This window comes from Providencia sp. PROV201 (assembly GCF_028479545.1).
GTDB lineage: Bacteria > Pseudomonadota > Gammaproteobacteria > Enterobacterales > Enterobacteriaceae > Providencia > Providencia huaxiensis.
Genome location: NZ_JAMPNW010000015.1, coordinates 57,672 through 102,163, shown reverse-complemented (window position 1 = coordinate 102,163; position 44,492 = coordinate 57,672). Strand labels below are relative to the sequence as shown.

Sequence of the window (44,492 nt, the reverse complement as noted above, 5' to 3'; positions counted from 1 at the left end):
TTGAGTGTTTGAGACTGCCTCGGATTAAGATTAACATCTAATTCGGGGCTTTCGTCTTTTTGGCTCTCGCAAGGCTTGAACCAAAATGATCCAAGCACCCGCCGCAATAGTAGCAAAAAAGTACTCTAAACACAGATTTTTTTGCTACTTAATTTTTATTATTCAATTGGTTAACTTGTTTTCTAATTCATTTCTTATAATGAGTTTTATGTCTAATCTTCTAAATAATCATTAATACCATTAGGTAAAACGAGTTGAGCGGCAACTTGGGCTGCAGTCTTCCGGCCTACCAATAATTCAATTAACTTTAATGCAAAGTCAAAAGAAGTGGCGGGTCCTTGGCTAGTTAATAGATTGACACGTTCATCAAAGTAAACTCGGCGATCGACCCATTTATAGGCTGGGATTTTATCTTTCATTGATGGAAAACAAGTCATATTACCTAGCGGAAACAATTGGTGGTATTCAAGTACAAGCGCTGGTGCAGCACAAATAGCGGCTACAATTTTACCATCTAGATGCATACGGCGAACTTTTTCAACAACCAGTGGGCTATCGCGGAATGTTTCTGCGCCAGTCATACCACCGGGTAGCACAATAGCATCAAAAGGCTCATCAGCGACTTGAATCAACGGGGTATCGGCAATAATTTTTAGACCTCGTGAAGCGGTAATGGTTAAAGAGCCATCTTCAGTCACACTCGCTAAGGTCACATTAATGCCTGCTCTAACTAATAAATCAGCGGTAATGGTAAATTCGATTTCTTCACTACCATGAGCGATGCAGATTAGAACGGAAGTCGTCATATTGTTGTTCTCTATTTTTGACTAAATGGTATAGGCGATCGTTTTCAGGTGTACTAATCCCATGAGCTCGTGCTTGTTTAATTAAAAAACCGGTTATGTAGTCAATTTCAGTGCGGCGATTATTGCGGATATCTTGTAACATCGATGAATAGTTATCTGCAGTATTATTGATAATGCTATAGATATATTCTGTTAGTTCAGTTTTATCTGTATGTAACCCTTCAGCTGCCATAACATGGCATATTTCATCAATGATCCGAGATATTTGGGTGGAATGTTGAATTAATTCACCATTCTTACAATTATACTCGACGGTGAGGGGGTTAATGACACAGTTGACGATCAATTTACGCCAACAGGTAGTTAGAATTTGATTATGCCAAGCCACATCAGGTAGAGCTTCATGCAAAATATCCGCAATAGGGTAATAAGCCTGTGCTTGGGAATTAATCGCGCCAATATGTGTGATACCATTGGCAACATGAAAGACTTGGTTATTTTCTTGCCACGCCGCATGTGTTGTCACGCCAGCTAAAATAGGATGACGCAACGGAGTAAGTTCCTCAACCGTACCCATGCCATTATGCAGTAATAAAATGGGGGTATTTTCTGGGATAGTTTTAATCAGAGGCAATAAAGTATCAGAAACTTGCCATGCTTTTAAACAGACAATGATTAACTCGCTACTTTGCAAGTGATTAATATTATTACAAGGAACGAGTTCTCGAAAAGTACGTCCATCGGGTTCATTAACATCGACGAATAAATCAGACTGTGCAACACGTAGCCAACCTTGTACGTCATGCCCTTGCATTGCAAGTGAAGCAAGCCACAGTTTACCTATCGCACCACAACCAATCAGAGTTATTTTCATTGTTTCCCCTTTGAAAATGGGAGTTTAACGTCTTATAAGGTAAGGCGGAAGTGATCTCTTGCCAGTATAACCTTTTACTATACTAAGTTGTAGTTAACGAAACATCATAGGCCCTGATAACTTGAAGTGATGTGAGTAAAAACGTTATCATGCGCACAATCTAAAAATTATCAGTGAGGTTCTGGCTATGCCATCATTTGACATTGTATCTGAAGTGGAAATGAATGAAGTACGTAATGCGGTGGAAAATGCACAGCGTGAGTTAACTAGCCGTTGGGATTTTAAAAATGTCGAAGCCAGTTTTGAGCTAAATGACAAAAATGAATCAGTTAAAATTACTAGCGAATCTGATTTCCAAGTGCTTCAGTTAGTTGATATTTTAAGAGAAAAAATGGCAAAGCGCGGTATTGATGGTGCGGTATTGAATGTGCCTGAAGATATCGTTCATAGTGGAAAAACCTATAGTGTTGAAGTTACGTTCAAGCAAGGTATTGATGCTGCGATTGCTAAAAAAATCGTTAAATTAATCAAAGACAGTAAACTGAAAGTTCAAGCACAAGTTCAAGGCGACCAAGTGCGTGTGACTGGTAAAGCCCGTGATGACTTACAATCGGTTATGGCGCTGGTGCGCGGTGGGAATTTAGGCCAACCTTTCCAATTTAACAACTTCCGCGATTAGTTGTTTATCAAGTAAGCCCGCAATGGCGGGCTAATTTTTACTGATTTATTAATGCTTCGAGTTGATCTCGATTGATGATTTTTCTATCAACTTTAACATAAGCGCTAAATTCCTCATCAACGACAAGCGCTTCCATCACCCCTTCTTGAGCTTGTAATTTTTTCTCAAGAGCTCTTGTATCTCCAATATGGTTGGATAATTCAATACGAATACTGCTGACATAAGGAGGCTGTTGCATAGTCAAGCTAACGACAAACCAGATAATGGTTAAAATTAAACCGCCAATAAAAACGGTACCAGCCCCTTCAAAACTGTACAACCACCCACCGACAATACCACCAATGGCAACACCTAAAAACTGGCTGGTGGAGTAAACTCCCATGGCCGTTCCTTTATAGCCCGCAGGTGCCTCTTTACTGATTAGTGACGGTAAAATGGCTTCCATAATATTGAAAGCAATAAAAAAGAGTTGAGTACCGAGGAAAATCACCCATAAGTGACTACCAGAAAGCCATAAGGTAATTTCAGCTAATGCTAAAACGATAATGCAAAATAAGAAAACCTGTTTCATCTTGCGGTATTTTTCCGCATAAATAATAAAGGGAAGTACTGTTACAAAGGCGATTAACATCGTAACCAAATAGGCTTTCCAATGGTCTTTCGCTAAAAATCCCGAATCGGTCATGATAAGAGGTAGAGCAACAAAACTGGACATCAGTAGGGTATGTAAGCTGAGGATCCCTATATTTAATTTGAGTAACTGTGGGTGCATTAAAACGGCTTTTAAATTACTTTGCACAAATGCAGACTCACGATTTAAGACATGAGTATTAGTATTAGGAACAACAAAAACAGTCACTGCAATAGCACCTACTGCAAGCAGTGCTATTCCCCAAAATAGACCACTTAAACCAATCAAGTTGGTGAGAATTGGACCCAGTACTAGCGCTATAGCAAAAGTTAAACCGAAACTAATACCTAGAAATGCCATGGCTTTAGTCCGATTTTGCTCTCGAGTTAGATCAGAAAGTAGTGCCATGACGGCAGCTGAAATGGCGCCGGCACCTTGTAAAGCACGCCCAATAATAATTCCCCAAATTGAATCGCTTAATGCCGCGACGATACTTCCGATAATGAAAATGAATAACCCAATAATAATTAAAGGCTTTCTACCAATTTTGTCTGACATCAAACCAAAAGGAATTTGGAAAATAGCTTGGCTAAGACCATAGATACCAATAGCGACACCCACTAAGAACTCGCTAGCTCCTTGTAAATGCATTCCATAGCTGGTCAAAATAGGTAATACCATAAACATTCCAAGCATTCGCAAGGAGAAAACAGAACCTAATCCCCAAGTGGATTTAAGCTCTGCGGATGTCATTTTGTTATCATTCATTTTTATTCTTCATATTTCGTGCTGTCGTGGTGTTAGCTCTCTCGGCTACTTAGGTCGCATACGGGTAGCACAACAAATTTGAGTTACGTCGTGGTGACATGTTTGTACTATCAATCTATTAGCATTTTTAATAGTGCATTCAATATCTAGCTTATAAATAGCAAGGGGCTATTTAACCATAAAATAGATTCATAAGGATAGGCAGAATAAGTAAAAGTGAGTTGTAAAAGCAGTTAGAGACAAATAAAAACGGCGGGGAAGACCCGCCGTTTAGACATTGTCATCATCAGTGAACAGATAAGTTATCTGACGAGAGCTATAACAGTATCGCTTGAAACGATAGGATCAACTGACATCATTACACTCAATGAAGTAATCGCTACGATTGAGAAAATGAACAATTTTCTAGCCCAGACTCGGTCGTCATTTTCGGTTTTGAAACCCGAAATTGCCATACCTAGCCACCATAAGCTGACTGCTGCACCTACGATGAGGTACTTATAGCCCGCGTATCCACTGATAGCTAACATCAATGTTGCAACCATAAACGCTAGGATATACAGGAAGATATGTGTCTTCGCGACTGAAATTCCTTTAATAACCGGTAACACTGGAATGTTTGCGGCTTTATAATCCTTAAAACGGAAGATAGCAATGGCATAAGAATGAGGCATCTGCCACAAACTGAATATCAACAATAGGATAAGTGCACCCATATCGAATTCATTTGTAACAGCGCAGTAACCGATAACCGGTGGTGCTGCGCCTGAAAGGCTGCCAATCAGCGTGCCATAAACGGATTTACGTTTCATATATAGGCTATAAATACCTACATAAACAATGAAACCGATAACTGCAAGCAGCATTGCCAGCGCATTGGCTGCTACAAGTAGCAGCACCATACCAGCAATACCTAATGCAGCAGCGTAAATCAGGCTAACTTTCGGATCAATCAGCCCTTTAACTAAAGGGCGATTCTTCGTTCTTTCCATGATACGGTCGATATCACGGTCGATGTAGTTGTTAAAAACACAACCAGAAGCCACGACCAGTGATACACCTAGCAAAGTCGCAACGAACAGTGGGTAATCAATTGACCCTTTTGAAGCCAATAAAAAACCACCGATCACAGAAATCAAGTTTCCGAATATAATTCCTGGTTTGGTCACTTGCAGGTATTGCTTAAACATATCGGCAACTCTTTAGTCGAGCATCATATTGATGTTCAGGTTGTACATAATCCACAGTGAGCCTACGACCACAATGCCAACAATAAGCATGGTGAACAGGAAGGCAACTAAATTCCAACGCTCATCTGATGATGTATTCATATGTAAGAAACAAACCAAATGAACCAGAATTTGCACAACCGCCATGCCCACAACAGTCCAAAGGATTGCTGAAGTTGACGCTGTACCTTCCATCACCATCCAGAAAGGGATCACTGTCAGGATAACTGATAGGATAAAGCCAATCAGGTATGTTTTAACGCTACCGTGGCTTGCTCCAGTGTGAGCATCTTTTGCATGACTCATTTAAATAGCCCCCAGAAGATAAACAACGGTAAATACACAAATCCACACAACGTCTAAGAAGTGCCAGAACAAACTTAGGCAGTTTAAACGTGTTTTGTTGACATCAGTCAGGCCACGGCGAGTGACTTGGATCATCATGATAATAATCCAGATCAGGCCCGCAGTTACGTGTAGACCGTGAGTCGCAACGAGTGCGAAGAAGCCAGATAAGAAACCGCTACGGTCAGGACCAAAGCCTTCTGCAATCAATTCATGGAACTCATAGATTTCCATGATGACGAAGCCAAGGCCTAACAGGAACGTTGCAAACAGCCATAAGTTAACAGCAGCTATCTTACCTTTGTGCATCGCTATCATTGCGAAGCCGTAGGTGATACTACTCACTAACAGTAAGAAGGTTTCGCCTAATACGAACTTCAGACTGAAGATATCTTTACCAGCAGGACCGCCGGCAGTTCCATCGGCCAAAACAACATAGGTAGCAAACAAACAAGCAAACAGAATCAAGTCGCTCATAATATAGAGCCAGAAACCGAATACTTTTGTTCCACCTGCATCGTGGTGCCCATGCTCAGCATGGGCGATATTTTGGTTAGTCATTGTATTAGTTGACATCGTTCACACCTGCCTTACGCAATTCTTCAAAGTGCTTATTCTCGATTTCTTCGATTTCAGCCACAGGTACGTAGTAATCAACATCTTCGTCGAAGCTTTTTGCAATCCAAGTTACGATCATTCCACCGAAACCAATGATTGCGAGCCACCAGATGTGCCAGATCATTGCGAAACCTAAAACTAAGCTAAATGCAGCGATAATAACGCCTGCGCCTGTGTTTTTCGGCATATGAATTTCTTCATATGAAGTCGGTTTCTTATGAGCAAGGCCTTTCTCTTTCAGATCCCACCATGCATCGCGGGTTTGAACGTGTGGTTCAATCGCAAAGTTATAGAAAGGTGGTGGAGAAGATGTCGCCCACTCAAGTGTACGTCCACCCCATGGGTCACCGGTTAAATCACGGTTTTCATGACGGTCACGGATACTCACAATGATTTGGATAACTTGGCATGCAATACCGATGGCGATTAACGCAGCACCGCCTGCAGCAACAACTAACATTGTGTGGTAAGTCGGGTCAATATTCTGACTTAAACGACGGGTCATACCCATAAAGCCAAGAATATACAGTGGCATAAAGGCTAAGAAGAAACCGATGATCCAGAACCAGAAGGCACGAACACCCCATTTCTCATTTAGCGTGAAGCCATATGCTTTCGGGAACCAGTAAGTCATACCCGCGAAGCACCCGAATACAACACCACCAATGATAACGTTATGGAAGTGAGCAATCAGGAATAGACTGTTATGCAGAACGAAGTTTGCACCTGGAACAGCAAGCAGAACACCAGTCATACCACCAACAGAGAAGGTGATGATGAAACCGATAGTCCACAGCATAGGTGATTTAAACTCGATACGGCCTTGGTACATGGTAAACAACCAGTTGAAGATCTTAACCCCTGTAGGGATTGCGATAATCATTGTGGCGATACCAAAGAAGGCGTTAACGTTCGCGCCTGAACCCATCGTAAAGAAGTGGTGCAACCAAACGATGAAGGACATAACGGTAATAACGATTGTCGCCCAAACTAATGAGGTATAACCGAATAAACGTTTTTTCGAGAAGGTTGCTGCAACTTCAGAGAACACACCGAATACTGGGAGAACAAGGATATACACCTCAGGGTGACCCCAAGCCCAAATCAGGTTGATGTACATCATCATGTTGCCGCCCATATCATTAGTAAAGAAATGGGTGCCTAAATAACGGTCTAACGTCAGAAGTGTTAATGTGACGGTTAAGATAGGGAAAGCAGCAACAATCAATACGTTAGTACATAACGCAGCCCAGCTGAATACAGGCATTTTCATCATCGACATACCCGGTGTACGCATACGGATAATAGTCGCGATGAAGTTAACCCCTGTTAATAGAGTACCGATACCGGATATCTGCAGACTCCAGAGCCAGTAATCGACCCCGACCCCAGGGTTGTACTCCAAGCCGGATAATGGCGGATAAGCCAACCAACCGGTCTGTGCGAATTCACCTACCCCTAGAGAGATGTTGATTAACACAACACCCACAACAAAGAACCAGAAGCTCAATGAGTTAAGGAATGGGAACGCAACATCACGTGCACCAATTTGCAGAGGTACAACGAGGTTCATCAGACCAACAACGAATGGAGTTGCCATGAAGAAAATCATGATAACGCCGTGCGCAGTAAAGATTTGGTCATAGTGATGAGGATTTAAGAAACCCTCTTGGCCAGCAGATGCAAGAACTTGCTGCCCACGCATCATGATAGCATCAGCGAAGCCACGGAATAACATGACCATCGCTACAATGATGTACATGACACCAATTTTTTTATGGTCAACAGAGGTTAACCATTCTTTCCACAACCACTTCCATTTACCAAAGTAAGAAATCACACCAACTAAGCCAAGTCCACCTAGGACAATAGCAATCAGGGTGACTACGATAATCGGCTCATGGAGCGGAATTGCATCTAGTGTTAATTTTCCGAACATGCCCTTATTCCTCAGCGCCAGCTGCATGAGCGCTATGGCTCATTTGCATTGAATTACCTGTAGCATCGTTATGGTCAGTCATTGAATGACTTTGATTTTCTACAGGAGCGTGACCTTTATGGTGCTCATGACCAAACTTCAGAACGATATCTTCATAAAGTTTAGGCTTCACGCTAGAGAAGTAGGTAACAGGAACGTTCATGCTTGGCTTAGCGACTTCGTCAAATGCCTGCATGGTGTCCATTGTTTTAGGAGAAGCTTTTACCTTTTGTACCCACTCATCAAAACCTTGACGGTCAGGAGTTGCAATAGCATTGAACTTCATATCAGAGAAGCCGTGGCCACTGTAGCTTGCAGAGAAGCCCTTATAAGTGCCTGGTTCGTTAGCGATTAAGTGAAGTTTTGTTTGCATACCCGCCATCGCGTAGATTTGGCCACCTAAAGATGGAATGAAGAATGAATTCATCACCGAGTCTGACGTGATTTTGAAGTTAACTGGCACACCGGTAGGGAATGCGATTTCATTAACTGTTGCAATGCCTTGCTCTGGATAAATAAATATCCATTTCCAGTCAGCAGAAATAACTTCAATCGTGACGGGTTCCTGATCACTCACTAATGGCTGATACGGGTCCAGCTCATGTGTCGTCTTCCAAGTGATAGCACCCAGAATAATGATAATGATGATAGGAACAGTCCAGCAGACTAACTCAATTTTATTTGAGTGAGCCCAATTAGGACGGTAGGTTGCTGACGTGTTGGATTCACGGTATTTTCTTGCGAAGATAATCGTCATGAAAATAACAGGAATAACAACAAGTAGCATTAAGCCAATTGCAATAAGAATTAGCTCTTTTTGTTTAACGCCAACGGCGCCTTTTGGATCCATCAACACCATATCGCAACCACCTAATAGTAAGGTAGCTACAACGAGTGAGATTGCTCCGATGCTTTTTTTGTAGTTCATAAGTCTCATCCACGACCCCAAATGACAAGAATCTAATTGTCGTTTCATCAGTGCGGGCATTTTACGGTAAGGTTATGCGAGTGTAAATGATTGTAAGGCAAAGAAACGGAATTGTTAGCTCTTTATGTTAATATGATCACATGTAAAGAACTTATAAAGAAAACGTTAAAATTGATGCGATTTATAAGTATGCATTGATAAAACTCAATTAATAGTAAATTATCTTAGTAATTTTTCAAAGAAAAATATATACAAAAGAAATGAAAAAAGAGTGAAACTGATATAAATGATTAGCAATTTGCTAAGGGAAATTACAGTTTTTATTGCCGATAAAGCTATATTGGTTGCTTTATCGGCTAAATCATAAAGAAAAATTCTTATTTTACTGAAAAAAATAAGAAAATAGTTAACTCCTGATACAATATTCTATAGTGCGCTAAAAGGTATACTTTAATGTGTAAATGATTGCATCTTGATAGAAGGTATCTCCTAATTTATTGTCAGCATAGCGGTATTGTACCCCTGCAGAAACATGGTTTGTCGCATTCCACCAAAAAGCGAGAGCGCCATTTATGCCATTACTCTTGCCGCCGTTATAGCGTTTGTTCCTGGCAAACTCCATTTCATGCCAGTTTGTTATCATGAAATTTTCTTCGAATGCGCTGAAATTATAACCAGCTACCCAACCTGCTACATATCCATTATTACCTGAATAGAATGTCTGGTCGGTGTAATTTAGAGCAATAAAAGGTTTAAACCATAAATCACCGAATGCAGTGTTATAACCAATACCATATAAAGTATTCACATCGTGGAAATTACCACCATACTTGGCTCCCGGTAATGACCAAGTGCCATAAACGTGGCCATATAGATTGAAACCAGTATCACCTAAATAAAAGCGGCCTGTTGTTTTAATGGTATAGCGTTTATTTCGTCCTGAATCGGTGTGTTGGCTATGGAATGGGTTTTCGAGATCAAAAAAGCCATATAACTCACCCCAATTAAAATTGGCACCGCCTTCAAGCTCAATGTAGGCAAAATCTTTCTTACGTGTCGTATTTTCTGTTTTGGTTTCAGTACGATGTGACCAATCTAAATAGTTTACATTGACATCAGCAAAGCCATTTTTATAGCCAATAATATCGTCAGAGTATGCCGTACCCGCTAGAGAAATTAAGGTAGCCATGTAAATGATTTTTTTCATAGATAGATTATCTTCGCTTAATAATTGATGAGGTTTAGCAGTTTGCTAGTTATTAACACTTTAATTAACTGATTTGTAACATGTGATATATTAGGCTTATAAGTTGCAATTAAGAAATATTTTACATAGGCAAAGTGATCTAAGTCACGATATTTTGATGGTATTAATTCGTTTTGCTATTTAGGTCTGGTTTATAGAAAAGATCAAATCCCCTAAACAAATAAACTTTGCTTAGGGAATTATGAAATGAATAAGAAAGAGTATTGAGAGGGTTATTGCTGTACTGTTTTGCGAACGGCGAGGAAATCTAAACTACCACCAATAACTAAGCTGATAGCACCAATGCTAATACCAGTATTAAAAATAAGGTTTTGGTAGTGGGGTAAACTTAGCCAAAATTCAATTTGTGTCGTAAATAGATAAACTTTCATATCACTAAATGAAAATACAAGTAATGAAAGTAACCAAATAGCAAGGCAGCTTACGGCAGTAATAAGTGCATATACGGCAATACGGTAGCCTCTAGCATATAGTTGACGTCGTTGGAATAGCCCTGTTGTTTGAGTGTAAATTAAGGATGTTCGGCAAGCTAATAAAAGTAAAACGCCAGGAACTGCAACCGCGATTGAAATTAGGTAGAAAAGTGGCCAGCCATAGTTACTGACAAAAATACTTGCGACTGGGCCAATGTAAACACGCCCAACAGCAGAAAGAGCAGAAAGAAGGGCAAATTGCGTTGCAGATAACGACTTATTACATAATGTCATTAAGAGGGCGACAAAAGCAGCAGTTCCCATGCCAGAGAAGATATTTTCTAGAAATATAATCGACCCCATGGTTAAGATATTAGGGGGGGTTATCGCTAAGAACCAATATCCGATATTAGAGCCGCCTTGTAGAAGTCCAAAAATAAATAGAGCTTTAAATAAGCTCATGTTTTTCATTAGGTAACCACCAAGTAATGCCCCAACTATGGTTGCCGCCATACCGACAGTTTTATTGACGGTACCCACTTCACTTAAACTAAAACCAAGCGCGTTTAACAGAAAGTTGGTATTGAGCGCCATGACAAAGGCGTCACCGAGTTTGTAAAAAACTAACAGGAGTAAGATTAGCCATGCATTGTTCCTGCTAAAGAATTCAGCGAGTGGCTCGTAAATTGCTTTTTTTAATGAGGTTGGCGCAGCACCGCTTTCTTCAGGTTCTTTGGCGAGTAATGTCGCGATAACACCGATAACCATCAGCCCAGCCATGACTAAGTACAGTTGTTTCCAGGTTAAAAACTTGTCTGCTAACCAAAGTGCAAGGCCACCTGAAACTAGCATGCTGATCCGGTACCCCATAACGGAGGTTGCCGCACCAATTCCTCGTTCTTCAGCACTCAGTAAATCGGTTTTATAAGCATCAAAAACAATATCTTGTGAGGCTGAACAAAATGCAACAGTAACGGCTAGCGCAGCCAGATACCACAAATGTTCTGAGGGGTTCACAAAGCCCATCGCGGCAATACTGATAATCAACAGAATTTGCGTGGTTAATAGCCATCCTCTTCGGCGGCCAAGAAAGGGCGGGGTGTAGCGATCCATCATTGGGGACCAAAGAAATTTCAGCACATAAGCCTGTCCGACTAATGAAAAGAAACCAATGGTTTTAATATCGACATTTTCAACAGTTAGCCAAGCTTGTAATGTACCTGCAGTCAAAGCTAAAGGTAGACCAGAAACAAAGCCTAAAAGGATTAAAGTGATGTTATTTGGTAGAGTAAAACGAGGCATTATTCCCTCTAAGCCAGTGTGATATTGCTGCAATACATTGCGCTGCAGAGGTATTGGCTGCGCTATGCTACCCAAGCTCAATCAATGGGAGCTTAGGTAGCTTAATACTTAATGATAATGATTGCTCAGTTAATAGCGTGAATTTTGTCTGATAAAATCGGTGATTTCTTGGTCTGTTGCCATATCTGCAATTAAATCAGTGAGTGCGCTATTGATAGCCGTTGCTATCTTGTCATTATTGGCAGCTAATAACTCTTGTGTATTAAAATTGCGGGTAAATGAGCGTGTTTTTGTTGAACCATTTGGAGCCGTTGCAATAATGCTCACACTAGAGTTGACGGTAATATTATGGCGTAGACTGCCTTCACTTACTTTGGTATCGAGCTTATTCAATTGAACAACTAGATTCACGTTTGCCGGTGATGTCACCATAAACCCACGTGCAGCCATCTGTTTTTCGACAGCTTCTTGCATTAGATAGCGAGGATCGCGAGAAGGGTTTAGTACGACTAGACTACCATTACGATTGACCTCTGCTAAAGATTTGTTCGCACGATTATCTACACTGCTAACACTGATTGAAGTCGCATTCAATGTCGGGTTTTTTGCAGGTAAAGCTATCTTAGGCTCAAGTGATAGTGTATTGCTGCTGGTTGCACAGCCCGCAAGAAGAAATAACCCTAAAAGTGGAAAACACAGTTTTCTTAACATAATTTTTTCCAGTTCATCTTTCCTAATTGAAAATGTTTCGTTATGGTGCGGGTAGCCGTCGTTCAATATAAAGCTTAGCGGCTTATTTATCCTAAACTGTTAGACAACAATTTTTGAAAAAATTCGCATCAACGTGCCGCTATCATAACATTGGCAAGTTATTATCGGATATAGAAGATAGCAATAATCAACGCGTACAATAAAAGATAATTGCCTCTGAGCATAATTTTTAATTAAGGAGCATTTTATGGGCGCTAATGCAGCTCAAAGTATGCAATCTCTTGTGATCCAAAAATTACAAGCTGCTTTTGAACCTACACATTTGGAGGTGATTAATGAAAGCCATCAACACAATGTGTTACCTGGGTCTGAAAGCCATTTCAAAGTTATTTTAGTGAGTGATAAATTTGAAAATAAACGAATGCTTGCCCGTCATCGTGAAATTTATGCTATTTTAGCGGACGAATTATCAGGAGGGATCCATGCCCTTGCTTTGCATACATATACACAACAAGAGTGGAATGAGCTTGCTGATACAGCATTAAAATCACCAGCTTGTCGTGGTGTAGGTGGTGTTAATCGATAATTCTTCGTTTCAGGTAATGCCTGAGACTATTCTTTACATAATTAGCCATGCTTAATTATGAGTTTGGTGAATGTTTTTTCTTCAATTTAGGTGAAAAAACAAAAAATTTAGTCAGAAAAGTCACAAATAAAGAGGAAAAAACGCTTCTTTTCTCAGCTTTTCTCGACTCAGGGCGCATGCATCGGTATAATGCTGCGTCTAATTTTCAGTAAGGTTTCGGGACGCTTCTGATATCAGGGATTGACCGTTACGAAAGTAACGCCCCCGGTTCTGGAAGGGAGACAGCCGTTATGATTTAATGGCATAACTCTGGAGTAGACCGATCACTAAGATTTATTTTGAGGTAAGAAGATGCAAGTTTCTGTTGAAACGACTCAAGGCCTTGGGCGTCGTGTAACAATCACCGTTCCTGCCACTGATATTGAAAAAGCAGTTAATAGCGAATTAGTTAGTGTTGCTAAAAAAGTACGTGTTGATGGTTTCCGTAAAGGAAAAGTACCAATGAACATCGTTAAACAGCGTTACGGTGCGTCTGTTATGCAAGACGTTCTGGGCGATGTAATGCAACGTAACTTCATCAATGCAATTATTGAGCAAAAAATCAATCCAGCGGGTGCACCTAGCTACAAGCCAGAGCAACTCGAAGATGGTAAAGATTTTGTGTATTCAGTTGAATTCGAAGTTTACCCAGAAATCGAATTAGCAGGTTTAGAAACTATCGAAGTTGAAAAACCAGCAGTTTCTGTAAAAGACGAAGATCTGGAAAACATGTTAGAAACTCTGCGTAAGCAACAAGCGCAGTGGAAAGAAGTTGAAGCGGCAGCAGAAGCTGACTCTCGCATCACTATCAACTTTACCGGTTCTATCGATGGTGAAGAATTCGAAGGCGGCAAAGCAGAAGATTTCGCTCTGGTTATGGGCGAAGGTCGTATGATCCCAGGTTTCGAAGAAGGTGTTGTGGGTCATAAAGCGGGTGAAGAATTCGATATCGAAGTTAACTTCCCAGAAGACTACCATGCTGAAAACCTGAAAGGTAAAGCAGCGAAATTTGCTATCGTTCTGAAGAAAGTAGAACAGCGTGAACTGCCTGAGTTCACTGAAGAATTCATCAAGCGTTTTGGTATCGCTGATGGCTCTTTAGATGGCCTGCGTGCAGAAGTACGTAAAAACATGGAGCGTGAGCTGAAAAATGCTGTGCGTAACCGTGTTAAAGCCCAAGTTCTGGATGGCTTAATCAAAGCTAACGACATCGAAGTACCAGCAGCAGTTGTTGATGGTGAAATTGATGTTCTGCGTCGTCAAGCGGCACAACGCTTTGGTGGTGACGAAAAACAAGCGATGGAATTACCTCGTGAACTGTTTGAAGAACAAGCAAAACGTCGCGTAGTGATCGGTCTGCTGTTAGGTGAAGTGATCAACAAAAACGAACTGAAAGCTGATGAAGATCGTGTTAAAGCACTGATCGAAGAAATGGCTTCCGCGTATGAAGATCCATCTGAAGTTATCGAATACTACAGCAAAAACGAAGAGCTGATGAACAGTGTTCGTAACTTAGCTTTAGAAGAACAAGCTGTTGAAACAGTATTAGCTGTTGCTAAAGTGACAGAAAAAGAAACTAACTTCACTGAACTGATGAACCAAGTTCAAGCAGGTTAATTTTTTCTTGCTGTGCAAAATAATGAAACCCGTGGTGTGCTACTACGGGTTTTTTGTCAATTAAAGCCTTTAAATTATCACTTTAGCGAATTTAATTAGGAAACCCTTGAAAAACACATTTAAACCCTAATTATATTATCTATACTTCAGTAGTCTAAGTGGGGCCTTAATTGCGATTTAAACTATTTTGAATAGCTTAATATTGTCTTTTTACCGCTTAATATTGCCGAAAACGATGATATTAACCAATTGAGTTATTTCGTCATCCTTGAAAATCAAGTATGGTTTTCTAATGGTATAATTCCGTGTAACCCAATAGACTTGTGTTAAACTCTTTTAAAGAGCGTCTTGTTTACTGCAGCATACTTAGCTGCATTTTCTTCTTATTTTGTCAGTAATTTGGTTAAATATTAGCTAAACTAGAAAAATAAGAGGAGTGAAAGAGCTTGCAGACACAGGAATTTTTTAAAACCGTTGTTTGTGGCATGAACTCTGCTCAAAATAGCAGGCAGACAGCAAATTAGGCGCAAGCACCAGAACGTTTTAATAGGAGATTTCGATGTCACATTTTGGCAGTCAGGAACAATTAGCATCTCAAATGGCCCTTGTGCCTATGGTCATAGAGCAGACTTCTCGTGGTGAGCGCTCGTATGATATTTACTCACGTCTATTAAAAGAACGTATTATCTTCCTGACAGGTCAAGTGGAAGACCATATGGCGAATTTAATCGTCGCTCAGATGTTATTTCTTGAAGCAGAAAACCCTGAAAAAGATATTCATTTGTATATTAATTCACCGGGTGGTGTAATTACCGCAGGTATGTCAATTTACGATACGATGCAGTTTATCAAGCCTGATGTAAGTACTATTTGTATGGGACAAGCTTGTTCCATGGGGGCTTTTTTATTGACAGCGGGTACAAAAGGTAAACGTTTCTGCTTACCAAATTCACGCGTGATGATCCACCAACCGTTAGGGGGTTATCAAGGCCAAGCGTCAGATATCGAAATCCACGCCCAAGAAATTCTTAAAGTGAAATCTCGAATGAACGAGTTAATGGCTCTGCATACTGGTAAATCCATTGAAGAAATTACCCGAGACACAGAGCGTGACCGTTTCTTATCTGCAAATGAAGCAAAAGAATATGGTTTAGTCGACCAAATTTATAGTAGCCGTTAATGGGTTAACTTTTGGTATAATTAGTTCATACCATAAACTATTTTAAAGAAAATCGTTGTTTTGTTTTTAAATGAACGAAAACAAAACAATATGGATAAAAGTGAGGTCAACTGATGACAGATAAACGCAAAGAGGGGACAGGAAAACTGCTTTACTGCTCTTTCTGCGGAAAAAGTCAGCATGAAGTGCGCAAGCTGATTGCCGGTCCGTCAGTCTATATTTGTGATGAATGTGTAGATTTATGTCTCGATATCATCCGCGAAGAAATAAAAGAACTTACGCCGCATCGTGAGCGTAGTGAACTGCCTACGCCACATGAAATTCGACAGCATCTTGACGACTATGTTATTGGTCAGGAAAAAGCGAAGAAAGTTTTAGCTGTTGCGGTATATAACCACTACAAACGCTTACGTAATGGTGATAAAACCAGTGATGGTGTTGAATTAGGCAAAAGTAATATTTTGCTAATTGGCCCAACAGGTAGTGGTAAAACGCTTTTAGCTGAAACGCTAGCGCGTTATTTGGATGTGCCATTTACAATGGCTGATGCAACGACATTAACTGAAGCTGGTTATGTCGGTGAAGACGTTGAAAATATCATTCAAAAATTACTACAAAAATGCGATTACGATGTTGAAAAAGCTCAACGTGGTATCGTATATATTGATGAAATCGATAAAATTTCACGTAAATCAGATAACCCATCAATTACCCGTGACGTTTCTGGGGAAGGTGTGCAACAAGCACTTCTTAAACTTATTGAAGGAACTGTTGCGGCAGTGCCACCACAAGGGGGGCGTAAGCACCCTCAGCAAGAATTTTTGCAAGTTGATACTTCAAAGATCCTCTTCATTTGTGGCGGGGCATTTGCAGGGCTAGACAAAGTTATCGGTCAGCGTTTGAATACCCGCTCAGGTATTGGTTTTGCTGCAGAAGTGAAAGGTGAGTCAGATAAAGCAACAGAAGGCGAATTATTAACTCAGGCAGAGCCAGAAGATCTAATCAAATTTGGTTTAATTCCTGAATTTATTGGCCGTTTACCTGTTGTTGCAACATTAACTGAACTAAGTGAAGAAGCTCTGATTCAGATTCTGCAAGAACCTAAAAATGCATTAACGAAACAATATCAAGCTTTATTTAGTCTTGAAAACACTGAGCTTGAATTCCGTGAGGAAGCATTAAAAGCCATCGCTAAGAAAGCAATGGCACGTAAAACTGGAGCTCGTGGTTTACGTTCTATCGTTGAAGCTGCATTGTTGAATACGATGTATGATCTCCCTTCAATGAGTGATGTTGAAAAAGTTGTCGTTGATGAAAACGTCATTAATGAACAATCAGAACCGCTTTTAATCTATAGCAAACCTGATGCTCAAGCTTCTGGCGATAACTAATCCCATATAAAATGTTCAATAGTTAATCAAACGAAATGAGGGGTTTCCCTCATTTTGTTTTTTATGTTCAACTAACCATTGAATGCTAAAATCTTGTCCCCATATAGTTTATATTCTGAGGTGTGGTTTCCTTGTTTTAGACAGCAATTTTAGAACAAGAGAGAGAAACCCTTAAACTAGCGTGAGCTAAACGAAGAGAGAGCTTTATGAATCCTGAGCGTTCTGAACGCATTGAAATACCAGTATTGCCTCTGCGTGATGTAGTGGTATACCCACATATGGTGATCCCACTGTTTGTTGGACGTGAAAAATCCATTCACAGTCTGGAAGCAGCGATGGATCATGACAAGCAGGTAATGCTGGTTGCGCAAAAAGAAGCCTCGACTGATGAGCCAGGGGTGAATGATTTATTTGCTGTCGGTACAGTCGCGTCTGTTATTCAGATGTTAAAACTGCCTGATGGCACCGTTAAAGTCCTTGTTGAAGGTCTACGACGCGCACGTATTACCAGTTTGACAGATAATGGCGAATATTTCTTAGCGCAAGCGGAATATTTGGCAACAGAACAAAATAATGAGTCTGAACACGCTGCGTATGATGAAGCGACAGCGGGTTCTCAATCATCAGACGCACTTGATGAAAAAGAAAACGAAGTATTGTATCGCACTATCGTTAGTCAGTTTGAAAGCTATATAAAGCTGAATAAAAAGATCCCACCTGAAGTATTAACCGCATTACATGCAATAGAGCAAGATCAGCTAGATAAACTGGCGGATACCATTGCTTCTCATATGCCACTAAAATTAGCGGATAAACAACGCGTTTTAGAAATGGCGAATATCGCTGAGCGTGTTGAGTTTTTGATGGCCATGATGGAGTCAGAAACTGAGTTGCTGCAAGTCGAAAAACGCATCCGTAATCGTGTTAAAAAACAGATGGAAAAAAGCCAGCGCGAGTATTATCTGAATGAGCAAATGAAAGCTATTCAGAAAGAGCTAGGCGAAATGGATGATGCGCCAGATGAATATGAATCGCTAAAACGTAAAATCGAAGAAGCGAAAATGCCAAAAGAGGCACAAGAAAAAGCAGAAGCAGAATTGCAGAAGCTGAAAATGATGTCTCCAATGTCAGCGGAAGCTACCGTAGTCCGTAGTTATATCGATTGGATGGTGCAGGTTCCATGGCATAAACGTAGCAAAGTCAAAAAAGACTTAGTGAAAGCCCAAGAAGTGTTAGATACCGATCACTACGGTTTAGAGCGTGTGAAAGACCGTATTTTAGAATATCTGGCAGTGCAAAGCCGTGTAAGTAAAATTAAAGGGCCGATTCTTTGTTTAGTTGGGCCTCCTGGTGTGGGTAAAACCTCTTTGGGGCAATCTATTGCTAAGGCTACGGGTCGCCAATATACCCGTATGGCATTAGGTGGGGTACGTGATGAAGCTGAAATTCGCGGTCACCGTCGTACCTATATTGGCTCAATGCCTGGTAAGTTGATCCAGAAAATGGCAAAAGTAGGGGTCAAAAACCCACTATTTTTACTGGATGAAATTGACAAAATGTCATCTGACATGCGTGGTGATCCTGCCTCTGCACTATTAGAAGTACTTGATCCAGAACAAAATATTGCATTTAACGATCACTACTTAGAAGTGGATTATGATTTGTCTGATGTGATGTTTGTTGCAACATCGAACTCGATGAACATTCCTGCGCCATTGTTAGATCGTATGGAAGTTATCCGTCTTTCTGGTTATACAGAAGATGAAAAACTGAATATTGCGAAGAAACATTTGTTATCTAAGCAGATTGAACGTAATGCGTTGAAAAAGAATGAGTTAACTATCGACGATAGTGCTCTAATGAGCATCATTCGTTATTACACTCGCGAGGCTGGCGTCCGTGGTTTAGAGCGTGAAATCTCTAAATTGTGCCGTAAAGCAGTTAAAGCGCTACTGATGGACAAAAAGCTTAAGCACATTGAAATCAACGCTGATAACCTGAAAGATTATCTGGGTGTTCGCCGTTTTGATTATGGCCAAGCAGATACAGAAAACCGTGTTGGGCAAGTTACAGGCCTAGCTTGGACAGAAGTTGGTGGTGACTTACTTACTATTGAAACTGCATGTGTACCTGGTAAAGGTAAACTAACTTACACCGGTTCTTTAGGTGAAGTCATGCAGGAGTCTATCCAAACGGCATTAACGGTTGTTAGAGCTCGAGCAGAAAAACTGGGTATCAATAGCGATTTCTATGAAAAGCGTGATATTCACGTTCACGTGCCGGAAGGGGCGACGCCAAAAGATGGCCCGAGTGCGGGTATTGCGATGTCAACTGCTTTAGTTTCTTGCTTAACCGGTAACCCAGTTAGAGCCGACGTGGCAATGACAGGTGAAATTACGTTAAGAGGTTTAGTTTTCCCGATAGGCGGTCTGAAAGAGAAATTATTAGCTGCACATCGTGGTGGGATTAAAACAGTATTAATCCCTAAAGAAAACGAACGTGATTTAGAGGAAATTCCTCAAAATGTGATCGCGGATCTCGAAATTCATCCGGTGAAAACAATTGAAGAAGTTCTTTCTTTGGCTTTAGTTAACCCTCCTTTTGGCGCTGAAGTAGTTAAAAAGAAAGCTAAAAGAGTGAGCTGAATCAAGAAGTTTGTATAAAATTAAGGCTGACAGCTAATTTAGAGCTTGTCAGCCTTTTTTTTCATCGCTAATTTAACGATGATTCTGATAATTGTTTGTATGCAATCTGTTCTCTTGCCATTGGTAATCAGGATTGATATAACGGCTGCATATTAATTAACTATACTAATAACTGCTATAGTTAATTATAGTTAATTAAGAGATTTATAGTCCAACTAATATGGGGATGATAAGAGTGAATAAAGCTCAACTGATTGATCAAATCGCTTCTGATGCGAATATTTCTAAAGCTGCAGCAGGTCGTGTTGTTGACGCGTTCGTTGCTACTGTAACGGGTTCTTTGAGTAAAGGGGACGATGTTGCTCTAGTTGGCTTTGGGACTTTCTCTGTTCGTGAGCGTGCAGCACGTACAGGCCGTAACCCTCAAACGGGTAAAGAAATTAAAATAGCTGCGGCGAAAGTTCCTGCTTTCCGTCCAGGCAAGGGTCTTAAAGACGCTGTAAATAGCTAATTAGGTATTTAAGTTTGTCTTTCTCGTATTTTTGCGAAAACTCAAACTGACGGAATGTCTTTAATCAGCTAATATATAAGCGCACCATTGAAATGGTGCGCTTTTTTTTCTTTCTGAGTTAAGATTAGCGTATTATCAGGAAATTGAATTCAACAAAGCGGAGTTAAGCCTTTTTATGATGGAAAATTTACGCACAAAGGCGAATAGTCCTTTGCTCAAAATAATACTGGCGCTGATTATCCTTTCATTCGTGTTGGGTGGCGTTATGATGGGTGGCCTTGGTGGCAACAGTGCAAATAATGCAGCTGAAGTTAACGGGCAGTCAATAAGCCGAGAACAGCTACAGCAGGCTTTTCAACAAGAGCGCCAATCATTACAAGAGTATCTGGGAGATAAATTTTCAGAAGTCGCTAGTAATGAAGAAAGTATGAATTTACTGCGCCGCCAAGCTCTCGATAACTTGATTAACAATGAACTGATTAATCAGTATGCTAATGAACTACAACTTTCAGCAAGTGATCAGCAAATTGAGCAATATATTTTCTCAATGCCTGTTTTCCAGACAGATGGCCGGTTTGATAGCGAAAAATATCGTGAGATTTTAAGCCGCAACAACATTAACGCGGATAGCCTCGCAGCTCAAATTCGCCAAGACCTTACACGAGCTCAGTTAGGAAAAACCTTTACTGGAACGGATTTCGCTTTACCATCAGAAGTTAAAGCATATGCTGAATTATTTATGCAAGAACGTGAAATTCGTACTGCAATCTTAGATTTAGCAGAAGTTCAAGCGAAGCAAACAGCTTCTGAAGAAGAATTAAAAGCCTACTATGATGCTAACCAAAATAGCTTTATCTCACCTGAGAAAGTACAAGTAAGCTATGTTGAGATGGATGCTGCATCAATGCCTCCAGCCACAGTGTCTGATGAAGAAGTAAAAGCGTATTATGAGCAAAACCTGAAAAATTATACTCAGGCAGAGCAAAAACAGTACAGTATGATTCAGGCGGATTCTGAAAAGGATGCGAATGATATCCTGAATGAATTAAAACAAGGCGCGGACTTTGCAACATTAGCAACTGAAAAATCAACGGATAAATTCAGTGCAGGGCAAAAGGGCCTGATTGGTTGGATGGAAGCTGCATCAACGCCAATCGAAATTGTAGATGCAAAATTAACAGAAAAAGGGCAACTTTCAGCACCTGTTAAATCACAAAATAGCTATGTTATCTTCCGTTTAGATGATATTAAACCTGAATCTATTAAACCGTTTGAGCAAGTTGAAGAAAGTATTAAAACTAGCTTACTTCAAGATAAAAACATTAAACAATTCTATGATTTACAGCAAAAAGTCAGTGAAGCGGCTACGAGTGATATGGAATCATTAGTATCAGTTGAATCTGTATCTGGTTTGAAAGCGGTGACAACGGATTGGTTTGATAGAACAAATCCACCTGCTGCACTTAATTTCCCTAAAGTGGTCAGTGAAGTGTTTAGCGACCGTTTAGTGGATAAAAATGGTTCTAAAGGGATTAACTCTGACGTGATTAACGTGGAAGGTGACCGTGCATTTGTTGTACGTGTAACAGAGTATAAACCTGAAAGTGTTGAACCTTTTGAACAGGTTAAGTCAGAAATTGAAACACTGGTTAAACGTCAAAAAGCCGATGCAGAGTTGAAAACGACGGGCGATAAACTACTTGCTGAGTTAAAAGCAGGTAAAGGGGCTGAAGCTTTAAATGCTGCTGGTGTTAAACTTTCTGAAGTTCAGACTGTTTCTCGATTAATGCCACAAACAGCGGTTATCAATGCGACAATGGAAATGTCACAACCTGTTGATGGTAAACCAAGTTATGCACTTGCGCGTGATGAGTCCGATAACTATGTGGTTATTCAGTTAGATAAAGTCACATTAGGCCAACCAACGGATGAAGAGTTAAAACAACTGACCCGTGAATACCAAGGTGCAATGAGTTCTGCAGTTAACGAAGCTCTGATGCTTAACTTGCGTGAGAATGCAAAAATTGAAGTGCTGAATATTGAATAATTGCGAACGGCTTCGCAAATAAAATTGTAACTTCATGATTAGAAGGCCACCTTTGGGTGGCCTTTCGTATTTTTAATATTATTGAAAAGTGTTCCGTATTTTTCTATGGCATCGTTGTATCTCAACATACACAGGAGAACAAATATGTTATGGAATTCAGTCAATAAATGCAGATTAGGTATTGTTCTGCTCCTTTCTTTATTATGCTCATTCTCTTTTTTTTCTTTGGCTAAGAAAATTGAGCCAGAAAAAGCCACTGCGGCTGTCATTCAAGAGAAACAAGTAAGTAATAACTCACCATCGACGAGCCATGGCCAGTCTGACAAAGTCAATATCAACTTAGCGGGTGAAGAAGAACTCGCAGAAAAATTGACGGGTATCGGTAGGCAAAAAGCGAAAGCAATTGTTGAATATAGGCAAAAATATGGTGCTTTTAATTCCATTGAAAACATTTTAGAGGTTCAGGGGATTGGTCCTGCATTTTTAGAAAAGAATAAAGGTAAGTTAACTTTGTAACTAAAATCCCCCATACAAAGTATGGGGGGAATATAGTATGGGTGAATTATATTAAAGGTTAATAATTGAGCAGAAAACTAAACCTCTTATAAATAATTTGAGAGCTAAGTCTTATTATTGATAATCATTCAGCATATTTTCCGTACATTTGTTATTTTTATGTTATCGGAAAATAAACTGGTCGGAGTAGTTATGACAACACATATTAAAGTTCATGGTTATCATATAGATGTTTTTCAACATGTTAATAATGCACGATATTTAGAATTTTACGAAGCGGACCGATGGGAATGGATGAATAAACGTAATTTCATTAACTGGGCTATAAAAAATAATTTAACAATGGCTGCAGTGAACATTAATGTAAATTATATCCAAGGCGTATTACTTGGTGATGAGCTGACGGTAGTGACTCGTATGGATAAAATAGGAAGTAAAAGCGCAGTATGTTATCAACAAATTATTCGTAATAAAGCAGGCGTTCAAGAGGTTGTTTCAGATGCCTATGTGACGTTTGTTTTTATCGATAATATAGAGAATAAAGCGATTGTTATCGATGAACAGCTGCGTGAGAAGTTAGAGTCATTCAAGGTGGGTTCTGAAGATTTCATTCAAAATTAGCCTACCTAGCTTGAATAGTTATGAATAGGGCATGGTAGGCCACGTGTTTGATTAACTTATTAGTGCTTTTATTTTAATGATAGCATGATGGTTTCTTTATCATTTAGATATTCAGCTAAGCCCCTGCTTCTTAAATGACAGGCTGCACATTCACCACAACCGTCACCCTGGATGCCATTATAACAAGTCAGTGTTTGCTGCCTAATGGTCTCAAGGTGACCATAACTGTCGGCAAGAGCCCATGTTTGGGCTTTATTCAGCCACATTAACGGTGTTTCAAAGCGAATATTTTTGGCAAGGCCGAGGTCTACAGCATGGTTGAGTGCTTTGACAAACTCATCACGGCAATCGGGATAGCCTGAAAAATCGGTTTCACATACACCGGTTATCACCGCTTCTGCTTGGACTTGATAGGCGTATATTGCTGCGAGAGTGAGAAATAAAATATTACGTCCAGGTACGAAAGTGCTAGGCAGGCCGCTCGACTCGCTTTCTGTGAAATCAGGGACTGGGATGTTATCTCGAGTTAAGCTGCTGATTGCTAATTCATTGAGTAATGTAACATCTAAGACTTTATGCGCTGTAGCACCTAGAGATACGCTTAACTTCTGTGCGACTTCGATTTCAAAACGGTGGCGCTGGCCATAATCGAAAGTCACACAATGAACTTCATCATAGTTTTGCAAAGCTTGAATAAGACAGGTTGTTGAGTCTTGGCCTCCGCTGAAAACCACAACTGCGCGTTTCATAGGTACTCCTTGGTGATATATCATTTTAAAATGTGATGGGAAGAGAGTGAAGCATGTTAACGATACTAAGGTGTAATTAATAGTTCTATTTTTACAAAGTGAGTTTGATTGAAGTACTATTCATATGCGAATTTGGTTATTCATATAAAAATATTCTATAATCACGACATTTGGTAACATCTTTATTGTTTTTAAATTATTCAATTTTGCATAATATGGTTATGTAGCTAATACAATAACGACAAAAGTACTTACACCTAAGTCAAGAGAGCAATCATGCTAGATAAAATAGACAAAAAGCTGCTTTGTTTATTGCAAAATGACAGTAGCCTATCCCTAAACACCCTTGCTGAAGCTGTTAATTTAACATCTACGCCGTGCTGGAAAAGATTAAAAAGGCTTGAAGATGAGGGCTATATTCGAGGGCGAGTGACTTTACTCGACGGTGAGAAGCTAGGTTTAGGTTTAACGGTAATTGTGACAATTAAAACACAGCATCATAATAGTGAGTGGTATGAGCAATTTGTTTCTTTTGTCAGTCAACTTCCTGAAGTTCTGATGTTTTATCGTATGGCTGGGGAGTATGATTACCTTATGCAAGTAGAAGTGCATGACATGAAATCATATGACTTATTTTATAAAAAACTCGTCAATGGTGTTCATGGTTTAATCGATGTGACTTCAAGTTTTGCAATGGAAAAAATCAAGTATACGACAGTATTGCCTATTCCTGATTAACTCCGTAATAACGTAGATGATTACGGCTTCTCATTTTTAGGCATCATTAAATCAATATATTCAAGGCAGTATTACGTGCGATTATTTTCACAACTAGGTTGGTATTTTTTGAGTGAGTGGCGGCGCTATCTCGGTGCTGTTTGTTTTCTCATTATTATTGCTATCTTACAATTAGTCCCTCCACGCATCGTTGGTGTGGTTGTTGATGGAATAAGTAAAGGGGCAATGCCAACAAAGCAGTTGATTACTTATGTTTCAGTCATGCTGTTGATTGCACTGGTTGTGTATGGTTTGCGGTATGTTTGGCGTTTATGGTTATTTGGTGCTTCTTATAAGTTAGCCGTACAGCTACGACAAAAATTTTATCGGCAATTAAGTCTGCAAAATCAAGAGTTTTACCTTAAGTACCGAACAGGGGATTTAATTGCACGCACGACGAATGATGTTGACCGAGTTGTGTTTGCAGCTGGTGAAGGTGTTTTAACATTAGTTGACTCATTGGTGATGGGGTGTGCGGTGCTCATCATGATGAGTGTTGAAATTAGTTGGCAACTGACTTTACTAGCACTTATTCCAATGCCAATTATGGCACTAGTCATTAAGCGTTATGGTGACCAGCTTCATCAGCGTTTTAAGCATGCTCAAGGGGCATTTTCGTCTTTAAATAATCATGCGCAAGAAAGTTTAACAAGTATCCGTATGATTAAAGCTTTTGGCCTTGAAGATCATCAATCGAATCAATTTGAACAGGTAGCCACTGAGGCTGGACGTCGCAATATGCATGTTGCTAAAGTTGATGCGCGTTTTGATCCCACCATTTTTATGGCGATTGGTATGGCCAATTTACTCGCTATTGCAGGTGGCAGCTGGATGGTGTTAAACGACACATTGACGTTAGGTGAATTAACGAGCTTTGTGATGTATTTAGGATTAATGATTTGGCCAATGCTAGCGCTCGCATGGATGTTTAATATCGTTGAACGAGGTAGTGCAGCTTATAGTCGTATTCTAAGTTTACTCAATGAACCGTTAGTTATTCAGGATGGCTCGCATTCATTACAGCCTGAAAAGGGAAACTTGAATGTGAATATCATCAATTTTAGTTATCCAGAAACCACACGAATAGCATTACATGATATTCGGTTTGACCTAAAACCTGGGCAATTTTTGGGGATCTGTGGGCCAACAGGGGCTGGGAAATCAACATTGTTGACGTTATTGCAGCGCCAATTTGATGTTACGGAAGGGGAAATCCTCTATCAAGGTTTACCACTATCTGAGGTCCGTTTAAATGAATGGCGTGCTCGGTTATCTATCGTAAATCAATCTCCATTTTTATTTTCAGATACAGTTGCAGGCAATATCGCACTTGGGCGACCTAATGCCACTCAGGAAGAAATTGAGCAGGCAGCGCGTGTCGCTTGTGTACATGATGATATTTTACGTTTACCGGAAGGCTATTCTACTCAGGTTGGTGAACGTGGAGTTATGTTGTCTGGTGGGCAGAAACAACGAATTTCTATTGCAAGGGCAATCTTACAAAATGCAGAAATTTTGGTGTTAGATGATGCACTTTCTGCCGTTGACGGGCAGACCGAGTTTACGATTTTACAAAACTTAAGTCATTGGCGGCAGGGTAGAACCATGATAATTAGCGCTCATCGTCTATCTGCATTGGTAGAAGCAGACAATATTATTGTGCTATCTCAAGGTGCGATTATTAGCCGAGGTAGGCATGAAGCGCTTATTGCACAGTCGGGTTGGTATAAAGATATGTATCAGTACCAACAGATTGAAGCGGCGTTGGATGGTGAGCTATGAGCGAAAAGAAACCACTATGGCCAGCACTTAAGCGTTTACTTTCTTACGGAAAAGCGCATCGAGGCACCATGGGGATTGCTATTGCAATGCTATGGTTAGCCGCTATTGCGGAGGTCAGCGGGCCTCTGCTGATCAGTTATTTTATTGATAACATGATTGCGAAAAAGCAAATCATCATGCCACTGGCTTTATATATGGCCGTTGGTTTTATATTGCTTCAAGTTATTGCTGCATTATTACATTACTATCAAATTATTTTATTTAATAAAGCTTCTGTGGGAGTCGTGCAAACATTACGAACAGATGTGATGAATGCCGCCCTTAGGCAGCCTTTGAGTGCCTTTGATAAACAACCTGTTGGCCAATTGATTTCACGAGTTACAAATGATACTGAAGTGATTAAAGATCTATTTGTGATGGTTGTGCCGACGGTGTTTCGGAGTTTAGCCCTGATTTGTGCCATGTTAGTTGCTATGTTTTCATTGGAATGGCGTATGGCATCAATTGCAGTGATGATTTTTCCTGCTGTATTTGTGGTGATGCTTGTTTATCAGCGCTTAAGTACACCGATTGTACGTCGTGTCAGATCTTATCTTGCGGATATTAACAACGGTTTTAACGAAGTCATTAGTGGAATGACGGTTATTCAGCAATTTATCCAACAGGCTAGGTTTGGCGAAAAAATGCAAAGTATTAGTCAAGACCATTATTTTGCAAGAATGAAAGCATTAAAACTTGATGGCTTACTATTAAGGCCATTACTAAGTTTACTTTCAGCTTCAGTATTGTGTGGCTTGCTATTGCTATTTGGGTTTGAAGGAACGACTACCATTGGTGTTGGTGTCTTATATGCATTTATTAACTATTTAGGTCGTTTGAATGAACCGCTTATCGAATTAACTTCTCAGCAATCGATGCTTCAGCAAGCGGTTGTTTCAGGTGAGCGTGTTTTTGAACTCATGGATAGCCCGCAACAAGGCTATGGGGAAAGTATTGAGCCATTACAAGGTGGCTCAATCTCAATTAACCATTTATCTTTTGCTTACCGTGATAACAAAATGGTACTTAAAGATATTAATTTACACGTACCTGATAATAATTTTGTTGCATTGGTCGGTCATACTGGGAGCGGTAAAAGTACCATTGCAAATTTAATTATGGGGTATTACCCATGGCAGGAAGGGGATATTTTATTAGATGGACGTGACTTGAGTTCACTATCTCACCAAGTTTTACGTCATGGTATTGCGATGGTGCAACAAGACCCTGTTGTCCTTGCGGCTTCTTTTTTTGATAACGTCGCACTAGGGCGTGAGATTAGCCAAGATAAAGTTTGGGAAGTTCTTGAAACTGTTCAGCTTGCTGAGTTAGTTCGTGGGTTACCTGATGGGCTAGATACCGTACTTGGTGAACAAGGAAACACCTTGTCTGTTGGGCAAAGACAATTACTAGCGATGGCTCGAGTACTTGTGGTCACACCTAAAATTTTAATTTTGGATGAAGCAACGGCGAATATTGACTCAGGGACTGAGCAAGCGATACAAAAAGCATTACGAATGATCCGTCAACATACTACGCTCGTCGTGATAGCTCATCGTTTATCGACAATCGTCGATGCTGATCAAGTCGTTGTGTTACATCGTGGTGCAATTGTTGAGCAAGGTAAACATTTGCAGCTTTTACAGCAAAAAGGACGTTATTATCAAATGTACCAGTTGCAACAAGTTGGGGAATCATTGAATGCCCGTTGTGATGCTGAAATTGAGAGTATAACTAGTTAATTATTCTGCACTCTTATAATGCAAGACCTAAAGCCACTCATTCGAGTGGTTTTTTATTTTGTTCTTTCCTATTGAATAATATGGATAAATATATTTTGGCACACGATTTGCTATAACGTTAGTGCTGTTCAAGATATTGAGCGGCTTATTCACCTGACTTATAGGAGTGAGCATGAAATATATCATCGCAATCATTAAGCCATTTAAATTAGATGAAGTCCGAGAAGCACTATCAGATATTGGTGTTCAAGGGCTTACTATTACTGAAGTTCGAGGGTTTGGACGACAGAAAGGACATGCCGAATTATATAGAGGAGCTGAATATACTGTCGATTTTTTACCTAAAGTACGTATGGAAATAGCGGTTTCTGATGAGTTAGTAGAACAGGTAATTGAAACAATCGAAAAAAAAGCTTATACGGGCCAAGTCGGGGATGGAAAAATATTTATTTTGTCATTAGAGCAAGCTGTACGTATTCGTACAGGTGAAAAACAAGACGAAGCACTGTAGGAGAGCAATTATGCGCAAAGGGTTCCAATACTTATGTCTATTGATATCAATGGGGAGTTTTCCAATAACGGTGCTTGCAGCAGAGGAAATCCTAGATAAAGCGGATAACGCATTTATGATGATAGCGACTGCTTTAGTTATTTTCATGATACTTCCAGGTATCGCATTATTCTATGGTGGGCTACTAAGAAGCAAAAATGTTCTTTCTTTAATGGCTCAAACCGCGGTTATTTTCGCTTTAGTGTCTGTTATTTGGATTGTTTATGGGTACAGCTTAGCTTTTAGTGAGGGAAATGATTTTATCGGTGGTTTTAGTCAGATTATGTTAAAAAATATCACTGTTGAAAGCTTATCTGGACCGATCCCTCAATTTATTCACGTTGTTTTTCAAGGGGCATTTGCATGCTTAACGGTCGCATTGGTGGTTGGTGCACTAGGGGAGCGAATTAAATTTTCTGCAATTTTAATTTTTACGATTATTTGGACGACATTTGCTTATTTACCAATGGCACACATGGTATGGGGCGGCGGTATTTTATCGCAAGATGGCGCACTAGATTTTGCTGGGGGTACGGTTGTTCATATTAATGCGGCTGTTGCCGGTTTAGTTGGTGCTTACTTACTTGGGCATCGTACTGGGTTAGGAAAAGAGGCTATTAAACCACATAACTTACCTATGGTGTTTATGGGAACATCCATACTATTCATTGGCTGGTTTGGTTTCAATGCAGGTTCGGCCGGAAGTGCTAATAGTATCGCTGCATTAGCGTTTGTGAACACTATCGCAGCTGCGGCTGGTGCTATTTTATCATGGACTTTAGCTGAGTGGCTTTTCAGGGAAAAACCTTCATTATTAGGTGCTTGCTCTGGTTGCTTAGCTGGGTTAGTTGGGGTTACGCCAGCGGCAGGAACGGTTGGGGTCGGTGGGGCATTAATTATAGGGGTATTGTCTGGGCTGGCGGGTTTATGGGGTGTTGTGATTTTAAAGCGTCGATTAAAAGTTGATGATGTTTGCGATGTTTTTGGGGTTCATGGTGTCTGCGGGATTTTAGGTTGTTTACTAACGGGGGTATTTACTTCAACGGCATTAGGAGGAAGTGGTTTTGCGGAGGGTATTACGATGATGAAGCAAGTCGGAATTCAAGCTGTTAGCATACTAGTTTGTGTTGTTTGGACCGCAGTCGTTGCTTATATCGCATTTAAAGTGGCAGCGAAAACTTCAGGTTTACGCATTAATGTTGAAAAAGAAAGGGAAGGTTTAGATATTACTTCTCATGGTGAAAGTGCCTACAATTAATCTTAATGTAATGATAATTACAGGATAATACTGTGCTTTGTGTAAATTGATAATGGCAGCTTATTGCTGGCTGCCATTACCTTTTTAAACCGACTCATCTACCTTTCTAAGTAAGTAATCACTTACTCGAAACTCCGCTTTATTTATGGGGTTGCCTATGCCGAATTACACCTTCTTGGACTGCGGTTGCAACAAGATCACCTTGTAAATTATAGATTTGTCCTTTAACAAAACCCCTTCCACCAGATGCCGAGGGACTTTCTACGGCATACAGTAACCAATCATCAATTTTGAATGGACGATGGAACCACATTGAATGATCAATCGTTGCGACTTGTAGGTCTCGTTCCATAAAGCCTCTACCATGCGGTTGCAATGCGGCTGGAAGGAAATTGTAATCAGATGCATAACCTAACAAATAGTGATGCAGCGAAGGTAGATCCGGTAACTGTCCTTTCGCTTTAAACCAAATATAACGAAACGGCTCTTGAGGTGCGGAATCGAATGGGCTGTAAAACTCAACAGGACGAAATTCAAAGGGAGTTGGCCTAAGAGCATATTTTTTAACTGATTCTGGCAATTTATCAGCCAAACTTTGCACAATATCATCTTGAGAAATTAACGAAGTCGGTGGTGGTACATCCGGCATCAAGTTTTGATGATTATAACCTTCTTCTTGAGATTGAAATGATGCGGTCATAAAGAAGATAGGCTTGCCGTTTTGAATGGCGCTCACTCGACGTGCGCTAAAACTTCCGCCATCGCGTAAAATTTCAACGTCATAAACAATAGGACGTGAGCTATCGCCTGGACGTAAAAAATAACTATGAAAAGAATTAATCGCTCGCTCTTCAGGTATGGTTTGTTTCGCTGCATACATGGCTTGTCCAACAACTTGTCCGCCAAAAACTTGAGGCAAACCAAGGTCTTCACTTTGTCCCCGAAAAATACCTTCTTCAATTTTTTCGAGTTCGATTAGGCTAATTAAATTCTGTAATTCTGGGCTCATAGTCATCTTAGTTCTGTTATATGTGAATGAGATACTCGTATTTTCCCATTATTTATCCTGAATAGGTAGGTTAATTGTTATCGAATAAATTCAGGTTACGCATTGTTACATTTGGAAATATAAATGTATTATTCTACCAATATTAGCTATACTTTTTATTATTCACCAATCAGAAAATGATTTGTCTATTCCGATTATTTAAAAATGTTTTAGTAAACATTGTATTATAGGTAATAACTATGAAGTTTTTTCGCTACATTGTTAGCTTATTAGTACTTTTAATATTGGTTAGTTGTGAAGGGAATAGCACAAAGCCCAACGAAAAAGCACTTAATGCTAAAAATAGTAATAATAATCAGACGGTAGATTCAGGGAAAATCGAGGGCCGTGTTGTCATTTTACAGAATACTGCTTTACCTGAAGGTGCGGTTGTTACAATTACTCTGGCGGATACAACGGTGGCGGACTTGCCAGCCCTAATATTATCTCAAAAATATTATAATTCAGTGAACAATCGCCCGACAATTCCCTTTGAGCTCACTTACCAAAAAAATGAAGTTAGGCAGGAAGGTACACTCGTTGTTAATGCAACCGTGAACGCTGATGGAAAATTATTATATATTAGTGATAGTGTTGTAGAGGTTATCAATAACGGCATCACAAAAAATGTTGAATTATTGATGGTATCTGCAAACTAGCGAATAAGCGATTTCTTAGTTGAGTCGCTATTTTCAAAGGTTCTTTGTGTAATAAATCGTCACTTAATCATGGGTTTCTTGCTATTTCAACGACTATCAAGCATAATGCCCCTGCTTTGAAAGAAGCAATCAATGGGGGCTCTGTTGGTTCTCCCGCAACACTAACTTGTTAACTTGGTCAGGTCTGGAAGGAAGCAGCCATAGCAGGGGTCGTGTGTGCCGGGATGTCGCTGGCAGGGCTCCCACCCAATTCTACGTACTCTTCTCTGCATATCAATCCATATATTCTAATTTGTTATGAATATAATCTTTAATTGTTCTTTTCTTATTTTTATAAATGTAAATTAAGTTCATTAACTTAAATAAATTCAAAAGTTAAAAAAGAAAGGTTAAGAATACAACATTAATTATTATGATAAGAAAAAAGTAGATTGAAATGAAAAGCAGTAAAGGTTTTTATTAGCATAATTATAATGCTAACAATAATTACATCGCGTCCAGCCGATAAGTGGGTTTACCGGCCATAACCATTCACTATCTGTGCGTGTTAATGAGGTATTATCTAACAAACTTCCAAACAGAAGCTGGGATTTTATCATAAAGCTTATTCATTGTGAGTTCAGCTAAGCGGTGATCTGCTGCGGAGTAGAATAGCTCTAGCTCATCATCAGATAATTCATACTTGTTTTTTTCAATGACACGCTCAAGAGTTTCAATTGTTGTGCATTTTCTTAAACGCATCAGATAATCAAATTTGGTCATAATACCCTTTCTTTTGTGCAAAATTACTTATTAATATATGGTTTTATAGTTTGAACTAAAGATAAATAATATCTTTAGGTTTTGCTGGTTAGACATTTTAGGTCATCATCCAGCACAGCGACAAGACTCTGGTTCATTGCTTCCCAGTCTATAACTTCACTGAGCGTGATGACCGGGCTACCGAATAAGTCATAGGTCTCATCGAGGTACTCTTCGATAAGTGATATAACAAGATTCTCTTTTGGATATTTGATTTTAAACCGCCATACAAATGCAGCGATATGTTCAATAAGCTCATTCAAGGCTGCGCTTTGAGGGGAGCTTAAGTCATTAATCCAGTGTGTATTTGTTTTTTGTAAGCTTAAAATAGCATCTCTATTGAGGCTATTACATAAGTATTTTAGCTCTGCTATATCATGTTTTTTGGGTGAGTATTCATCCATAATCACCTCCGTAGGCGAATCTGACTTTTGCTGTGTGTATTTTTTATCAATAATAATATCATGTTAACTAATTAAAGCACCTATGTTCAATATAAAAGTTGTTCATTAATATATTGAAAAATATAAGATTATTGCTAGTTCGTTAAACTTTTCGAAGATTATTAATATAATACATAAGCGATGTTCGAATACGGACTGGCAGCTCGGACTAAACTAGCCGCGATATAATAATAGCATTATTATCACATATGTCACCACCAATAAACTACTTTTTTCTAATTTATTAGTGGGTGGTTGAAGTTTGAGTTGTGTATGTTCTGCTTAAACTCAATTTCATGAAGCATTTATATTATAGTTTACCCATCAGTTATTTTAGTGCGGTGAATATGAAGTGTTTATACAAAAGATGTTATAAAAATTATTATCCCATTTAATTCATTCAAATAATTTATTTTTACTAATAACAGAATTAAAAAATAAAAAAGCTTCTGCCTGAAATAGACAAAAGCTTTTTTTGTTAAGCATAACTTAAAGGTAGAGGTTCAAGGTTACCCCGGGTTTCAGGTCGGCCATTTTAACACCGGAATTCCACGTCATTAGGTCATTGAGTTTTATGCCATGACGTTTCGCAATGCTATAGTAGGAATCGCCTTTCCTTACTTTATAAGTTTTTGCCTTACGATTGCTCACCGTAGACGCTGTATTTGAAACTTTTAATACTTGCCCAGGCTTGATAACGCTTGCGGTTTTTAACCCATTTAGCTTTTGAATATTCTTCGCGGTAGTATTGAATTTTTTTGCAATACTTGCGACGGACTCACCTTTGCGCACCTTATATGTGGCTATTTTAGCCCTATTTTGACGCGCACTCGAAATTGCGGTGGGTTGTACTGTTTTTATCTGCTGATTTTGTTGCGCAGCTAAACGGATCGTGTTTAAAACATCTTGGTCTGACAGTGATATTTTGAATTGTTCAGCTTTCGCGGTAGGCAACATAATATAATGAGGGCCATTTGGCGATGTTATGCCACGTGTATAGCCAGAATTATATGTTTTTACCGATTCAACTGTTAGCCCAGCCAGCTCTGCTGCTTGAGATAACGTGATTTGTTGGCCGACATCAATTTGAGTGAGTGCTCTATTTTTATTACTTGTCGGTAAATTAACTTGATACTTTTCAGGGTTTTTCAATACTTGGCTAAGCGCTAAGATTTTAGGTACGTACTGTTTAGTTTCTTTTGGTAAAGAGAGTGACCAAAAATCAGTAGGTAACCCGGCAGCTTCATTTTTCTTGATAGCATTTTGTACGCAACCTTCTCCACAGTTATAGGCCGCAAGAGTGAGCTCCCAATCATGGCCGAACATAACATTTAAGTTTTCGAGAAGGTCAAAGGCTGCTTTAGTTGAAGAAACCACATCTCTGCGTTCATCAACCCATTGTGTCTGTTTTAGACCATATGAGCGTGCCGTGATAGGAACGATTTGCCATAGACCAGCAGCTTGTGCTGGGGAGGTCGCTTTAGGATTAAATGAGCTTTCAACAATAGGAATTAAAGCTAATTCCATAGGTAAATTTCGCTCATTAATTTCGTCTACGATGAGGTACATGTATGGCTCAGCTCTTAATGCCACATCGTAGACAAAACGTTGTTTATCTAAATAACTGTTTGCGAGTTCCCTAACTTGAGGTTTGTCAGGGATATCCATTTTTAGTTCATCGCTAATATAGCCCCATAAGTCATAATCGGCTTTGGGTAATTGTCGACTGGCTGCTTGGTTATGTGGTGCAACAGTTTCAATTGTATGGTTAGTTGGAGTTTTGTTCTGCTTAATTTTTTTCGGGGCAGTTTGGCATCCGGCCAACAGAACAACGGCGATAAGCGTCGCGATTATCTTCATTCTTTTCTATTGTTCTTCATTTTGATGTTTAAAAGTCGAACAATAATACTTATCCCACCCCGATATGACAATCATTAAACTTTAATATTGGTCTTTTAATTGACGCAACAGGGTGAAAACAGCCCTTAAAGGTGGATTTTGTACGTTAATATTGAGTTTTTTCTGTAATTGAACGTTATCGCATTGCAGAAAGATATTAATTTTTTTCTCTGTTTTCAATGAAGTGGGTACTGTTGGTTGATGTTTGTCACGTATTTGCGTTATTTTTTGTAAATATTGAGTGATGGCTTCATTTTCAGGCCATACATGGTGTGCAAATTTAAGATTAGATAAAGTATATTCATGAGCACAGCAAATTAAGGTTTCATCAGGAAGCTCGGCAATTTTTTGGATAGATTCGAACATTTGCTCGGGGGTTCCTTCAAATATCCGTCCGCAACCCGCGGAAAATAGGGTGTCACCACAGAATAGATAAGGTGCTTGGTAAAAGCCGATATGCTCAGAGGTATGGCCTGATAATGAAATAACCTGTAGATTGAACTCGTTAATTATAACCTTATCACCGTTTTCGACTATTTCTGTTGCCCCTTTAGATTGGGTTTCTTGTGGGCCAAAAACCGGAAGTGTTGTAAATTTGCTTAAAATCCCTTTTACACCGCCAGTATGGTCATTATGGTGGTGAGTTAGCAGGATGGCGACAGGAGCTAGTTGCTTGGCTGTCATTATTTCAAGCACGGGCTCTGCCTCTGCTGGGTCAACGATGATACACTGTTGGTGGCTATCGACTAAAACCCAAATGTAGTTATCGTTTAAAGCGGGTACTCGAATTAACTCCATAATGACCTCGATACTTGCTAATAGTTAATAGGGGAATTTCATGAAGCCTGCGCGTATTGATAAAAAAATTCAAATGCCTGTTAGTTGGTCTGATATTCCTTTTGGGGAACAATACCGTCAAGCTATAGAAAATCAACTTAGCCCTTGGTGGCCGAAGATATTCGGCTTTCATTTGCTTAAGTTAGGCCATTTAAGTACTGAAATCCATACCGACGATTGCCTAATTTCCCATCAGTTTAATGTTGGCACTGGTGACCCTCGTTTTAATCTTATCGCCAAGCCCGAAGCATTACCATTAACCCAAAAATCTATAGATGCCTGCCTAATGACTCACTGCTTGGCCTATAGCCATGACCCTCATTGGCTTTTACGGGAAGTTGACCGGGTGCTAATTGATGATGGCTGGTTAATCATTTCAGGTTTTAACCCTTTTAGTCTTGTCGGAATGGCGAAACTCGTACCTGTTTTGCGTAAACGGCAGCCTTATTGTAGCCGTTTTTTTCCATCTGTCAGGGTATTTGATTGGCTAAGTTTATTAAACTATGAAGTTTTATATCATCGTAATTGCCAAGTAATCCCTTGGTTGAGCGCACAAAGGCGAGTGAATAAAAGCTGTGGGGGGATTGGTGCTCTAAGTGTGATTGTGGCGCGGAAACGGACTTGTCCATTAACTCCGACACCACTAAAATTCAAACAACCAAAGGTTAAGATTGGAACCGCGCTTGGTGCTGCGAAGGAGATCAGTAAATCAATGAAGATAAACGACCCTTCTTAATTTTGTGCGGGTTGGTAACCGGTATCTTCTTTGGTCGGTGCTGAAGCCGCAGCACGAGCCAGCTCATCACATTTTTCATTTTCAGGGTGACCGGCATGGCCTTTGACCCAGCGCCAATCAATAGTATGTCTTTGAATTGCTTCATCGAGGCGTTTCCATAAATCCACATTCACCACGGGTGATTTATCGGCTTTGCGCCATTGTTTGCGCTTCCAACTGTGGATCCACTGGGTGATCCCTTGGCGTACATATTGGCTATCTGTGGTTAAAATAATATCACAAGGCCGCTTTAGGGATTCAAGAGCGACAATGGCTGCAAGTAGTTCCATACGATTGTTTGTGGTCATAAAATAACCATCGCTTAAGGTTTTTTCGTGTTGTTGATAACGAAGAACCACCCCGTATCCTCCAGGGCCTGGATTGCCCAAACAGGAACCATCCGTGAAAATTTCTACCTGCTTTGTCATTTCTGGTACACTCTATATTATTCATTCACCTCTAGTTTGACACAAAAAAACATTATGAGCACGGTGATAACCAGACAAATTGTCCTTGATACTGAAACCACGGGTATGAATAAGCTTGGGGTTCATTATGAAGGCCACAACATTATTGAGATTGGTGCGGTTGAAGTTATTAACCGTCGTTTAACAGGGCGTAACTTTCACGTCTATATTAAGCCTGATCGCTTAGTTGACCCTGAAGCATTTGAAGTTCATGGGATCAGTGACGAATTTTTACAAGATAAACCCGTTTTTGCAGAAATTGCAGATGAATTCCTTGAATTTATTCGAGGAGCTGAACTTGTTATTCATAATGCTCCCTTTGATATCGGGTTTATGGATTATGAATTCCGTAAACTCAATAAAGGTATTCCGCCTACACAAGAGTTTTGCACTATCACTGATAGCTTAGTATTGGCTCGTAAACTTTTTCCAGGTAAACGGAATAACTTGGATGCGCTATGTGACCGTTATTTAATTGATAACGCTAAACGAACACTGCACGGGGCGTTACTTGATGCCGAGATCCTGTCAGATGTCTATTTGGCAATGACGGGTGGGCAAACTTCATTGTCATTTTCGATGGATTCAGAATCTGCTAATAATGAGCAAGAGTATGAAATTCAAAGGATTGAGCGTCCTCAGAGTGGTCTTAGAGTCATTTTTGCTTCTGATGAGGAGCTCATTGCTCATGAAGCTCGGTTGGATATTGTTGATAAGAAGGGCGGGAAACCCTGTCTTTGGCGGCAATCTTCTGATGAAGCTGAAAATTTACATTAATAATTGAATTTATTATTAATGCATGCGAATGGATTTACATTATGAGCCCTTTCAAAGGCTAAAAACTGCTCAACTGCGCGATTTTACAAGAAAAAGTGTTGACGAGTTCTTCAAGTCTTCGTAATATGCATGGCGTTCCCAACAGGGAACATCAGGAGCGGTAGTTCAGTTGGTTAGAATACCTGCCTGTCACGCAGGGGGTCGCGGGTTCGAGTCCCGTCCGTTCCGCCAAATTATAACGCCACGCTAATAAATTAGCGTGGCGTTTTTTTTTAGCATGACAGTATTTAGCTGCATGAGAGTTCCTTTCTTTTTTGTATCACTTTTTTGTTGAATTTATAAACAATACATTTTTTGCTTCTAATGACTTCTTTGAGTTAATTTTTGATATAAGGAGATTTATAATTAATAGATTTATGAGAATAATTTATATTCTTTTTAATCACATTAACTATTTTTAGGTTCTATCACGATTTTATCGAAATTATAAGTTTGAATTCTGTATGACTGTATTAATAATAATTCGCATGAACTCTAACTAAGATAACAGATCTGAAATAATCTAACCAATCTTTACCTAATGCTTTAAGGTATATATGAAGGCTATCAATAGAAATAGCAGATTGGCCATTCTCATACCTTGATATTTGTTGTTGGCTTAAATTTAATAATTTTCCTAATTCTGTTCCTGTTAATGATTTTTCAATACGTGCGGATTTCAAGTATTTTGCGGTAGCCATAACAATATCTAGGTCATTACCTTTATTCAATTCTTTAGTATTGATATATTTCATTTTATACTCTCTCTATTAGGAACTTATTATTTTAAAGTTAGCTATTAAAGATGGCATTACTTTAAATTTTTTGATTTTCTCTATGAGTAATAGATTATATTTTTTAGTTACCAATGTGAAATTGTTTTAATGAATCAAAAATAGTTGATTTGATAGTTTTTGCCTATTGATATTAATGTTAATAATGAGTGTAGACTATTAAATCAAAATATAGGTTTTTATAGTTCAATAAAAACAATGCATTACATCAATCTTATAAATTGACTTAAAAGTGAGAATATAATAAACAATAAATGAAAAAAATGGATTTATAGTCATCTAAAAATAATTATTTATATTTTTACATAAAATTACAAAAAAATATTTATAGATTAAGTTGAAAGAGTGATTTATTAGGGATTGATTTGGTACTTATCGGTAGGTAGCATATAAATTTAATTATAGGCAAAGCATAATTAAATCTGCTTAGTTGGATAAAAATGAAAAGGGCAACACGAGTAAGAGATACAATATTGATTATTACCTGAACTACTTTGTAAGTAGAACGCCATGTGTTAAATTTTATTTAATTTATCTTTCCTGTTACAGACAAAATATGGGCCAAATGAACTAGAGAAAAGGTACCAATCAGAAGTTATCTCATCAATTTCTACATATGCAATTGAATTTAGATTGAATACCTTGAAATATTTTTCAAATGTATCATCAGGAACATTGTCATTTAAAGATTTTTTATCATAATTTATTGTTAATTTTAAATCCTTCACATACTTTCTTGATGATTGATTGAAATGAACAACTCGATTAACAGTATATGTCTTATCAGTTGTAATTGTTCCTAATAATTTAATATATCCACTGTTATCATTGTTTTTTACTAATTTCATATTTAGTCTATATGATGATTTGTTATTGGCTAATATGAAATTAGAGGAAACAGTTGCTTCACAATATTGTGTTTTACTTTTTTCTAAATTTAAGTAAAATAACAAGGAAACGATAATTAATGAAAAAAGTAGTATCAATGAATATAGTGTTTTATTAGTCATTTTTATCCTGCCAATTCACTCTTGTTGAAATGCAATCTTTGTTTTTTTTGCATTTTACTAATAAGCTATGTTTGCTTTTCCCTAAGTTTTGTATGTTGTTATAATAATAAAAAATATCAGAATCTTCACAGGTTAAGTTAAAATCAATTACTTGTTTGCTTATTGTGTCACTTATGTTTTTTTCATAATTATCTTTGAACCCATAAACAGGGCAATTTCCAATTGTGCTAATTTTGTATGATTGTATTGATGTATATGGAAATTTTACTGCATGAATTTGATTTATAAGGTAAATGATCACCAAAATTAAAAAAATACTAATTATCAATAATGTTTTTTTAACAATATGATTTTTATCACTAAGTAATAGTGATTTGTTAGATTTATTGCTTGAAGTGGGAGGGGGATCTAGGCTTTTCTCTATTTTATTATTGAATTTGGTAATCGATTCTTCAATTTGAATTTCAGAAGAGATCACAAGACCTTTTTTTGATATGCTTAGGATCGCATTTTCAACTAAAAGCTGTTGATGTAATACCTTTCTTAATGTACTAATGTATTGGTTAAGGGTGTTTATCGAAACTTTTAAGTCATATTTATTTAATATTTTTTCTAGTATCTCTTCACGAGTGATAGTCGTTTTATTATTCTGAATTAGTATTATGAAAATATAATTCAACACGGGTGTTAATTTCATTACACTGAGTTCTGTTTCTACCCTAAATATTTCACCTAAGTCAGAGTTATATTTTATTATGTTGTTCAGTATATATATCATACATGACTCTTATTTAGTTATTAAAATATGTGCTTAGTTTGGTCACTTTTAGCTAACATGATAGTCATTGATTTTAAAGTAATTATATCAGTGTAATATACTACTCTCTTCTTGAGAAGAAAATATGAAAATAAATTTTTGTTTATAACGATTGGTTATATATGTAATGGCAAAAATTTCAGTGTATTGTATTAATGAAGCTGATATTTTTGTTTTGATGTCTCGCACATAGATAAAAAGCAGTATTAACCACTATTTTAAATCATAGAGACCTAAATTAATTTGCTATTTTTATTTTTTAATTTATTGATATAATTGAATTTTAGGTGCAATTGCCAATTGGGTAATATTTATCAAATATTACAATATATTTACGACTTTTCTTTTTAAGACGCTCATCTTTAGACTCTTGGCCGGGTAATAAGTAAAATACATAAGGCTCAGAATCATCATTAGCATCACAGCTTTCATGTAAGAGTACTCTAAAATAGGTATTACCCGTATTTTTTAGAGTGTTAGTACTTGGATTAAGCTCATATTTAAAATCTGGTTTTTGAGGTCTCACAACGAAATAGGTTTCTAGGCTAACCGTTGGGTAAAATAAAGTTCGCTTTTTTTGTTCATCATCATTACGCATATCAAGAGGGGTTTCGCTAATGATGATCTTATAATAGCGCTCGGTCTCATCGGCTTCTCCTCGATAAAAAATCTTAAAAAACTCTTGTTCCCCAGGTAATAAAATTTTCTTCAATGGAGTAAAAATAATCTCGCCATTATGGAGAGGTGCCCCATATTCTTGGTTACCTGGTTTATCAATTTTGTAGGCACTAAAACTATATAAATTAGTCTTATCTGTGTCGTTGATGTATGGCTTAGAAAAAAACTCTTGCCCTGACTCCATCGAAGAAATATCTGCATTGATATATAAAGCAATAGCATTATTGTAAAATACTGATAGCACAACTAATAATAGGATTTTAAGTAAATAAAATAGTTTCATATTAAAAAATCCAAACCAAAATTTAAGTGTATATGGGGTTCAATAAAAAGGGGACTTGAATTTTTACAAGTCGCCCTAAAAGTAGCCATTAGATATTATTGAATATCGGGCCCTGTCCAAATAGCTTTGACAGTTATTGTGCCACTTGCAGAAACGGTGCCTAGCCAATCAATACCATCCAATGTAAAAAATGATTCAGAGTCATTCATTGGAAATGATAAATCTAAGTTAGTTCGATAAAAAGACCCTAAATCCTCATTAGGCCTATCCCATGGTGTTTCAGACCATAATGCATTTTTTAATGAAATTTCATTATTATCACAACTTGCTCGGTGTGATTCTTTAGTGCCATTTTCATTTTTAAATGAAAGATAAGCGGAAAAAGGAACATTAAGTTTATTATCGCTTGAGGTAAATAAACAGTATGACTGTCCTTTTAATGTTGTGTTTGGTCCTTCAACTTTTGCTGTAATAGAGTCCGCTTGCCTTGGCCCGCTAGTCGTGACGATATAATTAAATTCTATCGGTGGCTCATCATTGCCGACTTTTCCTGTTTTGGATTGGTTTGGGTTAAAATCTGCAGGAATAATACTAATTCCATAATCTCTCGGCTTAATTATTAAGAAATTTGAAGGTGTAAATTCGTAAAATCCAGATTGAGGAAGTGGTGATTGAAAACCAAAAGTATATACACTATCAGCAAGTGTGACTGTTGAATTAGGTGAAGCGTCAACAATTGATTTTAAATATTCATTTGAGAGAAAAACTTCAATATTTTGTGAACCATTATTAAAGATCTCTGACATGTTTGTTGTTGATGACCAATTTGTCCAGCGTGTGCTGTTACTCCCTTTATATTGAATAAGTGCAGCACGGGGATCTCTAGCTAAACCTAACTTTGCACTATCAATATACATACGTACTGTAAATGTACCGCCGATAGATTGTCCTTGGGTTTCTAATTCAACCAACTTACAAATAATTCCAGAAGTATTTCCAACAATTCCTGTCGAGCAAAAATTAGAACCGAGCCCAATAGTTGGATTGCCATTGCTATCCACAAAGACTTCTTGTAAGGCGCCCGTTCCTTTTAGAATAATATTGCCTTTTTTATTGGTTGGAATGTAATGTTGTTGTGTTGTTGTTCTTCCTCCACTCGTCATACAGGTCGAGTTACTTAAATCATAATCGTCGCGGCTTGTGCAGGTTCTTAAATCAAAAGTGTACTCTGTTCCTGGTGGGATTTCGGCTAACCAGCGATAAAAAGATTCAGAAAATATTGGTCTTGAATATCCAGACTCACCCGGTGTTCCTGTTTGTTGGATTTTATATGCACCATTATCTCGTAATTGCTGAGCTGACCAATAAGACGTTGCCGGGCAATTTCGGTTATTTGTCATGCAACGATTCCCGATAAAAGGTTGGCTTACGGGAGAATTTTCTAACCAGATATCACCTGTATTATAAGTTGAGCTAAAAGGTGTTCCTGTATATCCCATATAGCCTAAACTATATTGTCTATTGCGCTGGTATTTTGTGAATACATTTGAGCCCGAGAAGCGTGGGTCAACTCTATTGGCAACAATAAAGAATTCGTTATCAACTTGGTTTTCAACAATGACATACTCTTGTAATGGCGCTGTTGCAGAAAACGAATTCGGTATCAGAACCGAAAATGAAATAAAAAATGCTGTTATCGATAATAATCGCATATTAAATTAGCCTTAAAGTGATAATTAACGTTTAGCCAATGCTTCTTGAGGTTGACATGTCACCTCACCGACCCACAATGCACCACGTGCACCTTGAAGGTTTAAATCTGCTTCGCAAATTGTTTGCTGATCATCTTGTAATAAAGATATCACTGGATATCGGACGTCAACGTCCATGGAAAACTCACCATTTTGGTCCGTTTTTGTGCGACCAATATGATTTCGAATTGAGGCATATTTTATATATTCACCATTTGGTGATTTCAGACGACCAAATACCGTGACTAATTGTCTTACCTCAGGTTGATAAAGAGCAATGTTCCCTGGGTATAATGTGACGGATTTATTTCGCCCTGAAACAATATCAAAACTGTCTTTTGATTTTCCGTCATTCATTAATTGAATGTCATAATCCGAATAAGGGGATAATGGAATAAAGGTATTCTTTCCGCTAATTGGGTAATTCTGCCCATTTACTTTTGCGACCATGCTGCCGCTACCTTTTATATCGGAATTGATAATGACGCCCGATTTGCCTTGTTGCCCACTTGGCATGATCATGCCGTTGCTATATGCCACAGAGCCACGAGAGGTTAAATTACCATTAAGCCTGTTATTATCAGGGCGATTAATAGTCACGGTACCTGAGTTATATTTAGTATCATAAGAAGCATAGCCTAATGTTGAAAAATTGGATTCACCATTATCTTTATCTCGGACTAATTTGGAGACAGAAACCCCTGCATTGGTAATCACTGAATTTTCAAAATTCTTATTCGCATAAATATTTGCTTTCACATTACCATTTGTTGAGGAAACACCCGTGCTCAACCATGTTGATAAAGGTAAGGAAA

General features: G+C 38.7%; 42 protein-coding genes, 1 tRNA gene and 1 other RNA gene (1 of these 44 only partly in view). 20 read left to right on the top strand and 24 right to left on the bottom strand.

What is annotated here, in order from left to right:
- Positions 1–212 precede the first annotated feature (212 nt).
- Both yajL and panE read right to left on the bottom strand, forming a co-directional pair.
- Positions 213–806 (bottom strand): protein deglycase YajL, encoded by a 594-nt coding sequence (yajL, locus tag PR809_RS13520; protein WP_195698219.1) that lies wholly within the window; start codon positions 804–806, stop codon positions 213–215.
- Positions 769–1,680 (bottom strand): 2-dehydropantoate 2-reductase, encoded by a 912-nt coding sequence (gene panE, locus PR809_RS13515; RefSeq protein ID WP_206276467.1) that lies wholly within the window; start codon positions 1,678–1,680, stop codon positions 769–771. The genes yajL and panE overlap by 38 nt, the downstream gene beginning before the upstream one ends.
- A 187-nt stretch (positions 1,681–1,867) precedes the next feature.
- On the opposite strand from panE, the gene PR809_RS13510 reads away from it, so the two are divergent.
- Entirely contained in the window at positions 1,868–2,359 is a 492-nt protein-coding gene (locus PR809_RS13510; RefSeq protein ID WP_004914551.1) for a YajQ family cyclic di-GMP-binding protein, read from the top strand.
- 37 nt (positions 2,360–2,396) lie between these two features.
- On the opposite strand, the gene PR809_RS13505 is transcribed toward PR809_RS13510, so the two are convergent.
- The 9 genes from PR809_RS13505 to PR809_RS13465 form a co-directional block, all read right to left on the bottom strand.
- On the bottom strand, positions 2,397–3,758 hold the full coding sequence (locus PR809_RS13505) for an MFS transporter (protein ID WP_206276466.1): 1,362 nt from the start codon (positions 3,756–3,758) through the stop codon (positions 2,397–2,399).
- 302 nt (positions 3,759–4,060) lie between these two features.
- On the bottom strand, positions 4,061–4,948 hold the full coding sequence (gene cyoE / locus PR809_RS13500; RefSeq protein ID WP_004905461.1) for a heme o synthase: 888 nt from the start codon (positions 4,946–4,948) through the stop codon (positions 4,061–4,063).
- Positions 4,949–4,960: 12 nt separating this feature from the next.
- Positions 4,961–5,293, bottom strand: coding sequence for a cytochrome o ubiquinol oxidase subunit IV (locus PR809_RS13495; protein WP_102139037.1), 333 nt, complete (start codon positions 5,291–5,293; stop codon positions 4,961–4,963).
- Positions 5,294–5,908 carry a cytochrome o ubiquinol oxidase subunit III gene (locus tag PR809_RS13490; protein WP_004905456.1) on the bottom strand — a complete coding sequence of 205 codons (615 nt, stop codon included), beginning with the start codon at positions 5,906–5,908 and terminating at the stop codon, positions 5,294–5,296.
- Entirely contained in the window at positions 5,898–7,889 is a 1,992-nt protein-coding gene (gene cyoB, locus PR809_RS13485; RefSeq protein WP_036958554.1) for a cytochrome o ubiquinol oxidase subunit I, read from the bottom strand. The genes PR809_RS13490 and cyoB overlap by 11 nt, the downstream gene beginning before the upstream one ends.
- Before the next feature lie 4 nt (positions 7,890–7,893).
- Positions 7,894–8,865, bottom strand: coding sequence for a cytochrome o ubiquinol oxidase subunit II (cyoA, locus tag PR809_RS13480; RefSeq protein WP_042851662.1), 972 nt, complete (start codon positions 8,863–8,865; stop codon positions 7,894–7,896).
- Positions 8,866–9,292: 427 nt separating this feature from the next.
- Positions 9,293–10,063, bottom strand: a complete 771-nt coding sequence (locus PR809_RS13475; protein WP_102139038.1) for a nucleoside-specific channel-forming Tsx family protein — start codon at positions 10,061–10,063, stop codon at positions 9,293–9,295.
- A 272-nt stretch (positions 10,064–10,335) separates the two neighbouring features.
- On the bottom strand, positions 10,336–11,838 hold the full coding sequence (gene ampG, locus PR809_RS13470) for a muropeptide MFS transporter AmpG (RefSeq protein ID WP_102139039.1): 1,503 nt from the start codon (positions 11,836–11,838) through the stop codon (positions 10,336–10,338).
- A gap of 129 nt (positions 11,839–11,967) precedes the next feature.
- Positions 11,968–12,549: a YajG family lipoprotein gene (locus PR809_RS13465; RefSeq protein ID WP_195698221.1), complete on the bottom strand. Its 582-nt coding sequence runs from the start codon at positions 12,547–12,549 to the stop codon at positions 11,968–11,970.
- Positions 12,550–12,796: 247 nt separating this feature from the next.
- On the opposite strand from PR809_RS13465, the gene bolA reads away from it, so the two are divergent.
- The 9 genes from bolA to PR809_RS13420 all read left to right on the top strand — a co-directional run bounded on the left by bolA (position 12,797) and on the right by PR809_RS13420 (position 23,702).
- On the top strand, positions 12,797–13,135 hold the full coding sequence (bolA, locus tag PR809_RS13460; RefSeq protein WP_102139040.1) for a transcriptional regulator BolA: 339 nt from the start codon (positions 12,797–12,799) through the stop codon (positions 13,133–13,135).
- 351 nt (positions 13,136–13,486) lie between these two features.
- Positions 13,487–14,791 (top strand): trigger factor, encoded by a 1,305-nt coding sequence (tig, locus tag PR809_RS13455; RefSeq protein ID WP_102139041.1) that lies wholly within the window; start codon positions 13,487–13,489, stop codon positions 14,789–14,791.
- Positions 14,792–15,350: 559 nt separating this feature from the next.
- Positions 15,351–15,971, top strand: a complete 621-nt coding sequence (gene clpP, locus PR809_RS13450; protein WP_004905443.1) for an ATP-dependent Clp endopeptidase proteolytic subunit ClpP — start codon at positions 15,351–15,353, stop codon at positions 15,969–15,971.
- Positions 15,972–16,084: 113 nt separating this feature from the next.
- Positions 16,085–17,362, top strand: coding sequence for an ATP-dependent protease ATP-binding subunit ClpX (clpX, locus tag PR809_RS13445; RefSeq protein ID WP_094962144.1), 1,278 nt, complete (start codon positions 16,085–16,087; stop codon positions 17,360–17,362).
- A gap of 206 nt (positions 17,363–17,568) precedes the next feature.
- A complete protein-coding gene (gene lon / locus PR809_RS13440) occupies positions 17,569–20,007 on the top strand; it encodes an endopeptidase La (RefSeq protein ID WP_166266719.1) in 2,439 nt (812 codons plus the stop codon).
- Between the two features lie 235 nt (positions 20,008–20,242).
- Entirely contained in the window at positions 20,243–20,518 is a 276-nt protein-coding gene (gene hupB, locus PR809_RS13435; RefSeq protein ID WP_004914513.1) for a nucleoid-associated protein HU-beta, read from the top strand.
- 175 nt (positions 20,519–20,693) lie between these two features.
- Entirely contained in the window at positions 20,694–22,565 is a 1,872-nt protein-coding gene (gene ppiD, locus PR809_RS13430) for a peptidylprolyl isomerase (protein WP_102139043.1), read from the top strand.
- Between the two features lie 144 nt (positions 22,566–22,709).
- Complete coding sequence (locus PR809_RS13425) at positions 22,710–23,081, top strand: ComEA family DNA-binding protein (RefSeq protein WP_166266721.1); 372 nt, start codon at positions 22,710–22,712, stop codon at positions 23,079–23,081.
- A gap of 192 nt (positions 23,082–23,273) precedes the next feature.
- Entirely contained in the window at positions 23,274–23,702 is a 429-nt protein-coding gene (locus tag PR809_RS13420) for an acyl-CoA thioesterase (protein ID WP_102139045.1), read from the top strand.
- A gap of 68 nt (positions 23,703–23,770) precedes the next feature.
- On the opposite strand, the gene queC is transcribed toward PR809_RS13420, so the two are convergent.
- Positions 23,771–24,451: a 7-cyano-7-deazaguanine synthase QueC gene (gene queC, locus PR809_RS13415; protein ID WP_102139046.1), complete on the bottom strand. Its 681-nt coding sequence runs from the start codon at positions 24,449–24,451 to the stop codon at positions 23,771–23,773.
- A 276-nt stretch (positions 24,452–24,727) separates the two neighbouring features.
- On the opposite strand from queC, the gene PR809_RS13410 reads away from it, so the two are divergent.
- From PR809_RS13410 to amtB, 5 genes are all read left to right on the top strand, one after another.
- The gene (locus PR809_RS13410; RefSeq protein WP_004905429.1) at positions 24,728–25,189 is read left to right on the top strand and encodes an Lrp/AsnC family transcriptional regulator; all 462 of its coding nucleotides are present in this window, start codon (positions 24,728–24,730) and stop codon (positions 25,187–25,189) included.
- A gap of 75 nt (positions 25,190–25,264) precedes the next feature.
- Positions 25,265–27,010, top strand: coding sequence for a SmdA family multidrug ABC transporter permease/ATP-binding protein (locus PR809_RS13405; RefSeq protein ID WP_102139047.1), 1,746 nt, complete (start codon positions 25,265–25,267; stop codon positions 27,008–27,010).
- Positions 27,007–28,791, top strand: a complete 1,785-nt coding sequence (locus tag PR809_RS13400) for a SmdB family multidrug efflux ABC transporter permease/ATP-binding protein (protein WP_206276465.1) — start codon at positions 27,007–27,009, stop codon at positions 28,789–28,791. Before PR809_RS13405 ends, PR809_RS13400 begins: the two co-directional genes overlap by 4 nt.
- 172 nt (positions 28,792–28,963) lie before the next feature.
- Entirely contained in the window at positions 28,964–29,302 is a 339-nt protein-coding gene (glnK, locus tag PR809_RS13395) for a P-II family nitrogen regulator (protein ID WP_004905421.1), read from the top strand.
- Between the two features lie 49 nt (positions 29,303–29,351).
- Positions 29,352–30,599, top strand: a complete 1,248-nt coding sequence (amtB, locus tag PR809_RS13390; protein WP_272524545.1) for an ammonium transporter AmtB — start codon at positions 29,352–29,354, stop codon at positions 30,597–30,599.
- Between the two features lie 139 nt (positions 30,600–30,738).
- On the opposite strand, the gene tesB is transcribed toward amtB, so the two are convergent.
- The gene (tesB, locus tag PR809_RS13385; RefSeq protein WP_166266727.1) at positions 30,739–31,608 is read right to left on the bottom strand and encodes an acyl-CoA thioesterase II; all 870 of its coding nucleotides are present in this window, start codon (positions 31,606–31,608) and stop codon (positions 30,739–30,741) included.
- Positions 31,609–31,847: 239 nt separating this feature from the next.
- Here tesB and PR809_RS13380 point away from each other — a divergent pair, with 239 nt between their 5' ends.
- Positions 31,848–32,306 (top strand): YbaY family lipoprotein, encoded by a 459-nt coding sequence (locus PR809_RS13380; protein WP_166266729.1) that lies wholly within the window; start codon positions 31,848–31,850, stop codon positions 32,304–32,306.
- 142 nt (positions 32,307–32,448) lie between these two features.
- Positions 32,449–32,545: signal recognition particle sRNA small type (gene ffs / locus PR809_RS13375), an RNA gene on the top strand.
- A 319-nt stretch (positions 32,546–32,864) separates the two neighbouring features.
- Here ffs and PR809_RS13370 read toward each other — a convergent pair.
- The 4 genes from PR809_RS13370 to gloB all read right to left on the bottom strand — a co-directional run bounded on the left by PR809_RS13370 (position 32,865) and on the right by gloB (position 36,247).
- The gene (locus tag PR809_RS13370; RefSeq protein WP_102139052.1) at positions 32,865–33,068 is read right to left on the bottom strand and encodes an HHA domain-containing protein; all 204 of its coding nucleotides are present in this window, start codon (positions 33,066–33,068) and stop codon (positions 32,865–32,867) included.
- A gap of 74 nt (positions 33,069–33,142) precedes the next feature.
- Entirely contained in the window at positions 33,143–33,511 is a 369-nt protein-coding gene (gene tomB / locus PR809_RS13365; protein WP_102139053.1) for an Hha toxicity modulator TomB, read from the bottom strand.
- Positions 33,512–34,039: 528 nt separating this feature from the next.
- On the bottom strand, positions 34,040–35,410 hold the full coding sequence (gene mltD / locus PR809_RS13360) for a murein transglycosylase D (protein WP_102139054.1): 1,371 nt from the start codon (positions 35,408–35,410) through the stop codon (positions 34,040–34,042).
- Between the two features lie 81 nt (positions 35,411–35,491).
- Positions 35,492–36,247 (bottom strand): hydroxyacylglutathione hydrolase, encoded by a 756-nt coding sequence (gene gloB / locus PR809_RS13355; protein WP_102139055.1) that lies wholly within the window; start codon positions 36,245–36,247, stop codon positions 35,492–35,494.
- Between the two features lie 40 nt (positions 36,248–36,287).
- Here gloB and PR809_RS13350 point away from each other — a divergent pair, with 40 nt between their 5' ends.
- Positions 36,288–37,022, top strand: a complete 735-nt coding sequence (locus PR809_RS13350; protein WP_206277068.1) for a class I SAM-dependent methyltransferase — start codon at positions 36,288–36,290, stop codon at positions 37,020–37,022.
- On the opposite strand, the gene rnhA is transcribed toward PR809_RS13350, so the two are convergent.
- The gene (gene rnhA / locus PR809_RS13345; protein WP_102139057.1) at positions 37,019–37,489 is read right to left on the bottom strand and encodes a ribonuclease HI; all 471 of its coding nucleotides are present in this window, start codon (positions 37,487–37,489) and stop codon (positions 37,019–37,021) included. The genes PR809_RS13350 and rnhA overlap by 4 nt on opposite strands.
- A 54-nt stretch (positions 37,490–37,543) precedes the next feature.
- On the opposite strand from rnhA, the gene dnaQ reads away from it, so the two are divergent.
- Complete coding sequence (gene dnaQ / locus PR809_RS13340) at positions 37,544–38,305, top strand: DNA polymerase III subunit epsilon (protein ID WP_102139069.1); 762 nt, start codon at positions 37,544–37,546, stop codon at positions 38,303–38,305.
- Positions 38,306–38,459: 154 nt separating this feature from the next.
- Positions 38,460–38,536, top strand: a tRNA-Asp gene (locus tag PR809_RS13335).
- A gap of 281 nt (positions 38,537–38,817) precedes the next feature.
- Here the strand turns inward: PR809_RS13335 and PR809_RS13330 are convergent.
- The 6 genes from PR809_RS13330 to PR809_RS13305 all read right to left on the bottom strand — a co-directional run.
- On the bottom strand, positions 38,818–39,099 hold the full coding sequence (locus tag PR809_RS13330) for a helix-turn-helix domain-containing protein (protein WP_181490049.1): 282 nt from the start codon (positions 39,097–39,099) through the stop codon (positions 38,818–38,820).
- Between the two features lie 554 nt (positions 39,100–39,653).
- Positions 39,654–40,148, bottom strand: a complete 495-nt coding sequence (locus tag PR809_RS13325) for a FidL-like protein (RefSeq protein ID WP_272524544.1) — start codon at positions 40,146–40,148, stop codon at positions 39,654–39,656.
- Complete coding sequence (locus tag PR809_RS13320; protein ID WP_272524543.1) at positions 40,141–40,926, bottom strand: winged helix-turn-helix domain-containing protein; 786 nt, start codon at positions 40,924–40,926, stop codon at positions 40,141–40,143. The genes PR809_RS13325 and PR809_RS13320 overlap by 8 nt, the downstream gene beginning before the upstream one ends.
- Before the next feature lie 322 nt (positions 40,927–41,248).
- Positions 41,249–41,926 (bottom strand): fimbrial protein, encoded by a 678-nt coding sequence (locus PR809_RS13315; protein WP_206277057.1) that lies wholly within the window; start codon positions 41,924–41,926, stop codon positions 41,249–41,251.
- Positions 41,927–42,021: 95 nt separating this feature from the next.
- Positions 42,022–43,638, bottom strand: coding sequence for a fimbrial protein (locus tag PR809_RS13310; protein WP_102139061.1), 1,617 nt, complete (start codon positions 43,636–43,638; stop codon positions 42,022–42,024).
- 24 nt (positions 43,639–43,662) lie between these two features.
- Positions 43,663–44,492: the 3' end of a CS1-pili formation C-terminal domain-containing protein gene (locus PR809_RS13305; RefSeq protein WP_206277056.1), read on the bottom strand. It continues 1,666 nt past the right edge of the window; 830 of the gene's 2,496 nt are visible here — the last part of the coding sequence; its start codon lies beyond the right edge, outside the window; the stop codon is at positions 43,663–43,665.

Excerpts from the sequence above, each read along its gene's own strand:
- yajL (WP_195698219.1), bottom strand. The coding sequence starts at position 806 with ATGACGACTTCCGTTCTAATCTGCATCGCTCATGGTAGTGAAGAAATC.
- panE (WP_206276467.1), bottom strand. The coding sequence starts at position 1,680 with ATGAAAATAACTCTGATTGGTTGTGGTGCGATAGGTAAACTGTGGCTT.
- PR809_RS13510 (WP_004914551.1), top strand. The coding sequence starts at position 1,868 with ATGCCATCATTTGACATTGTATCTGAAGTGGAAATGAATGAAGTACGT.
- PR809_RS13505 (WP_206276466.1), bottom strand. The coding sequence starts at position 3,758 with ATGAATGATAACAAAATGACATCCGCAGAGCTTAAATCCACTTGGGGA.
- cyoE (WP_004905461.1), bottom strand. The coding sequence starts at position 4,948 with ATGTTTAAGCAATACCTGCAAGTGACCAAACCAGGAATTATATTCGGA.
- PR809_RS13495 (WP_102139037.1), bottom strand. The coding sequence starts at position 5,293 with ATGAGTCATGCAAAAGATGCTCACACTGGAGCAAGCCACGGTAGCGTT.
- PR809_RS13490 (WP_004905456.1), bottom strand. The coding sequence starts at position 5,908 with ATGTCAACTAATACAATGACTAACCAAAATATCGCCCATGCTGAGCAT.
- cyoB (WP_036958554.1), bottom strand. The coding sequence starts at position 7,889 with ATGTTCGGAAAATTAACACTAGATGCAATTCCGCTCCATGAGCCGATT.
- cyoA (WP_042851662.1), bottom strand. The coding sequence starts at position 8,865 with ATGAGACTTATGAACTACAAAAAAAGCATCGGAGCAATCTCACTCGTT.
- PR809_RS13475 (WP_102139038.1), bottom strand. The coding sequence starts at position 10,063 with ATGAAAAAAATCATTTACATGGCTACCTTAATTTCTCTAGCGGGTACG.
- ampG (WP_102139039.1), bottom strand. The coding sequence starts at position 11,838 with ATGCCTCGTTTTACTCTACCAAATAACATCACTTTAATCCTTTTAGGC.
- PR809_RS13465 (WP_195698221.1), bottom strand. The coding sequence starts at position 12,549 with ATGTTAAGAAAACTGTGTTTTCCACTTTTAGGGTTATTTCTTCTTGCG.
- bolA (WP_102139040.1), top strand. The coding sequence starts at position 12,797 with ATGGGCGCTAATGCAGCTCAAAGTATGCAATCTCTTGTGATCCAAAAA.
- tig (WP_102139041.1), top strand. The coding sequence starts at position 13,487 with ATGCAAGTTTCTGTTGAAACGACTCAAGGCCTTGGGCGTCGTGTAACA.
- clpP (WP_004905443.1), top strand. The coding sequence starts at position 15,351 with ATGTCACATTTTGGCAGTCAGGAACAATTAGCATCTCAAATGGCCCTT.
- clpX (WP_094962144.1), top strand. The coding sequence starts at position 16,085 with ATGACAGATAAACGCAAAGAGGGGACAGGAAAACTGCTTTACTGCTCT.
- lon (WP_166266719.1), top strand. The coding sequence starts at position 17,569 with ATGAATCCTGAGCGTTCTGAACGCATTGAAATACCAGTATTGCCTCTG.
- ppiD (WP_102139043.1), top strand. The coding sequence starts at position 20,694 with ATGATGGAAAATTTACGCACAAAGGCGAATAGTCCTTTGCTCAAAATA.
- PR809_RS13425 (WP_166266721.1), top strand. The coding sequence starts at position 22,710 with ATGTTATGGAATTCAGTCAATAAATGCAGATTAGGTATTGTTCTGCTC.
- PR809_RS13420 (WP_102139045.1), top strand. The coding sequence starts at position 23,274 with ATGACAACACATATTAAAGTTCATGGTTATCATATAGATGTTTTTCAA.
- queC (WP_102139046.1), bottom strand. The coding sequence starts at position 24,451 with ATGAAACGCGCAGTTGTGGTTTTCAGCGGAGGCCAAGACTCAACAACC.
- PR809_RS13410 (WP_004905429.1), top strand. The coding sequence starts at position 24,728 with ATGCTAGATAAAATAGACAAAAAGCTGCTTTGTTTATTGCAAAATGAC.
- PR809_RS13400 (WP_206276465.1), top strand. The coding sequence starts at position 27,007 with ATGAGCGAAAAGAAACCACTATGGCCAGCACTTAAGCGTTTACTTTCT.
- glnK (WP_004905421.1), top strand. The coding sequence starts at position 28,964 with ATGAAATATATCATCGCAATCATTAAGCCATTTAAATTAGATGAAGTC.
- amtB (WP_272524545.1), top strand. The coding sequence starts at position 29,352 with ATGGGGAGTTTTCCAATAACGGTGCTTGCAGCAGAGGAAATCCTAGAT.
- tesB (WP_166266727.1), bottom strand. The coding sequence starts at position 31,608 with ATGAGCCCAGAATTACAGAATTTAATTAGCCTAATCGAACTCGAAAAA.
- PR809_RS13380 (WP_166266729.1), top strand. The coding sequence starts at position 31,848 with ATGAAGTTTTTTCGCTACATTGTTAGCTTATTAGTACTTTTAATATTG.
- PR809_RS13370 (WP_102139052.1), bottom strand. The coding sequence starts at position 33,068 with ATGACCAAATTTGATTATCTGATGCGTTTAAGAAAATGCACAACAATT.
- tomB (WP_102139053.1), bottom strand. The coding sequence starts at position 33,511 with ATGGATGAATACTCACCCAAAAAACATGATATAGCAGAGCTAAAATAC.
- mltD (WP_102139054.1), bottom strand. The coding sequence starts at position 35,410 with ATGAAGATAATCGCGACGCTTATCGCCGTTGTTCTGTTGGCCGGATGC.
- gloB (WP_102139055.1), bottom strand. The coding sequence starts at position 36,247 with ATGGAGTTAATTCGAGTACCCGCTTTAAACGATAACTACATTTGGGTT.
- PR809_RS13350 (WP_206277068.1), top strand. The coding sequence starts at position 36,288 with ATGAAGCCTGCGCGTATTGATAAAAAAATTCAAATGCCTGTTAGTTGG.
- rnhA (WP_102139057.1), bottom strand. The coding sequence starts at position 37,489 with ATGACAAAGCAGGTAGAAATTTTCACGGATGGTTCCTGTTTGGGCAAT.
- dnaQ (WP_102139069.1), top strand. The coding sequence starts at position 37,544 with ATGAGCACGGTGATAACCAGACAAATTGTCCTTGATACTGAAACCACG.
- PR809_RS13330 (WP_181490049.1), bottom strand. The coding sequence starts at position 39,099 with ATGAAATATATCAATACTAAAGAATTGAATAAAGGTAATGACCTAGAT.
- PR809_RS13325 (WP_272524544.1), bottom strand. The coding sequence starts at position 40,148 with ATGACTAATAAAACACTATATTCATTGATACTACTTTTTTCATTAATT.
- PR809_RS13320 (WP_272524543.1), bottom strand. The coding sequence starts at position 40,926 with ATGATATATATACTGAACAACATAATAAAATATAACTCTGACTTAGGT.
- PR809_RS13315 (WP_206277057.1), bottom strand. The coding sequence starts at position 41,926 with ATGAAACTATTTTATTTACTTAAAATCCTATTATTAGTTGTGCTATCA.
- PR809_RS13310 (WP_102139061.1), bottom strand. The coding sequence starts at position 43,638 with ATGCGATTATTATCGATAACAGCATTTTTTATTTCATTTTCGGTTCTG.